Raw genomic sequence first — 57,671 nt, 5'->3', positions numbered from 1 at the left:
ATACGAGATATGACCAATGGCTTATGACTCTAAGAAAAACCAGCACCGAACGGCATGAAGTGCTGGTTTTTTGTTAGAACAAAGGTGTGTACTTTGTTTTATGGGTTGCGTTTAAAGACTTAACGGCGGTTAGCCATGCGTTTAAATTGATGGCGGCGACCACGTAATGTCATGCCCATTCTCATGATGTTTTCTGGTGGAGCAATGCCGCTGTAGCCACCGTCGCCAATGTGAAGTACATCAGCACCCGCGGCTTTAGCTGCGATGGTGACTTGCTCGATGTAGCTTTCAGTTGCTCCTTCTTGAGACGTACCGATTGCGAGCATACCTAACATATTGGTTTGGTGTACTGCATCCATCATCTGCTTCGCTAATTCTGGCCCGACACCTGGGGTAGTGTAAGGGGCAGGGAACATCATGATATCGGCGCCTGCTTCGGCAAAGGCTGGCACGATATTGAGGTTGTAGTCATTGCCGACACCACCGGCGTGCATCTTACCTGCAACAATGAGCATTTCAGGCGCAATGGTACGAACTAAAGTAATGGCTTCGAGAATGGTTTCTTGCGAAACACAGTTGCCCGGGTTACCTGTTAACATTACGTAGTCTAAGCCAATTTCGACCGCTTGTTTGACGCTACGTTCTGTTACTGTTCTACCTTCTACAAGATGGGTTACCCCTTCAGGTACTGGCTCTAGGTTACAGCCGATGAGACGACCTGTTTGCTGTTTTACCTGATCGATAGTAATAAAGGCATCTGGGTCATCCGTCAGCACTTTGATCTTTGGGTCAAACACATCTAGGCAGTTCAGGGTGATCATATCAGCCCCGAATGCTGCGGCGATCTCCGCGCCCGATACCATATCGATGGGCGGTGTAAGGCCAATGACATTTTCGACCATCATGGTTCGCCCCTCTGAGAGGCGAATTGCATCGACTAACTGTTGACGATCGGCAAGGCGAAAGTCTTCGGCGTTGTAATCAAAAATACGCTTTTTCACGACTTATTTTCCTTTTAGCTCTTTATGAATAGCAATGACTTCTTCTGTCACTTCACGGCATAGCATGGTGGTCATGATATGGTCTTGAATATGAGTCAGAATTAGCGTCATTTTTACTTTACCCGCACCCTCGTCAGACCCAATTAGCTCAGTTTGAGACTTGTGGACGTCTTTCAGTGCTTGATCACCTTCTTCCATTTGAAGTTGGGCTGCATCAAATTCCCCCGCCCTTGCACTACGCATCGCGCCAATGAATGCTGAGCGGGCTGCTCCTACATGACACAGCAGTGTCATGAGGAACTCTTCAGTAATTTCGTGCACTGGGCTTGGGCTAGTTACGGCATTCATTAAGTTCTTCCTCGTTTGTTGGTGTAGGGTTCGCCGCTTCAGCCATTGCTTTTTCTTCAGCCAGTAACTGCTTTTCGTGAACTTTTAAGAATGGGTAGAAGACCACCATACTCACGGTGAGACATACCAGAACAACCAGCGCTGCGGTAATCGAGTTGGTTGCGATAACCGCACCAATTGGAGCAGGCATTGTCCAAGGTGGTAGTGCGATGATGCGAGATACCATTTCCGTTTTGAATGCCATCCAAACGATTGAGGTATTGATGAACGGAGCGACAACCCAAGGGATAAAGTAAACTGGGTTCATTACAATCGGAGTACCAAAGATAACCGGTTCGTTAATGTTGAACGCACCCGGAATCACAGACATTTTACCGATGGTTTTAAGCTGAGTGGCTTTAGAGCGCATCATTAGTAGAACTAGGCCAAATGTACCGCCGGCACCACCAACAAAGACAAAGAAATCGACCAGTGGGTTTACAAAAATCTTCGGTAGCGCTTCACCGGCTGCAAGTGCTTCTTGGTTTAGGCCAAGGTTAACCAACAGCATTGGTGCGATGATACCGCCAACAACCGAACCACCGTGGATGCCGCTAAACCATAGCAATTGAATAAGCATTACTGCTAGAAGTGCAGCAATGTAAGAGTCTGATGCCAGCACTAACGGTTTGAACAGTTCCATAATCGCAGATGGGATTTGCAAACCATAACCGCCAAGAACAGCGTTGATAGTCACTACGATCACTGAGATAAACACAATAGGGATCAGCAAATCGAAAGAGGCAGAGATTTTTGGTGGAACAGCATCAGGCATCTTAATACGAATGTTGTATTTGATAAGTAGACGCTGCATTTCAGGAACCAGCAGACCACAAAGAATCGCAGTAAAGGCACCAGAACCACCTAGATACGCTGCTGGTAGTACGCCACCAACATCTGCCACGTTAACCATAGGAGCAGCTGCAAGAATAAAGGCAAACATAGCTAGCATGCCGGTGTTCATTGGGCGCAATTTGTAAGATTCCGCCATACTAAATGCAATACCAAATGTGGCATAGACGGCGAAGATACCCATGCTGACTTGGAATGGGGCTAGGATATTATCGCTACCTAATAAGTTGATAAGGTTGTGCCAGCCTTCGAAGAAGAAACCGCTGTCCGCTGGTGGGAAAGCAAGTACCAAAAGAAGTGAGCCAACAATTAAGAACGGCATTGCAGAAACGAAGCCATCTTTTACCGCGGTGATGTGTTTTTGTGCCGAGATTTTGCCTGCGACTGGAGCGACGACGTTCTCGACAAAGTGCATTGTTTTATCAAATACAGACATTGTGATTCTCCATTTCTAACGTGATTTGTATAGTTCCATGGCTTGGCCTAATACCGCTTCACCATTCAGCATTCCGTAGTTCATCATATCGATAAGGCCACACTGCTTGCCTATCGCCGTTGCTTCTTGCTTAAATTCTTCGAATCTAAACTTCACTTGTGGTGCGACTAGGCAAACATCACATGCCTTGATGCAATCTTCGAACTCCGATACCGAGTGGGCTGATATTTCACATTGAATATTTTTAGTTTTAGCCGCTTGTTCCATTTTGGTGACAAGCATGCTGGTAGACATTCCGGCTGCACAACAGAGAAATATCTTCATCTTGCTGCTCCTCTAACTTGCGTTTGTGATTAAACATTAACCACTATAGAGATTAAAGAAACCGGTTACCGAAACCGGTTACATTGATGCGTCTAATATCACGAAAAACAGCTGTTTAGCCGAAAATAGTGTTTATTGGATCAAATTTTATAGATTAGAAAAGATAGGATAGAGAGGTAGGGCGTTGGTAAATAATGGCTCTGTTAATAACAAAGCCATTAAATAGACTATTCCCAAAGAGAACGGGTGGAGGCTCTTTCGATTAACTGACCGTAAATGACTTCAGGATCGGGTTGTGGTGCTCCGCTGAGAATTTCCTGCGCGACCGCCATGGCTCTATCAGTCACTTCGCGGATTGGCACATCGACCGTTGTTAGCGGTGGATCAATAAATGGCGAACAGGCATCATTATCAATACTGACAATTGAAACGTGTTGTGGGACCAATATGCCATGTTCTTTTAATGCCTTAATGCACCCTACAGCGATATCGTCAGCCGCAGCAATAATCGCACTACCAAAGTGATTGCTTTCCAGCCATTTCTTCGTCGCTTTATAACCTTCTTCAAAGCCGAAGTTCGACTCACATATTTGGTTAACTAAACCTTGCTCTTCATGTTGTTCAACGTATTCCAAGAACCCTGCCAAGCGCATTCTAGAGGTCGGGGTGGTGGGCTTTGGTCCCATGTAAGTGAGGTTCTTGTGGCCGAGATCAACGAGGTGCTTGGCGGCAATTTGTATCGCGTTTTTTTGGTCAAACGAGATGGAATAGCCTGCGGATTCAGGTAGTAGGCGGCCGACATTCAAAAGTGGCACATCGATAGATTTGCTAAGAGCAATCACTTGCTCACATGAGAGCATACGACTGTACAAAATAATAATGTCGCAGCGCTTTTCAACCAGCGAGTGGACAGCTTTCAGCTCATCCTCGGCATTATTATGGCCATCGGCAAACAAGAGCTGCTTGCCCATTTTTTCAGCGCTCACCGAGGCTTGTTTCAATAGGTTACCGAAATATCCTCCGGTAAAATCAGAAATGACTAAGCCAATACTGTTGGCACTTTTATTGGCTAGGGCTTGTGCAACGATACTTGGGCGATAGTTGAGTTCTTTCATTACCGCTTCTACTTTCTCGCGAGTGCTAGCACGAACTTGTCCTGTGCCATTAATCACTCTCGATACAGTCGCCTTGGAGACTCCAGCGACACGGCATACGTCGTTAATGGTTGCCATTTGAACCTCTAAAATGACTTTTTTATTATCATCGAATTAATAGCATGGATTGGCGTAACATGAATAGGGTTAAGCCTGAGTGAGAGCAGGGATAGTAATGAACAGGGAAGTAGGTCACACAAATTCACCTTAATCATTAAATGTAATTAATGTAAGTAGCGCCCCAATGGGGGAGACGAGGTGCTACAATGCGCTAAAGCTAAATAATAATGATTACAGTGATGATGTCTTCAAATACAAAATACCACGCTCACTTCTATTTTGACCAAGCCACTTGTCAATATGCAGAGAAAATTCATGTCAGAGCGAACCAAGAATTGGGATTAAAAGTCGGCCGTTTTCATCGTAAACCGGTAGGACCCCACACGATGTGGAGTTTTGAAATAGACTTCTCTCAAATTCAATTTGAGCAGGTAACAACATGGTTAGAGCAAGTTAGGGCGGGGCACTCTGTATTGGTTCACCCACTTACAGAAGACGAACTGCGCGATCACACCGATTCTGTCCACTGGTTAGGTGAGCCAGTTACACTCGATTTATCGATTTTCAAATAACCGCTTAATTCAATTTGTCGTCACGACAAATCATCCAAATTGCACTTAATTAGAGGGCGTTTTATATAAAGCGCCCTTTAACTGCACGAGTGCAAACTAATGAACCAACTCATCGATGCGTTAGCAACCCAAGGCTACTATATTTGGGATGATTTCCTTTCTCCTACCGAGGTTGCGGCGTTGAGGGATTGTATTCCAGAGGATTGGAAAAACGCGCGTATCGGTCGTAATGATGATACCCAACGTGAAGAAACGATTCGTAGCGATAAAATCCAATGGTTGTCATCCGCGATGGGTCATCCCGTAGGGCAGTTTTTGGATAAAATGGAGCAAATCCGCCTAGAAGCGAACCGTCACTTTTACCTAGGTTTATTCGAATACGAAGCGCATTTTGCCAAGTATGAAAAAGGTGACTTTTACCAAAAGCATTTAGATTGTTTTAAGGGCAATGAAAACCGTCGTTTGACGACGGTATTTTATATGAATGAACAATGGGATGAGTCGGATGCCGGTGAGCTGGTAGTCTATGACCTTGATGACAATCACATAGCCACAATTCCACCTAAATCGGGGCGTTTGTTTGTGTTCCTATCTGAGCAATTCCCTCATGAAGTTTTACCAACCAATGCTGAGCGCTTTAGTATCGCAGGTTGGTTCCGTATCAATGGTGTAAAAGACAATCAACTCGATATCGCGCGCTGATTTAAGTTTTCCGTGTCTAGAAAGGGATTTTGGTAAATAGGTATCAACGATTGAATGTATAGATTTAATCGTTTTTACCAATTTATGATGAAGGGCTATTCTACTGCTAACGAAACGAATTACGGGTGTGAACCACTCGATTAAACTAATTAGCGGAGAATCGCCATGACAAATCAAATTAACTTAATCGGTCTTGATAGTGAGCAAGCTTCTGATCTAGCGCAGCAACTTAATCATCTACTGGCGCATTACCAAGTGCTGTATATGAATACGCGTGGTTACCACTGGAACATCAAAGGCCAACAGTTTTTTGAACTGCATGTTAAGTTCGAAGAAATCTACACTGATTTGCAAACGAAAATTGATGAACTTGCAGAGCGTATTCTGACGTTAGGTCATACCCCTGTACACAGTTTTAGTCGTTACCTAGCAGCAAGTGAGCTGCACGAGCATGAAAACGCGACAACAGGCTTAGATTGTGTGAAAGGTCTGGTGGATGGCTTTAGTCTGTTACTTACAAAACAAAGAGCTATTCTTGAAAATGCTGGTGATGCGAATGATGAAGGTACAGCGGCTCTTATGGGTGACTACATCCGCGAACAAGAAAAACTGATGTGGATGCTTAACGCGTACTTGCAATAATGCACATTAGTTACATTAGAAGGGGAGCTTAGCTCCCTTTTTTGCTGGTGTATTAAGTGCAAAACCGTGGAGTGCACGTTGTATTGTGTTTGATTTAACGCAGACGATAGAGTCTGGTCTACGATATATCTGGCCGCTCGAATGGCAGAGAAACTAAGCGTTTTGAGCGAGTTCACCCGATGGCACTAATACAAAGTTACGTTTAATCAGTTGTTTGTGGTTATTTTATCACCTAGATTGTTAATGCTAATTCTGTTAGTTTAATGCGACTTAATATGTAATATTTCTTTACATTTAGTCGTTAGCTAGAGGTTAGCCACGATTGTAAATGTGAACCAAGACAGATAGCCCACATGCCGAACAGTAACGTTGAAGTTTCAGATCAAGACATCGAAAAACTCGATAATTTACTTAAGAATATTGACTCAGAAATGGCTGTTTCCATGTCTTATGCTCGTCGTGCGCAGGGAATTACCTTTGAACAACTCGAAAAACGAGTCTCGGGTATCAATGGATCAACCCTAAAGCGCTATATGCAGCAAAGCTATCCGTCTATGCGGCCTATTCACGTCGTCGCGGCGATGTCTTGGGTTATGATGGTTCCGATGACGAGTTTCTACTACGGTTTAAAGCTAAAAGAGCATTATCGTGGTATGGATGACAAGGCGATTGAAGCCCTGTTGTGTATTGGCCGATTACCTAGTGATCAGTTTGATGTCTTTTTGCAGCTCGTGTGCAATCTAATGGACGCTGACTCGAGAGCTGAATTTCTGCAATACCGCGCTAAAGTCGAAGCTCAAGTGGGGTCGTTAGACAACTATAACGAGCTACTTCCGCCGCCGGTGTTAGACGTCAATGCCTTCGCGATCGATTATTATCGTTCGATATCGATAACCGCGAAACGATTTAGAGAAGAGAACAATATCTCTATAGAGACTTTGTCTCGGGTGCTGGGGATTTCTACATACCAATATTCAATCCTTGAAGACATCAATAAAATAAAAGACTTCCCGGTGGCGATAGGTTTTAGAGTTAAGCTAGGCTTTCATCTTGATTCACATGCAGATTTTTCAAGTGAAATGCGCCAGTTCCCTCAATTTCATGGCCTACGTCAAATGCAGCATGTACGAGATTCGTTGATTGTTGAATCGTTGAGAAAATTAGATTATTCTCATAAAAATAGTGCGATCCAAATACTGACAACACTATCAAAAATTTACACGTAATTCGTGACCTCTCCTGTCTCAATGAAAATAATCAACCCAAAATACGCAGAACTTTGAGTTGATTATATATTTTTAAAAGTTAAAAATAATACTCAGTTATTTAGGTTAAACTTGTTAACGTTTTCTTAAGCTCTATTAAAGATGACGCTTGAGCGATCATGATGGCGGCCACTTTGTCAGGGTGTTGCAAATGAGCCAAATGGTCGGCATTTTTTAATACGACAAACTGACTGTTTTTTAATTTATTTGCGAACTCTAAAGCAATATCTGTTGTTACATAGGGGTCATATTCTCCGACACAGACAGTGCTTGGTATTGAAATGTTTTCAATATTACTCGGGGTATGAACTAATAGCCGTACTGAGTTTTCAAAAAATACATCTATTCGCTCTTGTTCGAGCTTAGCGACACCTCTTTCAGTTGCCTTAATGATGGCGTTGTTTCTGGGAATGTCGGGATGGTTAATAGTCAATGATTGGGTAAAGGTTTGCGCAAAATCGCTTGGGCTTTCCATGGCTGCGGCAATCATTTTTTTTGTTGCAAGTCGGCCAGAAGTCGGAATGCCGGGTACGCCACCGAATATGGAAAGAGTCAGTACATTCTTCCATAAGTCGCACAGTTCTACGGCAATGGCTGTGGCGTAAGAAAAGCCAATCACATGGGCACTGTTTATGCCTAAATAATTGATTAAATCGAGTAGCATCGAAGTTTGATCGCGGATACTGATTGTTGAGTCTAGAGGTTGGGTTAAACCTGTCCCAGGTACTTCAATCGTGATGCAATTGAGCTTGTTAGCAAATGACTTGGAAAATGAATCGACACTTTCGATTTCTTGCAATGCCCCAAGTAAAAAGATCACATGTTGGTCAGAGTCTTGGCAAGGGTAGAAAGAGTAACGGTACTGGTTTCCATTTAAAACGGCAGTATTAATTTGCATAGTGTGCTCCTTGTGTGAAAAGTAAACACAATATAAAAGATCGAATAATTAGAATTAATGTTCAGGCTAGGTATAAAATGAGAAATGAGAGACTAGAGCAGTATCTGTCAGAGGCAGATCAGGTTGTTAAAGATTTCATGGCTGAGCTTTTAGAAACGTTAGGTAAGCAAATTAACGAGCACAAAGAGCCAGTTATAGATTTGCAATATTTTGGCGCAGATTTAGAAATAAAGTTACGTGGTTTTGAAGGTGTCTATGGTGACACTAAAAATAAGCAAGAGCATGATGACGCAGCTTAATATTGGAAGCTAATCAAAGTTAGTAATAATATTAATGATATTATTGTAGACCCCAATTGGAATAATAGTTTTCAAATTACGATATAAAAAAGCCAGCTTTACGCTGGCTTTTTGCTTTATTGTCGTTTGTGCTTTGGTACGTAGTTCAAAATCGAGATTGGTACAGGCTTGTTTGGGGTAAAGCCTTCTACTTCGCGGCGCTCAATTAAGTGCCCTAAGCGACTTTCAATCATACATAGGTTTTTGAAGTTGTCTTTTGATACTAAAGAGATTGCTTCCCCTTGCGCATCTGCGCGGCCAGTACGACCAATTCGGTGTACGTATTCATCAGCAGGGAAGGGAAGGTCATAGTTCACCACGCGTGATAGTTCATCAATATCAATACCACGAGCGGCAACACCGGTCGCGACTAAGTATTGAATCTTGCCTGATTTGAAGTCTTCAAGTAGTTGCGCTCTGATTGCTTGGCTTCGACCGCTGTGGAAAGCTTCTGCTTGAATATCACGTTTTTCAAGCTGAGAAACGAGCTTAGCGGCGCCGTGCTTGGTTTCGATAAAGATGAGCGCTTGGTCCCACTGATTTTCTTTAATCAAATGGCTCAGTAGTGCTGATTTTTTGTCTTTATCGACGGTGATAAGCCATTGTTCAATATTCGCTTTAGATGCTGCATTCGCCGCAATAGTGATCTCGAAAGCGTTATGTACAGCTGTTTTAGCCAGATCGCGAACCTTGTTCGATAGGGTGGCTGAGAACAGTAGGTTTTGCACATCTTCAGGTAGGCGAGCGATGATCTTGTTGATGTCTTCAATAAAGCCCATGTCCAGCATTCGGTCTGCTTCGTCTAATACTAAGACTTCGACTTCTTCAAAGTAGACAGCGCGTTGACCATACAAATCAATAAGACGGCCGGGTGTTGCAACCAAAACATCCACGCCTTCAATTAAGCGTTGCTTCTGCGGCTTTTCATCCACACCACCAAATACAGCGGCTGAAGTAAGGTTAAGGTGTTTACCGTAATCGGCAATTTTTGATTCTACCTGAATCGCCAGTTCACGGGTTGGTACGACGATAAGAGCACGAATGCGCTTTTTACGTTGTGTTTCACCTTGGCTGAGTTTCTCAAGGATTGGCAAGACGAAGCTTGCTGTTTTACCAGTACCAGTTTGCGCAGCAGCGATCAGATCACGGCCTTCAAGGGCGACAGGGATTGCTTTCGTTTGAATAGTGGTGGGTTTTTGATAGCCCAACTCTTCGAGTGCGCGTGTAATTGGTGAGCTTAAACCGAGTTTAGAAAATGTCATGAGAGACTCATAGGTACTGAATAAAGGTTCGCATTCTACCACGAAGCGATAAGCTTGCCACTAAACCGTGAGTTAACTTTGCTGGATGAATGAACAGTATTTTCTTGACTCCTAAATATTGGCTTATATACTGATTATATAAACAGGTATTAAGGAGGTGTCTTATGTTGTGGGAAACCATCGAACGCGTAAATCGTTTACGTCAACAAGCGCTAGCGAATCCTGAATATTTGAAATCCGCTCAAGCGCATCAAAAAGCACTAGAAATGCAAGATAATCAGTCAGGCTATACGGCTAAATCTCGTCGAGGTAAGGCGACAGGCGAGAAAAAACTGGCAGACATTTACCAACAAGTTGAGTTTTCAGTTAATCCATCAGGGCGTGAACACTAGTCTTTAATCGCTCACAGTGTCATATTTTCTCAAATGGGGTGCAATGCGCCCCATTGTTGTTTTGAGCCCATTTTGACCAATTCCACTCTTTTTTGCTTATTATTAAATTTGCTTATATATTCACTGCCGCTTTCCGAGTAATGTCACTTTTAGTGCGTGTGCGCTAGGTGATGCATTTTTGGCTGACTGAATATCCATTTATGGTTAATAAATCTGCATTTAACTTGTTTAACTAGTTATTTTTATCCTCTTAACTTTATTTTGCAGTCGAAAATATTAGAATGTTCGTTGGGGATTGATCGAACACAATGAAATAGTTGTTATTGTCACTTTGTTCGAGACTTCGATCACAACCAGTCTGCGCATATTGACAAATTGCACGTAAAATCCCCCCAGGTTGAACGATAGGTAACCACATAATAATGAACAATAAACTTGGGTTAGGCTCCCTAACCGCAATTGTAATAGGCTCGATGATAGGTGCAGGCGTATTTAGCTTGCCACAAAATATGGCGGCTATTGCAAGCCCAGCGGCTGTAATGATTGGTTGGGCAATCACTGGTGTTGGGATGATCTTCCTTGCGCTTTCATTTCAACGACTTGCTTTTCATCGTCCTAATGTCGATAGCGGTGTATTTGGTTACGCCAAAGAAGGTTTTGGAGATTTTGTTGGCTTTTGCTCAGCATGGGGCTATTGGTTAAGTGCCATGTTAGCGAACGTTTCTTACTTAGTTATTGTATTTAGTACTCTTGGTTTGTTGTTTGATACGCCAGATAGTGTCATTTTTGGTCAAGGTAATACATGGGTTTCGGTGCTTGGTGCTTCTTGTCTACTTTGGATGGTGCACTTTTTGGTGCTGCGTGGGGTAGAAACCGCAGCCATGATTAACCTTGTTACCACGTTTGCTAAGTTAGTTCCTTTACTTCTCTTCATTGTTGCCGCTCTATTTGCCTTCAACCTCGATACATTCACTCTCGACTTTACTGGTGTTCACTTTGGTGATGGCCACTCTTTATTGTCTCAGGTTAAAAGTACCATGTTGGTGACTGTGTGGGTGTTCATTGGTATTGAAGGTGCCGTGGTCGTATCAAGCCGTGCTCGCGATAGAAAAGACATTGGCCGTGCGACAATTCTAGGTTTGTTAACTGCGTTATCCATTTATATCTTTGTTACATTGCTTTCTATGGGGGTGATTAAACCAACAGAGTTAGCGGAGTATCAAAATCCATCAATGGCGAAAGTGTTGACTGCGATTATTGGCCCTTGGGGACAGTACATCGTCAGTATAGGTCTGTTAATTTCGGTTTGTGGTGCATTTTTAAGTTGGACGGTACTGGCTTCTGAAGCGCCGTATTTATGTGCTAAAGAAAAGATGTTCCCTAAGTCTTATGGTAAAACCAACAAGGCAGGCAGCCCAGTGAAGCCATTAACACTGACCAACATCTGGATTCAGTTCTCACTGATCGCGGTAATGTTTGCCGGTAGCACTTATGACACCTTGTTAGTCATTGCATCTGAAATGATTTTGGTGCCGTATTTCTTAGTTGGTGCCTTTGTTCTTAAGATTGCTATCAGTGAAAAGAACCGTGGTAGCCTGTTATTTATTGGTGTCGGTGCTTCAGTTTACGGTCTGTGGCTATTGTACGCGTCAGGGTTAAACTACTTACTTCTATCCGCGGTTTTGTATGTGCCGGGCATGTATTTCTACATACAGGCTAAGCGAGAGCAGGGCATTCATCCATTTAGAGGCAAAGAGAAGCTAGGTGCTTGTGCTATAAGCTTAATGGCACTCTTAGCGGTTGGTATGGTCTGGCAAGGTTCTCTAAGCCTCGCGCTTTAAATGAAAAAGCCTCTACTTTGAAAGTAGAGGCTTTTTTTAACTTCTGGCCGCCGCTCGTTTGCGCAGTCCTTCTATTATCGTAAACAACAAGCCTGCCCATATTAAGCTAAAGCTAACTAGCTTCACCTCATCGAACAGTTCACCAAACAGAAATACCGCCAAAAGGAACTGAATACTTGGTTCGATATACTGCATAAGCGCAATGCTCGACATGCTGGTAAGCCTGATGGCGATCGAGTAGAAAATCAAAGGCAGCAGTGTGACTGGTGCTGCGCCAACATAAAGCAGAAATGTAGACCAATCTGCCTCAATCGCCAGAGTGCCATGAGCGGTATGTTTATAAACCAAATAGCTTAGGGCGAATGGGGTAAGCAGTACTGCTTCCATTAATAAGCAACGAGCCCAGTCGTAATTGGTTTTCTTCTTAAACCAGCCATATAAAGTGAAAAATATCGCCATCGTTAATGCCACAATAGGCAGTTCACCATATTGAAACACTTGATAGGTTAAACCTAGGCTTGCTAGCGTTAAAGCAATACGCTTGCCGTTGGAAAGTTGCTCTTTAAGAAAAATAACCCCTAGTGCCGCCATAGTCAGCGGGCTAATGAAAAAACCTAAGCTAGCATCTATGACGCGATCATTGGTCATCGCCCAAGTGAAGGCAGTCCATGATATACACATAAATAAGCTGGCAAAAAAGGTTTGCGCTAACGAACGTTTATCGGCAAACAGTGCGGCAAAGTGGATCTTTTCACCTTTGACTATCCAGATGATGAGGGCTGCAAAGGGGACGGACGCAATTAAGCGCATCGCTAATAGCTCGTCCATAGCGGCGTTAGGCAAGAATTGATAATAAAGTGGTAGCAAACCCCATAAGGTGAAGGAGAGTGCAGCCATCGCGTTACCATAGCGAGATTCAGTCATGTTTGTTTCGGCAACCAGAAAAGGAATAGGCGGCAATTCTATGCTTAATTCTTATAAAGTAAAGTGATGGTATTATAGCTTTGTTAATGGCGAGGTGACTTTATAAAACAAAGGTTTGGGTGAGGTTGAAATTTACGCCATTTCAAATAATTACTGTTATTGTGAAGCTAAAGTTTTGTTTTTTATGGCCGATAGTTATAATTAATCAAACGATGCGAGTTAGATCGTATTGTCTACTGGATTAAACGAGGAATGAGTCATGAACGACTTGGAACAAAAACGTAAGTATTACCGACTGAGGTACCCTCGTCGTGCAATGCCGATTGTTCGCTTTCACGACGAATTGTTTCACGTTAGCGAAGTATCAGAGAAGGGCATTCGTATTGTTATGAATAACCTTACGACTTTGTATAAGGGGCTTTCTCTATCTGGTACGTTAAGCTTAAACCCAGATTGTAAAATACCCGTTGAAGGGTCCATATTGCGCTTTGATAAGAATGAAGTGATTTTGTATTTGAACAAAGGACCTTCATTTAAACACATGGTGCAAGAGCAACGACATATTCGTAATAAATACCCAGCGTATTTTGCAAGGTTAAGAGCAAGTGCTGCCGCTTAGTTTGGTTTAAGGTAATGAGAGTTTAAAGACGTCGCGAAATGCGGCGTTTTTTATTGCAGTGTATAAGAGTGTTGCGTCAAGAATGGAATTGACCGTAAGCTTTTATCAGGGCCTTAAACGGTGAAACCCCAGAGGTGGTAAGTCTCTGGGGTTTCGAATTTTTAGATGTCTCGGATGGTAAGGCCGATAATCTTTATGCAAAAGGTTGGATTAAATCCGATTAATTCCTAAAAGGAATTAGATGCGGATGAAGTCCATGTGCTCAACTTTTGGCTTGTAAGCGTGACGTTGTACGTCTTGTGGCTTAACCTTAACTTCAGCACCGTCGATAACTAGAACGATACCTTCGTAGAACTCAGGCTTGTCCATTTGGTTAACAACTTCATCGTGGTTAAGAACGATTGATACTGGAGCTGCCTCACCACCGTAAACGATAGCAGGGAATTTACCAGCGTGACGTAGGCGGCGGCTCGCACCTTTACCTAGTTCAGTACGTACTACTGCTTCAAATTTCATAATATTACTCTCGTAAAATGTAATCTTAATTTCACAACATAATGCGACCTTATGTTGTGGTAAACCGCTGAAGAACAATTGGTAGTTACTCTCACAGCGAGCGCGGATACTATCACTCTCTCGCTATTTGAGCAATAGTTTTGCGGCTCAAAGGCTGATAAATACTATGGCTTGCTTAAATTACCCGCATTTTAATCCAAATTCGTTTATCTATGTAGAAAATCGTTCTTCATTTAAAGGTTAGAAATGAACTGAATCTGAATGATTACCTCACCCATGGTTAAGTATCAGCGCGTTAATCTCATTACCAAGTTAAACCAGTTTCGGCAATTAAGCCTTGAGGAGTCAATCATGGGACCAGTTAGTGTAGTCGTTATTACTTTAAATGAAGAGAAACGAATCGGTCGTTTGATGGAAGATCTAAGTAATCAAACCCATCGCGATTTTGAAGTCATTCTTGTGGATTCAAACAGCGAAGATAAGACCTGTGAAGTCGCTCAGGCCTATGAAGCATCTTTACCGGAGTTAACCGTACACAAAATGGATGTACGTGGCGTCAGTTTAGGTCGCAATACAGGCGCAAGTTTAGCCAAGTATGAGCGCATTTTGTTTTTAGATGCGGACGTTCGTTTAGACAGTACCTTTTTGGCAAAGGGTATTAGTCAACTAGAAGAAAAGCAGTTAGAAGTCGCTGGAGTGTATATGGGAGCCAAAGGGTTACCGTTGGTACATAAATTTGGCTATGGATTATTTAATCTAGGCTTGTTTGTTACTCAGTTCACTTTCCCAACAGCGGTTGGCGCATGTATTTTCTCGACGCGTCGCGCTCACGAACAATTGGGCGGTTTTGACCAGCAAATTACTTTGTGTGAAGACTGCGATTACGTTAAACGAGCAAGTAAAACATGGCGTTTCCGTTTCTTAAACTTAACCTTCGGGTTTGACCCTCGTCGCCTAGACCAAGATGGCGTATTTAAAATGGGTGCGACTTACTTGAAAGCCAATGTGCGTCGTTTCTTCTGTGGTGAGATGCGTAACAACGAAATGGAATACAAATTTGGTCACTACAAAGAACAGTAGTGAAGGCAGGTTAGTGTCATGTTTGAAGGGATGAGTCTATTTATTGGGGCATTGTTGGATGCACTTATCGGCCCCAATTTGTTTGTACCCGGCGAACCGTTTTTAATTGCTGCTGGGTATCAACTCCATCAAGGTATTTGGACGGGGGTTTTGGCCGTACTGCTCGGTGGTCTTATTGGTGATCAAGCCAGTTACTGGATAGGGCGGTATGTAGGCACGCCAGCTCAGAAAAAACTGATAGCTTGGCAGCCGAAAACCCGTCGTCCAATCGCTCGTTGCCGTCATCTTATGTATAAAAAAGGCAACTATGTGCTGGCGTTTGCTCGTCTACTAGGGCCGATTGCATGGGTTGTTCCTTTTATCGCAGGGACGAACAAAGTGGCATGGTCGCGGTTTAGTCTATTTGGTTTGATAGGGCTATTACTCGGCGTTGGTCAATTTGTTATGTGGGGTTACCTGCTCTCATACGGCGTTGATAAGTTTCCATTTATTCAGCAAGCCAAAATATTTGTGGTTGAACATCAATACAGTCTGATGGCCATTGGTGCAAGTTTACTGTTTCTTTATGTGGGTCGTAAGCTTAAGTGGCGCTTGATGTTTACCAAATTCACTTTGGTGTTTTTTTCGCTGACTTTGTTTGCTAATTACAGCCATTTTTTCTGGTTGTCTGATGATTTTCAGAAACAGCCAACCAATCCAGAAGTAGAGTTGACTTTGGTGAGCCCATCCGAGTTGGATTACCGCGTTTACCCGGGGAAATCTAAGGTGTTTGACGCTCAAGCCATTAACGTACTGTTCTACGGTGAAAACCCGCGTCAACTGATGCTTGAGTTAGGTTGGGTTGAAAACCAAACCTTCTCTCGGAATGACATTGAATGGCGTGATTACCTTAAATTGTTACAACAAAACACGCCACCAGTATCGGACCTATTTTGGAATCAGCAGCCGCAGCAAATGGCTTTTCAACTGCCGGGTGATTTATTAAAGCGCAGCCATATTCGTTGGTGGAAAGGAGGCGTTGATTCACAATCTAAGCAGACCATTTGGGTGGGAGCGCTAAGTTACGATAATGGGCTGCAGGTAACGCCATATTCAGGGATTGTCACCATATTGCACAGTATTGACCCTAACGTTGATCAAGAACGAGATAGGTTAGCAAAGCTAATTACTCAGCATGCGCCAAATCAGCGCGTAGATTTCCAATATCTGGTTAGCCCAATCACATTGGATGAAGAACATGACTATTATACTGACGGTAAAGTATTGGTGGTAAAGCCGATGCCAAGTATTTAATTGTGATTACGAACATACATATCGCGGAAAACGGAAGGTGTGACTCCCTTTACCAACTTAAATTGACGGTTGAAGTTAGAGAGGTTGTTAAAGCCACTTTGTTCAGCGATAAGAGAGATCGCCTGTGTGGTATTGACTAGTTGCTCGCAGGCCTTTCCTACTCGAAATCGTTTTAAATGTTCTGAAAAACTCTCCAAAAAGTGCCGTTCAAAGAGTCGATATGCAGAGCTTTCGCTAATATGTAAAGCTGCGCAGAGATCTTTAATTTTTATCGGTTGGGCGTAGTTTTTTTCGATGAATCGACGTGCAAGTTCAACGCGTTTTCTTGACTCTTGATCCTGATGGATGTCATGCAATCCGTAAGGTGTCGCAGATAGCTTCTGGGCATCACTATCATCGACCAAAACCATCAAAGCTTGAAGTACTTTCATTAGTCTGTGATGAGTAGGCAGGTCTTCAATGTCATTGAGCAATTGGTACGTTTGTTCGGCGGCCTTTTTACTAAATAGCAGTCCATATGAGGCCCGCGTTAGTAGAGTTTTTACCGCTTTTAACTCCGGCATGACACTAATTAATGCTTCAATCCACTCTAGTCTAAACCAGAGTATTAAAGTGTAGTATCCTTCGTTCGCATCTTGCCTAACGTGACCATTCAACATATGGGGTAGGCCCGGGCCATATAACATCATACTGTTGTGAGTAATTGCATCTACACTGTCTCCAGCGAAGTAATTGCCGCAAAACACATCATCAGGGTCTCGATACAATACCAATTCAAATTCGGAGTGATAGTGCCAAGGGCAGGCAAATTGGTCTTTTTTCTGCTTACATTGGTATTCTTTGATAATCCAATTAAAGTCGTCGTTGTTAAGTACGTTCTCTATCTGCAGTTTCATTTACTACGTCCCTGTTTTGTCTAATGCACATCCTATTTTTTTGTGCATAACCTGTCAAAATGCAAATCAATATTGAATGAAAAGTATCATTTGTCGGTGGCAAGTCATTAATAAATTCTATAGAGCTTTGATTACACTGAGCGCCTATTAAGGCTTAAAGCAAAGTGGGAGAAAAGTATGTTCAGAGATTTCATTAAGGAAAGAACCGCAGTTATTTTTTTAGTGATGGCGTTTGTTTCCGGCATTTGCGGGTCGTTTTTCTACCCTCTATCTAGTTTATTTATTATTGAAGGTTTAGGAGCTAGCCCCGCGATGCTCAGCGCTTATATGGTGCTGACAATCTGCACATCTGTTGTCGTTTCTCAGTTTATGGCGGCGCAATCAGACAAAGGTTGGAACCGGAAAACAATACTTGTAGTTTCGTTGTTGTGTTATCTAGTTACGGTGTTGGCATTTAGCCTTATAGATAATTACTACTTGGCCGTTGGATTTTCGATTGTGTTTGGTAGTGTTAGCGGTGCGATTTTTGGTCAATTGTTTGCTCTAGGTAGAGAATATGCCGATGAACATATTGAAGACTCGACAAGTTTTTTATCGACTATGCGCGCTGGGATAGCAATTGCATGGGTTGTAGGACCTCCTATTGCTTTTAGTTTGAAGGGAACGTTTGGTTTTAGTGCTTCTTTTTTAGTCGCTGCGGGCGCAACCATATTCACGATAGTGCTAACTTTCATCTACATCCCAAGTAGTGTGATAAAAAAGGCACAACCTGAGCCGACAGAACAGAGCAAGTTTACTTTTAACAAATCTATTATCTTGTTTTCAATCGCTAGTGTTTTGATGTTTACGGCCAATAACCTTTATATAACCAGTATGCCTTTATATTTCACTCAGGAGTTACTTGTTGATGCAAGTTGGGTCGGATTTATGTTTGGTCTAGCAGCGTTTTGTGAGATTCCAATTATGATGAAAGCGGGGCGACTAGCGACTCAATTTGGCACTATGAAGCTCTTAGCGTTTTCTTTGGTATGTGGTTGTTTGTTCTTTATCGGTATGTTGAACGTTACCCAGATGTGGGCTCTGCTAGCGTTACAAGTGATTAACGGCATTTTTATTGGGTTAACTGCTACGTTAGGTATGGTTGCGATGCAGGATATGATGAAAGAACATTTAGGTACGGCCTCAACGCTGTTTTCCAATTTACTACAGGTTAGTATGCTTGCCGCGAGTTTGTCGGTTGGTATTGTAGGTGAGTTATATAATTACTACGTTGCATTTTATATTTGTCTAGTTTCTGCGGCTTTAGCGTTATTGCTCATGTTTTATTTTGTTGTTCAAGAAAATACTCTAATCAAGACACAGTTGACGCAACAAGTTAGCTATTAGTCCTTATTCAGCTACGCAGGGAAGGTAACTGCGCGGTTTCTTCCCTCGTTTTTAGCTCTATATAACGCGCTGTCAGCACATTTGATTAAAGTTTGAGGGGTGGTGGATTGTGTTGGATACACGGTGCAGCAGCCGCTGCTTATGGTAACGATGTCACTATCAACTTTCGGGTGAGATATTTGACAAGCGATAACCGCAGCGCGGATAGACTCTGCTAACTGCTTTGCTTGGTTGGCATCACCATAGACAATAGCGGCGAACTCTTCCCCTCCGTATCGACACGCAATGTCACCATTTTGGTCACATTGTAATTTGATGGTCTTGGCTATTTTCCGCAAGCATTCATCGCCCGCACAATGGCCCAGTACATCGTTATATGCCTTGAAGTGGTCGACGTCTAACATCACGAGCGAAACCGGTTTTTGCTCGCGCCTTGCCACGTTAATCAATAATCTCAGTTTAGAATCAAACTCGCGGCGATTGTATAGGTTCGTTAAGCCATCTAGCTTTGCCATGCTATACATTTGTTCGCTTAATGTTTCGGGTTCGATGATACCAAATAGAAGTGAAGCGTTACCTGACTCGTTGGTCTCTAATACCCTTGCTCGACTGGTGAAATAGAGGGTTTTGCGAGAGATAGGATCAAAGTAGGGGAAGCTATTCATGTATTCATCTATCTGCCCACTTTTCAGTTGTTGGTAATCCTCAAAAATTTTCTTTGCCTTATCGGAGCATTTGATCGCAACATTCGAGTTATAGTCGCCGGCAATGGGGCAGACTTGCTGTACGGAGTGAGCAATAGTGGAGGAATCAAGCGTGAAGGTGTCACGCATGGTTTGGTTACAATAGAAAAGGTTGGGGCAATCATCGAGATCGATGATCCACCATGACAGTTTAGAAAAATTCAACAACTGCTCAGATGCCTTATATAGCGCTTCTACTCGCTCGTTTGGAAACATAATTCGATCTACTTTACTGCTTAGTTCGACAGACAGTTAGCCATGATGTCCACTGCAATAATTTGTTTTATATATATTAATGTAGATTATAAAATGAAAGTTAGTGATCTAAGCAAGGCAATCAAACGGCAAGAATTTTTAGTCTTATAATTAAGACAATTATCATTTTGTTTTTCAGCGGCCATCTAAAACAAAAACGTCGGCATGGGCCGGCGTTATTTTTACTAATTTTATTAATGACTTAGTTTCATGGTGAGTACGGTTTTGAGGCCGCCCATAGAGCTTCGGCTTAGCTCAATTTGGCCTCGATAACTGTGTACCATTTCACTCACTATGTTTAAGCCTAAACCCGTACCAGGAGTGGTTTCATCCAAACGTACTCCACGCTTGACTACTTGAGCCAGTTTTTCTTCGGGTATGCCTGGGCCATCATCTTCGATAATGATATTGACGTTCTCTTGATCTAGGGTTTCTGCGTGAACGCGAATAATACTTTGCGCCCAGAGGTAACCGTTCTCTAACAAGTTACCGACCATCTCATCAAGGTCAGTAGGATCAATTGATACTTCTAACTCAGAATCAATTTCATTAATCAGCGTGATGCCGCGATCGGCATAGACTTTATCAAATGCCATTGAGATTGCATCGATACGCTGAGAAGGGTTCGCTCTAACGGAAAGGATGTTCTTTGAACCTGCCATACGAGCTCGGCCTAAATGATAGTCTATTTGATTTTGGATTTGATCTAACGGCGGCTGAAGATGCTGCTTTGTGTCATCGCTTAATGTTGCGACTTCATTTTTCAATACCGATAGCGGTGTTTTAAGCGCATGAGATAGGTTACCAGCGTGGTGGCGCGCTCGATCAAGTAGCTCTTGGTAATGAAATACCAGCGCATTGAGATCGGAGACCACAGGTGCAATTTCGCTTGGGTAATCATCTTCGAGCTGAGTTTTGTCACCACTACGTAACTGATTTAATTCTCGGTGCATTTTGGTGAGTGGGCTTAATGACCAAAATACTTGAATAACGATCACCGCCATTACGCCAATATAGAGAAGGAGCAGGATGATCCACAATTGGCCCATCAACTTATGCAGAGTGTCTTCTAATGGCTGTTCATCAATACCAATGATGATATGTATTGGGCCATCATAATCTGGAAAATAGAGCGTAGAATCTACGTATATTAGGAGTTCGTCTCGTGCGCCGAACGCTTCGGTTTTGTTATCTCTAAAGGTGATTTGGCGATCCCATAGTGAGCGAGAGCGAATTTGGCTATGTTCTGTTTCAGCTGACCAATACAGCCCACTGTAAGGGTGAGAAAAGCGAGGGTCTGAAAGTTGAGTTGAAAGGGTGAGCTCACCAAATTCATCCACTTCAAGGTTGCCAGTGATTTCATCTAAATAGATATTGAGTTGAGATTTTGCATCATCAACCATGTAGCTATTCACTTGATTGGGGACGGTGACCCCCGCCGCGATAATCATGGCAGTCAGCCAAACAATAGCCGCCAGAACGAGGCGGCTTTTGAGGCTTAAACGTTTAAAAAGAATTCCTGCTTTATTCGGCATTCAGTTGGTACCCAAGCCCGCGAACCGTTTTAATCACATTAGGTGCGATTTTCTTACGAATTCGACCAATAAATACTTCAATAGTATTTGAGTCACGATCGAAGTCTTGTTTATAGATATGCTCAACCAACTCGGTGCGAGAGATAACCTTATCGGCATTATGCATAAAGTAGGCAACCACCTTATATTCAAGTGCAGTGAGCATGACTCCTTCACCTTGCCACATCACTTTTGAGGTTCGGGTGTCTAGGCTTAAATTACCCACTTGCATCACTGGAGAAGCATTGCCCGATGCTCTGCGCAGTTGTGCGCGAATACGAGCGGTAAGCTCTACCATCTCAAATGGCTTGGTTAGGTAATCATCCGCGCCAGCGTTTAGGCCTTCGACACGTTGGGTTAAAGTATCGCGGGCACTGAGAATAATAACGGGTGTGTTGATGTTTTCATCTCGGATGCCTTTTAGCACGGTAAGACCATCAAGTTTAGGTAAACCTAAATCAAGAACGATGGCATCCCATTGCTCAGAAGTCGCACGATAGAGTGCGTCAATACCATCTTGAGCCAGCTCAGGTACCCAACCTGTTTGCTCAAGCGTTTTGAGAATTTGTTCGCCTAAACGAGGTTCATCTTCAACTACGAGTATTTTCATTATTATTTATCTTCTGTGTTTTTTAAGGCTTGCTTGAAATTACGCCCTTTAATGAGCGTCATTTCAAGGGTTTGAGCGTTGTATTCCACTTTGATGATGTTGTTGTTGTAGTTGAGCTTTAGCTCATAAACCCAAATGTCATCATCTTCTTCTAGCTCGACTTTGATGATTCGGCCATGTAGATCGCGCTCAACGGCTGCATACATCTCGGAAAAAGGACGGATATAGCCTCTTTTTACCGCGCGATAGACTTCATCTTGGTCTTCTTCAAATTCAATCTTTGTGCCTGGCTTTTCGACATCGCGAACTAACGCATGACCATCGCCTTGATGGTCAGCCAAGCTTGGGAAAGACACAGCCGCGCATCCTGCAAGAGCTATTGTCAGAATCAATTGTTTATTAAACATAGCGTTACCTTTCCACAAAATCATAGAACCATTATAGGATGTTGAACATGAATACAAAGTGAATCATGAAGGAAATTAGTTCATCGTCGCTAATAGTTCAGTCGCTTGTTGACGCATTTCTTTGCTTTCTTTGACCAAGTCTGGGTCTTCGTTTTCTGCGATGATTTGGTCAAAGTGAACGACTGCTTGTTCTAAGTTCTCGCGGCTTTCATCGTCAAGTAAGCCAACATACTGTTCGCCGATAAAGAAATAGACTTCTGCTAGGTGAAACTTGTGCTTAGCCGTTGGCTCTAGCTCTATGATTCGTTTGGTTATTTCAATGCATTCACCATTCATGCCTTGAGTCGAAGTTAGAGACATGTAGAGGTTCATACATGGAATATTGTTTGGATCGATTGTTAGCGCATGCTCCATCAGTTCTGCGCCGCCTTGGTCATCAATGTCAAGGTGTAAGTAAAGCGATGCTTTTTCTGCGTAAGCGGCGACGAACTTAGGATCGAGCTCAATGGCTTTTTCAAAATCTGCAATGGCTTGGTCGGAATCGCCGTATTCAAGGTGAACCAGTTTGTCTTTGTTGTAGGTGTAGTCGTAACCAAGGATAAGCCCGCGTTGATAGTAGGCTTGTGGGCAATCAGGATGCGCAGCAATGTAGTTGTTTAATAGTTCTAGTCGAACTGATTCAGGTTGAGTGCGAAGCGAGTCTAAAAATTGGTTGAATGATTCCATGTTTAACGCCATTGAGTTGTTTGTATTGTTATTGAGACGCTATTAAACAGGGTGGAAATCCCATTGTCTAGAATAAAATCAATGATATAGGCTCAAATTAATGAGCCTATATCATTGTTATTGGCTTAGTTCATCAGCAAAGATTTTGTCGCGCATTTTCCAGAATCGGCCGGATTTACGTGCAATGACAAATTGAGGGGGACGGAATCTGTGTTGATTCGCCGCCACTTTCGAAGGGGAGGCTTCTTCAAATGGTCGATGTCGATCGGCGAGGTGCGGCCTTACAAATTGGTCTTGAAAACGCTTTTTTTGTGCTTTGGTGGTGAGTGACCAAAACTCGTGTACTTGCGCTTGGTTTTCCCCGCGGTAGGTCACGCGCAATTGGTTTTTACCTTTGTCATCTTTAAAAGTGGTTAAGTCCATTTCTAAGCATTCAAATACTAAGGCATCTTTTAAGTTAAGTGCCTCTTTTAGCTTTTTGTCTGGATCAACTAGGGTTGCATCACACTCATGACAAATGCGCGCTGCGATGTCGTTGTCTGCACCACATTCACCACAATACTTCGCTCGGAAACGATAGCCGCAATGTTCACGTTCGCCAGTTTCATCGTCTTCAAAGTAACCTTGGCAACGACGGCCAAAATGCTCGATTAAAAAGCCATTACTGTCGAGTTTTCCCCAGAAGTTGTTGTTAAAGCCGCATGCAGGACAGGGGATAGTGATGATTTCGCTGTCAGAATCTGGTTTTGGATTACCTACTTCAGGTTGATAAAGGTCATAACTGTTGCCAGCGTAATCAAGCACCAAACATTCAGTTTTTCCTTCCGATAGACGTAAACCGCGACCTACAATTTGCTGATAAAGGCTCACTGATTCGGTGGGACGAAGAATGGCAATTAAGTCGACATGAGGGGCATCAAACCCTGTTGTTAGTACTGAAACGTTAACCAGATATTTGATTTTACGATCTTTAAAGCGTTGGATGATGTCATCACGCTCTGGCGTTGGCGTATCACCAATCACGATGGCTACTTGTTCAGCGGGCAGTAATGAGTGGATTTCTTGTGCGTGACGTACCGTTGCAGCAAAGATCATAATGCCTTGTTTATCTTGCGCCATTTGAATGATCTGCTGAACAATTTGCGGAGTTGCTCGCTTAGCTTGATCAATCACCATGTCCATCTCAGATTCTTTATATCGACCTGTGGATGCCGGTTTTAATTGGGAGAAGTCGTAGCTTAGAACTGGCGCATCCATCATGCGAGCCGGTGTTAAGAAGTTTTCATCCAGCAGATAACGAATAGGCAGTTCGAATATACAGTCTCTAAAGAAACGAGGATCTTCACTGCGCACTTGACCGCGTGTGTGATATTGGTAAATCCAACCTACGCCTAAGCGATAAGGGGTTGCGGTTAAGCCAAGTACCTTCAAGCCGGGGTTTAGCTCGCGCAGGTGTGAAATTACTTTTTGATAGCTGCTGTTTTTGTCTTCTGGGACTCGGTGGCATTCATCAATGACTAACAGAGAAAATTGATCTTTAAACGCATCAAGATTGCGCACTACTGATTGTACTGAAGCAAACACCACTTGTTGGTCGGTTTCTTTTCTGCCAAGACCGGCGGAGAAAATTGACCCTGTTAGCCCGTAACCTTCGTACTTGGCATGGTTTTGTTCTACCAGCTCTTTTACGTGCGCCAATACCAATACTCGCCCTTTGGCTAAACGGGCTAGCTCTGCAATCACAAGGCTTTTTCCTGCCCCTGTCGGTAACACGATAACGGCAGGAGTAGAGTGTTTACGAAAATAATGGATAACCGCTTTGACGGAATCCGCTTGATAAGGGCGCAGGGTGTACATAAATTCTGTGAAATAGCTCAACTATTTAGATTAAGCCGATTATAATACCTCAGCTAAGAGAGATGAGGTATTCATGCGTTTAGATAAATTTTTATGTGATGTACTTGGTGTCACCCGTAGAGAGGCGACTCAAATCCTAAAATCAAAGACAGTTACGGTCGATGACGAGATGGTGAAGAGTGGTTCAACGAAGTTGACCGAAGACAATGTGGTTGAATGGCAAGGTCGTGAACTGCAGCTTCATGGTCCTCGTTACATCATGCTTTATAAACCAGAGGGTTTTGTTTGTTCACATGAAGATGGCAGCAACCCAACCGTGTTTACTCTGTTAGATGAAGTCAAAATGGATAAGCTGCATTTTGCTGGCCGCTTAGATGTCGATACAACCGGTTTAGTTCTGATGACCGATGATGGCCAGTGGTCACACCGTATTACGTCACCAAAGCACAAGTGTGAGAAAACTTACCGAGTTTGGTTGGCAGACCCTGTTCAGCCAGATTATGAAGAGAAGTTTACGCAAGGTATTCAGCTGAAGAGTGAAGAAGGTTTAACGTTACCTGCGAAACTTGAAGTGCGAGCGGAGAAGGAGGTGTTGTTGACCATTCATGAAGGTAAATACCATCAAGTAAAACGCATGTTCGCTGCGCTTGGTAATAAGGTTGAATTCCTTCACCGTGAGCGAATTGGTGAGATTGAGATGGATGAGTCTTTAGAGCTAGGTGAATATCGTTACCTGACTCAAGAAGAAGTCGATTCTATCTGGAAATAGCTTCGTTTAGAGAAATAATCACGCCGCTGGGAAATTGTTTGCTTCCTACTGGGAACTAGTGTTTTAGGCATGAATCAGCGATTATATTCGATTAAAACAATAATAAAGCTGGAAGAGCTTTAGTCTCGAAATCTGTTTGGTTGCAGCAAGGAGCGCTGCATCGCATTCGCAACCGAGTAGGAGACGTATGTCGAACACTTCAACATCGCAACAAAATACACCGCAGATCAGTTTCCTTTTATTTCTCGTTTTAGGTGCAATTGGTGCGCTTACGCCCCTTGCTATCGACATGTATTTGCCTGCAATGCCGACCATTGCTCGCGATCTAGGCGTCGGGGCAGGTGATGTTCAATTTACTTTAACCGCCTATACCGCCGGATTTGCATTAGGTCAGCTGATTCATGGCCCATTAGCAGACAGCTTTGGCCGCCGACCAGTGCTTATTTTAGGCGTGCTATTCTTTGGCTTGGCTGCTGTTGTCAGCGCCACGACTCACGGTATTGATGCCCTTACATGGGTGCGGACTGCGCAAGGTTTTGCAGGCGCTGCTGCGGCGGTCATCATTCAAGCAGTCGTGCGTGATATGTTTGATCGTGAAGATTTTGCCCGTGCCATGTCTTTCGTCACCTTGGTGATCACCATTGCACCGTTAGTTGCGCCTATGATTGGTGGCTACTTAGCCATATGGTTTGGCTGGCGTTCGATTTTTTGGGTGTTAGCGATTTTCGCGGCGGTTGTGATTGCATTAGTGCTATGGAAAATTCCAGAAACACTCAAGGTGGAAAATCGTCAGCCACTGCGCTTGGCGACGACATTGCGCAATTACGTTCGTTTATGCCGTAACCCTGTTGCAATAGGCTTAATTCTTTCGGGTGCTTTTTCGTTTTCCGGTATGTTTGCCTTTTTAACCGCAGGTTCATTTGTTTACATCGACATCTACGGCGTGAGGCCAGACCATTTCGGTTATCTGTTTGGTTTAAACATCATTGCTATGATTATTATGACCAGCATTAACGGCCGTATGGTTAAGAAAGTCGGCTCTCATGCCATGTTGCAATTTGGCCTCTGGGTGCAGTTGTTAGCTGGCATCGGCTTGTTTGTTGCGTGGTCGATGGATCTCGGTCTTTGGGGCATCGTGCCATTTGTAGTTTTATTTATTGGTACACTATCAACCATAGGTAGTAATGCGATGGGGCTGCTATTGAGTGGCTATCCAACTATGGCGGGAACGGCCTCTTCATTAGCGGGCACGTTACGTTTTGGTATTGGTTCTATCGTCGGTGCGATTGTCGCCGCTCTACCAAATGGTGTGGCTTGGCCAATGATTATTGTAATGACGGCATGTTCTTTATTGTCTGCCGCATTTTATTGGATATTTGGAAGAAAGGCTTAATGTCTGAATACACAGTAGAAATTCAAAAGTTAGTAAACAGTGCTCTAGCAGAGCTTGATGAGTTACATAAAGCAGGTAAAGCGGTGAATGCACCGGTTGCCAACAACCACTTTTTAGTGCGTTGGGTAACTAAAGCGTTAAAAACGCAAAGCGGCCACCGTAGTGTGGTTGCCGATCTTACTCGCTGGCAAAAAACAGGGCGCTCGAAAGGTAACGACGCTAACTTAATGTTTACTTTCCAACGTATCGCTAAGTTTTATGGTGAATTTTTCCCAGAAGGCGAAGCGGAACGTGTGATTAAAGATAGCGATATTGAAGCGTTTCTTGACCAAATGGAACAGCAGGGCTGGGACGTCTCAACATCGGAGCCAATTGTCGGCGCAGGTAAAGTGCAAATTTACACCGAAGGCCAAAACTCTTTGGCGCTGTGTGCCGACCAATGTGACAACTGTTTTGATGGCGAAGCGCTTGTAAAACCGATGAGTTGGTTTGTTCGTGGTCATCATGCTCAGTTTATTGAGATGGCGACCAACGCAGGCTTTATGCTGCACAAGGTGACTGACTATAAATCTAACGTGAAATACCACGGTGAGTATGTCATCTATCCGGGCAATAAGGGCAGCCAGCTCGCTGAGATTCCGCTGAGTTATACGGTATAAGTTGCGCTAGTGCACTGAATAGACCTAAGAATAACGCTCCTTTAAGGAGCGTTATTGTTTCCTTCTGCTTTATTGCATATCGCTTTAATCATGCCCTTAAAAATGAACAGGTGCGCTGGCATCATGGCAAACCAGTAAAGTAATCCTTTGAACCCTTGCGGGTGCCACCATGCGGTGACATTGACACTTCGATGTTCGCCATGATCTTGAATGGTGAATTCCAATCGCCCTAAACCGGGGCCTTTCATGCCAAACAATAGCGAGATAAATTTTTCTCGTTCGCAGCGGATGACTTTCCACGAGTCAATGAAATCCCCAACTCGGAGTTCTGGTCCTTCAGGTCTGCGGCGAATTGGCTTTTGACCACCAAAGAAAATGTCTAACCATTCTCGCGTTCGCCATAAGCCATTGGCAAAGAAATAGCCTTCTTCTTTACTACCAATTTTGCTAACGACTTGCCAAATCTCATTGGCCAATGCGGAGGTTATTTGGCTTTCTCCGGTTTGTTTTGGGTAATAGCCATAACCAGATTGCCAGCGTTTGAATGCCGTTGGATCAAAGCCCCATACGTTACTTCTGACAAACTCCCCTTCGCTTTCGATACTTTGCTCCACCATCTCTTTAAAACTGATCATCTGTTGGGGGAATTTCGATTGGATATCGGCACTGTTGGCAATGAAATCATGTTCAAGCCCAGCCATTAAGGCTTTACCAATACTGGCAGGTACAGAAGTAACAATGCCAAGCCAATGTGATGCCATGGTGGGTGTCAGTAGTGGGGTTGACCATAATCGATATGGGCGGTTACTGGCCTGACATAAAACTTCAAATTGATCTCGATAGCAGAGGGTATCAGGCCCGCCAACTTCGAATAGTTGGTGCTGGTTTGGTGTCGATTTTGCTAAACAAAGCAAGTAATGGTTAAGGTTTTGTAGCGCGATAGGGTTGGCTTTAGAGTCAACCCATTTAGGGGTAACTAAAACGGGTAGGTTGTAAACAAAGTCACGCATAATTTCAAATGCGGCGGAGCCCGGGCCGATAATGACACCTGCGCGTAGTTCCGTAACAGGTATATTAGCTTGGCGAATGATTTCGCCCGTCATTTGGCGTGCTTTTAGGTGCTGAGAGTCGCCTGTTTGTGGTTGGATGGCGCTGAGATAAACTACATGTTCGACTTTGGAGTTCTTTAATGCATCTCGGAAATTTTCTGCTAGGCCAATTTCATAATCGACGAAATCATGGCCATGCGCCATGCCATGAACTAGAAAATAGATCAGATCAAATTGTGGTATTAGTTCAGCCGTTGCATGTTTATCCGCTAAATCTAAATAGCAGATTTCAAGATTTGCATGTGGCAGCGCTCGTGCGGTGAGGTAGTCGATTTGTCTTGCTGCCGCTGTGACTTGGTAGCCCTCGTCGCATAGTAAATTTAATAATTGAGAGCCAACATAACCTGAAGCGCCTAAAACTAGGACTCTTTTCATCGGGACACCTACTATTTATGTGGTTGTTTTTTATGCGTCATTCTATAATAGCTTGCTGATTTGGTAATTGTACCAATCAATTTTCTTTTGAGGTTGTAAGTGTCTTTGTTTTCACAAGTTTTTGACCACACTAAAGGCGATTTTTTGCGTCGTCTTATCGCTATTGCCTTACCGATTACTCTGCAAAGCATCATGTTTTCAAGCCGAGGCTTGGTCGATGTATTAATGCTAGGCCAATTGGGTGAGGCGGAAATCGCCGCCATTGGGGTTGCGGCTCGTGCAACGTTTGTTACCACCATCATGTTGGTGGGTGTAACAACCGGTGGTGCGATGTTAACAGCGCAATATTGGGGCGCTGGTGATCGCCAAGGAGTCAGAGAAAGTACCGCGTTGACATGGTTTGTCGCGAGCTTGTTTGGTTTACTGACTGCACTGATTTTTATCTTAATCCCAGAGCAGATTATGGGTTTAACGACGGACTCGGATGAAGTGATTCAGTTGGGCAGTCAATACATGGTGATTACATCGGTAACCATGCTAGCGGTTGCTTGCGTTGCAAGTATGGCGGTGGGTTTACGTGCGATGCACAAACCGGGTGTCAGCACTTTCTTCAGTGGTATCGGTATTTTATCCAATGTTTTTCTTAACTGGATATTTATCTTCGGTAAGTTTGGTATTCCGCCGATGGGCATCAAAGGCGCAGCGATTGCGACTGTGCTGAGTGGTGCTATTGAAGTCGCAACCTTGTACGGTTACCTGCACTTTAAAAAGCACTTACTTGCCTTCGGCTTAAAAGATATTGGGGCGACGTTAGTTTGGGATAAAGTTGTTCGATTTTTAAAACTCTCTATGCCGACGACTTTTAACTTCCTTGCTTGGGCTGGTGGATTGTTTGTTTATCATGCGATCATGGGACAGTCTGGGGTGCAAGGTTTAGCGGCGTTATCGGTAATGACGCCGGTGGAATCGATCTCTTTGGCACTTTTGATTGGTATGTCGAATGCCGCAGCGGTACTGATTGGTAATCAAATCGGGGCGAAGAAATACGATGAAGCGTTTTACCAAGCAATCGGCGTAACTTTGCTGAGCGTACTAGTGGCAGTTGTCGTATCGCTGCTATTGTTCTTAGTGCAAGGCTTGGTACTGGATTCGTTCAGTGCGTTAAGTGCCGAAACCAGAAGCTTAGCAGACAAGTTCATCGTGATTTTGAGCATCGGCATTATCTTACGCTCAGTACCGATGACCGTCATTGTTGGCGTTCTTCGCGCGGGTGGGGATGTGAAGTTTTGTTTGTATCAAGACCTTATTGCTCAATGGCTGATTGGTATTCCTGTTGCTGCATTTGCTGCCATTACTCTTGGCTGGCCGCCAGAGTGGGTTTACTTACTGTTTTTGACCGAAGAAGTGATCAAATGGGGCGGCTCAATCTGGCGCATGAATAGCAAGAAATGGCTAAAGAATTTGATTGAAAATTAGATCTAAGATGTCGCTTATATGCAAATTAATGCGTTTCTTGTGATCTGGTAGTCAAAACGCTTCCTACAGAGCCTGAATTAGTGTAGATTCACACTCCTAATTTATTCTTAAGTGAGCGAGTAATGTTACGGCTAACAGACCTTTGTAAGGGCTATGTAGATGGTGGTGAGTTCCACCCCGTTTTACAAGGTGCTGAATTGTCGTTGCAACAAGGTGAGCAAATTGCCTTAATGGGCGAAAGTGGTTCTGGAAAGAGTACACTGCTAAACCTTATCGCTGGCTTAGATGTTGTAGATTCAGGCCAAATTGAGTTCTCAGATTTTATCATGCACGATGGTAAAGAGAGTAAGCGCACTGCTTACCGCCGGAACAACATTGGCCTGATTTTTCAGCAGTTTAACTTGCTGCCTACCTTGAATATTGCCGATAACATCCGTTTTTGCCGTCAGTTAAAAGGCTTACCTGAAGATCAGGGCCTATGGCGTCAAATTCTGTCTGCTTTGGATCTTATGCCATTATTGGGGCGTTACCCTGAAGAAGTGTCTGGTGGTCAGCAGCAGCGTGCTGCGATTGCTCGTGCATTATACATGGAGCCGAAACTACTGTTGGCCGATGAGCCTACGGGTAGCTTAGATGAACGTAATGCAGAAGCGGTAATGCGCCTACTCACAACGTTAACGAAACAGTTAGAGTGCACTTTATTCCTTGTTACTCACAGTGAAAAAGTTGCTCAACATATGGAAGGTCGCATTAGACTACAAGGAGGGCAACTGCATGTTATGGCCCGTAGCTAAAGCCCTACTAGGTCACTACAGACGTTACCCTTTTCAAATACTTTTAGTCTGGCTTGGTTTAACGCTCGGTGTATCACTACTCGTTGGTGTTACTGCCATTAATGAACATGCATTGCAAAGCTATTCGCATGGGGAAAAACTATTTTCCAACCCTCTCCCTTACCGCATCCGTCCAAAGCACGAAACCAACCAAATTCCTCAAGGTTATTACATCCAACTTCGTCGTGAAGGCTTTAATCAATGCGCGCCATTTAAAACCGCACGTTTAAGCACGGCATCAGGCACAGACCTTATGTTGATTGGCCTTGATCCTGTGGCGATGCTGCAACTGCAACCGGGCGTTACATTAAAAGATTTACCTACACTAAATCTAATGAAGCCACCTTATCCTATTTTGGTAAGCAGTGATTTGGCCGGCCACATGGGTTGGCAAGACAATGGTTACATTCAACTGGATGATGGTAGCGAACTTGGCCCTATCGTGTTGGATAAGCAGGGCATGCTAAATGGTACTCGAATCATTGCCGACATGTCGCTGCTACGTATGTTGCAACGTGGCTCAGGGCTCAATGCTATCGCTTGTGGTGAAATGCCAAAAGATAAGTTAGCACGCCTAAAAGACAGCTTACCTAGTGGTATGACGCTATTTCGTAGCTCTGGCTCTGAGCTAGAATCACTGACTCAAGCATTCCACATGAACTTGAGCGCAATGGGTATGCTGGCCTTTTTGGTTGGATTGTTTATCTTCTATCAAGCCATGTCGCTTTCATTAACCCAACGTCAGCCTCTAGTGGGTATATTGCGTCAAACGGGTGTGTCTGGCTGGCAGCTAACGAAAGCGCTCTGTTTAGAGCTTGTGGTGTTGGTGCTCGTGAGTTGGTTATGTGGTAACGCGCTTGGCATGTTGCTCGCCAATCAATTGATTCCAAGTGTATCTGCGAGCTTAGGTGATTTGTATGACGCTAACGTCGGTTTATCGATAGATTGGTCGTGGCGCTCAAGTTTATTCAGCCTTGCTATGTCGGTATTGGGTGCATTCTCGGCTTGTGCGTGGCCATTAGTACGTTTACTTCGTTCGCAACCTATTCGTCTGACAACGCGTTTATCTCTATTACGTTTTACTGGCACCGAATTTACCGTTCAAGCTTTGATCGCTTGTGCGCTTTGTGTCGCTGCAATTGCCATTTACCAAGCGCCTCAATCTCAAGAGTCGGGCTTTGTGATCATTGCGCTGATGCTATTGAGTGTCGCTCTGTTCACGCCATTCTTAATCTGGCGCTTATTCATCAGCTTCACTTACTCGATGCGTTGGGTAAAAGTGCGTTGGTTCTTCTCTGATGCGGCTGCGAGTATGAGTTACCGCGGCGTTGCGACCATGGCATTTATGTTAGCAATGGCTGCCAACATTGGCGTTGAGACTATGGTTGGTAGCTTCCGAGATACGACCGATAAGTGGCTTAGCCAACGTTTGGCGGCGGATCTGTACATCTATCCAAACAATAGTGCAGCGGCTCGCATGAGCAGTTGGCTGAGTAAGCAGCCAGAAGTGAAATCTGTCTGGTGGCGCTGGGAAAAAGAAAGTACGACACCTAACGGCGTCCTACAAGTCGTCAGTTCCGGAGCATCAGAAGGTGAACTTGATGCGCTTACCGTGAAACTGGGTGTGCCGAATTATTGGTATCACTTGCACCACTCGAAAGGGGTGATGGTGAGTGAATCGATGGCAATTAAACTCAACATTCGCCCGGGTGATTACATCAATCTGTATGGCAAGTTGGGAGACGGTTGGCAAGTTGTTGGTGTGTATTACGATTACGGTAATCCATACAATCAGGTGTTATTGTCACACCGTAACTGGTTATACGCCTATGCAGGTAACGGTAATGTAGCGCTAGGCGCGGTGCTCAACGATGGTGTGCCATCAGTCGGCTTAAAACGTCGGATGGAATCTGTCTTTAGGTTAAGCTCAGATAGGATTTACGACAACAGTAGTATCCACAAGCAAGCGATGCGGGTATTTGATCGTACGTTCTCTATTGCAGATACGCTGGGTAACATTACCCTTGTGATTGCGATATTCGGTATTTTCTTCTCAACGGTGGCTGGGGAAGTCTCAAGACAACGGCATGTATCCTTACTGCGATGTTTTGGCTTGTCGGGCAGAGAGCTCATTGTGATGGGCAGTATGCAGCTGTTTGTATTTGGCGCTATTTCTATCATTGTCGCTATGCCGTTAGGCTTAATGCTCGCGCATTTGGTGGTTGATATCGTTATTAAGCAGTCATTCGGTTGGACGCTTCAAATTCAGTTTATTCCTCATGAATACTTACAGACGGTCGCGCTCGCTATGTTGTCACTGATGGTGGCTGGCGCAATTCCTGTCATTAGGATGGTTAGGAACACACCAATGAAATCGCTAAGGGACGCGTTATAGATGACTAAAAAGGTTAAGGGACAAACCGTAAAACTTGCTTCGGCAATATTAGTGTTGACGCTGATATTATGTGGTTTTATCTATGACCGATTTAGTTCAGACAATGTCTTACCTTCAGACAGTGAGGTGACGGTATTACGGATGAAAAACGCGAATGTGTTTGAACCTGTATTACCGGATAACCCTGTTATTCTTCCTAACGATTTTTCTTTTCAAAATGAGTACCAGCATGGCTGGTGGCATTTTTTTGCCAATGTGTCCGATCGCAACGGGACTAAGTATGGCATCCAATGGAGCTACTTTCGTATTGCCAACCAAGATAGAGACCGTTCGGGTTGGCAAAGTCCGCAGCTGTTTATTTCTAATATCGTAATCTCTAGTGGTAAAAAGGTATGGAAAGAGCAGCGTATTGCGCGTGGTGGTATCGGCCAAGCCGGGATGATAGCCGCGCCATTTAAGATTTGGATCGATAATTGGATGTGGCGCTCGTTGGGTAAAACACCGTTTCCCGGGCAACTGATCACAGAGACTGACACATTTAGCTTAAATATTCGCAGCAATACCGCTGGGCCGTTTGTATTACCCGGCGATAGAGGTTACGTGGCTAAGCATGACCTGTTACCGATAGCCTCACATAATGTCACTATGCCATTCTTAGACGTTGTTGGTGAACTTTCACTTGACGGTCAAGCACCTATCCGAGTATTTGGTTCTGCTTGGATGAGTAAAGAGTGGGGAAGTGGGCTTTTAGCCGAAAAGCAAAAAGGTTGGGATTGGTTTGTGTTGAATCTGGATGATGAAACAACCTTATCGGTAAACCGTTATCGCCATTTTAAACAAATGCCTCACATCTTCGGCACGCTGTCGACCAATGATGGAAAAGTTGTGCAACTGCAAGAGTCTGACATTCAACTAGAGCCTCTCAAGTTAACGACCTTGCCAAACAACAAAACGTTGCCGTTGCAATGGCGAATTGTTATTCCTAAATATCAAATCGATCTCACCATAAGTGCGGTCAATAACCAGCTATGGTTACCCTTCATCATCCCATACTGGGAAGGTCCTATCGAAACGAAAGGTAGCCATAACGTCACTGGCTTCATGCAGTTGACAGGCTATTGATATATCGACTATTAATTAAATAAGCGCTTTGTTTCTTATTTGTGAAAACAGAGCGCTTTTTCTATATTTTATGCGAGTAAACTAATCGCTAGTAGCCCTAATATACTGGGTTACACTGGACTTTCTAGCACGATTTATGCGGTATAATGGATAAATGGCTACGGAATATGCGCACAATTAGAGCGAATACATCGGAAATCCCGAGGTTAAACCTCTAAACAAGCGATTTTTCCTTGTTCGTCTAAGGCTATACACTCTCGCTATTCGTTGTTAATCGTTTATTAACATTATAAATATAAGGGACGATATCATGAGTGATATTATTCGCGACTTCTTTAAGATGGAGTCGGCAGGGGGAATTCTATTGGTGATTGCTGCGGCAATCGCGATGACCATTGCAAACTCACCTCTTAACGAGATGTACCAAGCTTTCTTGCACACCTATGTGTTTGGTATGTCTGTATCTCACTGGATCAACGACGGCCTGATGGCGGTATTCTTCCTGTTGATCGGTTTGGAAGTGAAACGTGAACTGCTAGAAGGCGCACTTAAGTCAAAGGAAACCGCTATTTTCCCAGCGATCGCTGCGGTAGGTGGTATGTTGGCTCCAGCATTAATTTACGTTCTATTTAACATTAATGACCCTGAAGCGATTCAAGGCTGGGCGATTCCTGCCGCTACCGATATTGCTTTCGCTCTAGGTATCATGGCGCTATTGGGTAGCCGAGTCCCTGTTAGCTTGAAAGTGTTCCTACTTGCTTTGGCGATCATTGATGACCTAGGCGTTGTTGTTATCATCGCTCTGTTCTACACAGGTGACCTATCAACAACAGCATTAGCGATTGGTTTCGCTATGACATTGTCATTGTTCCTATTGAACTCTCGTCATGTGACTAAGTTACTGCCTTACATGATTGTCGGTGCGATCTTGTGGGTAGCGGTACTGAAATCTGGCGTGCATGCAACGCTAGCTGGTGTGGTAATTGGTTTCTCTATTCCGCTTAAAGGTAATAAAGGCGAACGCTCGCCGCTGAAACACATGGAGCATGCGCTTCACCCATACGTCGCATTCTTCATCTTACCTTTGTTCGCTTTTGCTAACGCAGGTATTTCACTAGAAGGTGTGTCGATTGAAGGTTTGACCTCAATGTTGCCGCTAGGTATTGCGATGGGCCTATTAGTTGGTAAGCCTCTAGGTATCTTTACCTTTAGCTGGGCTGCAGTGAAAATGGGTGTTGCTAAGTTGCCTGAGGGCATTAACTTTAAGCATATCTTTGCTGTGTCTGTGTTGTGTGGTATCGGCTTTACCATGTCGATCTTCATTTCATCACTGGCATTTGGATCAGTGAATGCTGAATTTGATACCTACGCTCGATTGGGTATCCTGATGGGCTCAACCACAGCTGCTGTGTTAGGTTACTTCTTATTGCACACGTCACTACCTAAGAAGTCATAACCGCAATTTAAATAAAACGCCTCGGATATTCCGAGGCGTTTTTGGTTTTAGCGATTTACTTTTCTATGACGGTGAAGATATTCCATTCTTCAACCACTTCTTCATCTAACCCCACAACAGTGGCAGTAACTTTACGATTTCGTGCGTGGGAGACTTCATCATTGCCAGTGGCTTCAAGTTGAGTGTCACCAAAGCCGACAATCGTTACACGTTCATCATCAATTCCGTTAGCGACTAGCTCTTTCTCTACTGCCATTGCACGGTTTTTAGACAGCACAAGATTGTACTCAGGGCTACCGACTTTACTGGCGTAGCCTTGAATCTCGATATTGGCTGAGGTGTACTTTTTCAAGAAGTCCGACATGCTTGCGATTTGATCTTCAAACACGGGGTTAATTTCATAAGAGTCGTTGGCAAAGAGGATACGTAGTTGTCGTAGATCTTCGGTGACTACGGTTTCTCCACAGCCATCATTGTTGACTAACGAGCCTTCGATTGTACCTACGCATAAGTCTCGCGCATTGACCACGCCATCTCTATCATCATCTATTAAATCGGCTATTTGGTCTGCTTTTGGGGTTTCTATGTAATCGTATTCATCTTCATAAGGCGCAGATTGGCTGCTACAACCTGCAATTAACGCAACGGAGATGAGTGATAATGCGAATCCATGTTTCATGATCAGTACTCCACTTTTTGAGTCCACTCAGATGGCACATCAACCAATAGGGCATCGAGCAAATTACCAGTGGCATTCATAACACGATATTTGGCGTATTGTTCGGCATAGTGAGCATCGAGATAATCTTTACGCGCTTCGAACAGCTCATTTTCGGTATTGAGCAAATCGAGTAAGGTACGCTTACCAATCTTGTATTGCTTCTCGTAAGCGATCACGGTTTCAGAGGCAGAGTCAACGTGATCCGCGAGGAAGTTCTTTTGTTGTAACGTCAGATCTAACGCGCTCCAAGAAAGTCTCAATCCTTCTTCAACTTGGCGATAAGCATTGTCACGCAAGTCTTTTGCTTTGTTTAGTTGATAGGCTGCTCGTTCTGCTAAGTCTTGGTCGCTACCGCCGTTATAGAGGTTGTAGCGCATTCTGAGCATTGCGATAGTTTCATCACTTGAGCCTTCTTCACCACCGGCGTCATCTCGCCAAGACTGGCTCGCTTCGATGGAGAAAGTTGGGTAGTAGTTACCTTTTGATTGATCGTATTGGAATCGAGCTGCATCAACATCGGCAACGGATACTTGAATTACTGGATGTTTCGCAAATGCTTCATCGATTGCTTCATCGACCGTTAATGGCAATTTAGTTTCGTCGGCACGAGGGTAAATGAGACCAAGTGGGGTTTGACCGACAATGCGCATAAATTGTGTGTGGGTGTCGATTAAGTTGTTCTGCGCCGCAAGCAAGTTACCATGTGCTTTCGCGATACGCGCTTCAACTTGAGATACATCTGCCGTAGAGCCAATGCCTGAGTCCGCCCGCTTTTTAATATCTCGGTAAATATCTTTGTGCGTGGCTAAGTTGCTTTCTGATAGCGCAAGGACTTCCTCAGCTTTTACCGCATCAAGGTATATTTCAGTCACTCGCAGCGCCATGTCTGATGCATCCGCAATCAGTTGGAGTCGAATGGATTCTGCTTCTGCAGCTGTTCGATCCATATCATTGAGGGTAGCGTTTCCGTCCCAAAGCAGTTGAGTCAGGCTTAACGTGGCTTCCTTTCGAGTTAGGTCAGTATCGTCTCGTCCGGTTGAATCTGCAGGGTTGATTCTTTCATATCCTATACCTGCGTCTAAATCTAGGCTCGGTAAGTATGCACCACCTGACGCATCGTTAAGTTTGACAGCACTCTGATATTCATTGAATGAGCTTTTGAGCTCGGGGTTGGTTTTGAGTGCGATGGCGACAGCTTGCTCGAGGGTTTGACCATGGCTGTTAAAACTGGCTGCGATTAGGCAACTCAATATTAATGGCTTATTCCAACTCACAGGACTCTCCTTTTTTGAGGTACTGGCTATAGGATTAGACAGATGCTTCCATACGTCAGCAATATTTGGTTCAGCTATATAAAGGTTAGTTGAGTATTTGAAAAATGGAGAATTTTTCTCAGTTTTGGACTAAAAGTTTTGGACTAGACAATGGCTAGTACTTACGTTTGAAGTAAAAACAGATTGTTAAAATGAGCTTTATATCATCACTGCAAAAAGAAATGGGTAGGCTGCTGATTTTGTATCGCTTTTCTCGCGTTGCTGATCCTATATATCCTTAGTGTCGAGCTGTAGGCTTAAGCCATCGAGGTTATAAATAGATTTATTAAAAATGATTGCTAGATGATGTCAGTTTGTGTTACTTTCGCGCGCAATCTCGGAAGTGATATTCAATTGCCTCTGGGGGAGACGCGTAATGAGCATTCGGGCTGAGTGAACGTTACGTAGGGTAGGTATCGATAATGCCTTTATCGATAGACGGGATACTAATGTCGCTAACGTGACATGTGAATGGGAAACCCAACATTGAAATCATTAAACAAACACACTCTAATCAGCTTTGTTCTTCCTAAATGCCCTGTTCTTCAGAGCAGCAGCATTACTGAACCTTGATCTATCTCTCTGACATGTAATCCATCTTATCGATGGGTCTGATTTCGCATATTTAAAATTTGCGAAAGGATTGTTGTATCTCACGTTCGGCCATTGAATGCCGAAGGGAATAATTACATTTCAAGGGAATAGATATGAGCACAGCCTTTGAAGTCGATACGCCAAGTATCGCAGCCCCATTTTCTACTCAAGTACCGAAAGTAGAAGGTGTTTACGATCTCACGCTGGACCAAATTTTATTGGATCAACAAGAGCACGAGTCACAAGTTCGTTCTTATCCAAGGCGTTTACCCATCGCCATTAAGCAAGCTTATGGCGCTTTGGTTGAAGATACGCGCGGTCAGCTTTTCTTAGACTGCTTAGCCGGTGCCGGTACGCTTGCGCTGGGTTATAACCACCCAGAAATAAACCAAGCGTTAAAAGAACAGCTTGATAGTGGTCTTCCTTACCAAACGCTCGATATTACCACCCAAGCGAAAGACAACTTTATTAAACGGGTGAAAGCATTTCTTCCTCAAGAGTTTGCTCATAACTCAGCGATTCAATTTTGTGGCCCATCGGGTGCAGATGCCGTAGAAGCGGCGATTAAACTTGCCAAGCAAACCACTGGCCGAAATACCATGTTTGCTTTTCGCGGTGCATACCATGGCATGACAAATGGCACGATGGGAATGATGGGGAATCTTGGGACTAAAGCGCGTCGCACTGGCTTAATGTCTGACGTGCATTTCATGCCTTTCCCATACAATTTACGTTGTCCATTCGGCCTTGGTGGGGATGAAGGTGCGAAAGCCAGTATTCGTTATATTGAACGTCTATTAAATGACGATGAAGCGGGCATTATGAAGCCTGCCGCGATGATTGTAGAACCTGTGCAAGGTGAGGGTGGTGTTATACCAGCACCTGCATTCTGGCTACGCGAGTTACGTCGTATCTGTGATGAACATGGCATCCTATTGATTTTCGATGAAATTCAATGTGGTGTGGGTAAAACTGGTTATCACTTTGCCTATGAAGAGTCGGGCATTCAGCCGGATATTCTTTGCTTATCAAAAGCGATTGGTGGCGGTTTGCCGATGTCGATTTTGGTGTTCGATAAGCAAATCGATACGTGGTTAGCTGGTGAGCATACCGGTACTTTCCGTGGTAATCAGTTAGCGATGGTATCAGGTGCGAAAGCATTGGAGATCATCGAGCGTGATAACTTAGTTGAGCACGCAAATGTTGCTGGCCAGTATTTGCGTCATGGGCTAGAGGCTCTTCAACAACGTGTTGATTGTATTGCTGAGGTTCGTGGTAAAGGGTTAATGCTGGGTGTTGAGATTCGTAAGCCCGGTACAGAGCTAAACAAGTTCGGTGAGCCAGTGGCTGATGGCGAGCTTACTCTTGCCATTCAGCGAGCAGCGTTAGAACGCGGTTTAATGGTTGAAAAAGGTGGCCGCGAAGGGGCGGTGATTCGTTTTCTACCTCCAATGATTATCTCGTTTGAGCAAATAGATTTTGCACTGCGAGTATTGGAACAAGCTATTTTGGCCGCGGGAGGTCATCGACGAGAGTCAACTGAGCGTCAAGATAACTGGCGACAGCACTTTATCCAAACGGGCGAAACGGGCGCTCAGCAGTACGCACAGCTGATGCAGCAAACCACTTTTGCCATGCAGTCGGTATTCGAGCAAGTCGAGAAACCATACTCTGGTTTAGACCCAAAGCGGCTTGAACAAGCAATTAAGAGCGTTGATTTAGACAGCCACGCTGAGCTAAAGCAGGTGATTGCTGATACCACAGACTTAGTGGTTAAGAACTCTATCTTCGTTCAACATCCAGATTGTATCGCGCACTTACATACGCCACCTCTAATGCCGTCCATTATTGCTGAGTCGATGATAGCGGCGCTTAATCAATCAATGGACTCTTGGGATCAGGCATCTGCGGCGACTTACGTTGAACAGAAAGTCGTGGACTGGGTGTGCGATAAGTTTGATTTAGGCGATCAAGCTGATGGCGTATTTACCAGTGGTGGTACGCAAAGCAACCTCATGGGATTGCTGCTCGCCCGCGATTGGATTGCCGACAAAATGGCAGGACATTCAATTCAAAAACAAGGGCTTCCTGAGTTTGCGAACAAATTACGCATTCTATGCTCTAAAAAATCTCACTTCACTGTGCAAAAGTCAGCCTCTCTGTTAGGACTAGGTGAATATAGCGTATGCTGTGTTGCCGCTCACCCAAATGGCACGATAAAAATCGACGCACTTGAGGCAGAAATTCAAAGCCTGCTACAAGAGGGAATGATTCCGTTTTGTGTTGTGGGTACGGCAGGTACGACCGATCATGGCGCAATAGATGACCTCAATGCTATTGCTGGTTTAGCACGCCAGAATGGGTTGTGGTTCCATGTTGATAGTGCATATGGTGGTGCGTTAGTTCTAAGCAGTCATAAAGATCGACTAGCCGGTATTGAGCTAGCGGATTCAGTGAGTGTCGATTTTCATAAGCTGTTTTATCAAACCATCAGCTGCGGCGCCGTGCTTTTAAAAGACAAATCGAACTTTAAGTATCTACTTCATCATGCGGACTATCTAAATCGCGAACACGATGAGTTACCGAATTTGGTCGATAAGTCGATTGCAACCACTAAACGTTTTGATGCACTGAAAGTGCTGATGACGATGCAAAATGTGGGACCAAACGCTCTTGGGGGGATGGTCGATCATTTGATTGAACAGACTCAGCAAGTCGCAAATCTAATTCGAAACCATGAAGGTTTTGAACTGTTGGCTGAGCCGTCACTGTCGACGGTATTGTTCCGCGCCAACAACGCTACTGTCACGGATCTAGACACCTTGAATAAAACTCTGAGATTGCAGGCGTTAACACGCGGAATTGCAGTACTTGGAGAAACGGTAGTAGATGAGAAGTCAGCACTTAAATTTACTATCTTAAACCCGTGTTTGAAGATTTCAGATTTTGAATCTTTACTAAGTAAAATCAATACTCTAGCACTTGAGCTAGCAGAATAAAGGTAACGAAACTATGGCTATTCTACAGATTGGTGCAGGCGGCGTTGGCTGGGTAGTTGCACACAAAGCAGCTCAAAACAATGACGTTCTGGGTGACATTACTATCGCATCTCGCACTGTTGCGAAATGTGAAAAGATCATCGAATCAATCAAAGGTAAAAACAACCTAAAGGATTCAACTAAGAAGCTTGAAGCGCGCGCAGTTAACGCAGACGATGTTGATGCACTTGTTGCGCTTATCAAAGAAGTTCAGCCTGATCTTGTTATCAATGCAGGCCCTCCTTGGGTAAACATCACCATCATGGAAGCGTGTTACCAAGCAAAAGTTTCTTACCTAGATACATCCGTAGCGGTTGACCTATGTTCTGAAGGTCAACAAGTGCCAGAAGCTTATGATTGGCAGTGGGGCTACCGTGAGAAGTTCGCGGAAGCAGGTATCACTGGTATTCTTGGTGCGGGTTTCGATCCTGGTGTGGTTTCAGTATTTGCCGCTTACGCAGTGAAGCACCTATTCGATGAAATCGATACCATCGATGTTATGGATGTTAACGCAGGCGATCACGGTAAGAAGTTCGCAACTAACTTCGATCCTGAGACAAACATGCTTGAGATCCAAGGCGATTCTTTCTACTGGGAAAATGAAGAGTGGAAACAAGTGCCTTGTCACTCTCGTATGCTTGAGTTCGATTTCCCTAACTGTGGTACACACAAAGTTTACTCAATGGCGCACGATGAAGTTCGCTCAATGAAAGAGTTCATCCCAGCGAAACGTATTGAGTTTTGGATGGGCTTTGGTGACAAGTACCTGAACTACTTCAACTGTATGCGTGATATTGGTCTACTAAGCCCAGACCCGCTAACATTGCACGATGGCACCGTGGTTCAGCCTCTTCATGTTTTGAAAGCTCTACTTCCAGACCCAACATCACTTGCTCCGGGTTACACGGGCCTAACGTGTATCGGTACTTGGGTACAAGGTAAGAAAGACGGTAAAGAGCGCAGCGTATTCATCTACAATAACGCCGACCACGAAGTTGCATACCAAGATGTAGAGCACCAAGCGATCTCTTACACAACAGGCGTTCCTGCAATCACGGCGGCACTTCAGTTCTTCCGTGGTGAATGGGCGGATAAAGGCGTGTTCAACATGGAACAGCTAAACCCAGACCCATTCCTAGCGACAATGCCTGAAATCGGTCTAGATTGGCATGTTCAAGAGCTAGAAGCAGGTCAAGGTCTTCCAGTTATTCACGAGCTGGAAAAATAAGAACCTGTTTCTTGTTTTGATCGCTAATTAAAGGGGACATGGATTGTTCCCTTTTCGATGATGCTCGCCTTAAAGCTTTGGTATCATTTATTTTGATTTTGTCACTCACTGCGTTTGAACAGGACAAAGTCAAAATAAATCACACCAAACTTGTTTAATTTACCTTTCCATCTTTAGATGCTGCTTGAGCGCGTATAAAAAATGACATTTAAGAAAGAAGAACTTAAAACCCCATACTTTATGATCAACGAAGATAAGCTGATTGAGAATCTTGAGAAAGCAAAACAGCTTAAAGAAATCTCTGGCGTAAAGTTGGTACTGGCGCTGAAATGCTTTTCGACTTGGGGTGTTTTCGACATCATTAAACCATACTTAGATGGCACCACCAGTTCTGGTCCATTTGAGGTAAAGCTTGGTCATGAAACCTTTGGTGGCGAAACGCATGCATACAGTGTGGGTTACAGCGAAGATGATGTTCGTGAAGTGGCGGATATTTGTGACAAGATGATCTTCAACTCACAAAGCCAGCTTGCTGCCTATCGTCATATCGTAGAAGGCAAAGCGTCACTTGGCCTTCGTTTGAACCCGGGCGTAAGCTATGCAGGGCAAGACTTAGCTAACCCAGCGCGTCAATTCTCTCGTTTGGGTGTTCAAGCGGATCACATTAAACCAGAAGTGTTCAATGACATTAATGGCGTGATGTTCCACATGAACTGTGAGAACAAAGATGTGGATGCCTTTATCGGGCTGCTTGATTCTATCTCTGAGCAGTTTGGTCAGTATCTAGATAAGCTGGACTGGGTGAGCATGGGTGGTGGTGTATTCTTTACATGGTCGGGTTATGACATCGAGAAGCTTGGTTTAGCATTGAAAGCATTTGCCGAGAAACATGGCGTGCAAATGTATCTAGAGCCGGGTGAAGCCATCATTACCAAGACGACTGATCTTGTGGTAACCGTAGTAGATATCGTAGAGAACGTGAAGAAGACAGCGATTGTTGATTCAGCAACGGAAGCGCACCGCCTCGATACCCTTATCTACGATGAGCCAGCGTCAATCTTAGAAGCCTCTGATGACGGTAAGCATAACTACGTGATTGGTTCATGTTCATGCTTAGCGGGCGATCAGTTCTGTGAAGCGAGTTTCGAGCAACCATTAGAGATTGGTCAACGTCTGCATATCTTAGACAGTGCGGGTTACACTATGGTGAAACTTAACTGGTTCAATGGCTTACGTATGCCATCAGTTTATTGTGAGCGTTCGAATGGTGAAGTTCAAAAGCTGAATGAATTTGATTACTCAGACTTTAAACGTTCACTCTCTCAGTGGAGTGTAAAGTAGTGAGATTCCGCTACAAATAATTTAAGAGCCCGCATCATGCGGGCTCTGTTGTTTCGTTTATCTCGTTGTTTTTATTCGGTTGTTAGGCCAGTTTGAAGCTTACGAGCTTTTCATCAAGCTCTCTGGATAGTGCCGCTAAGGTTTCACTTTCACGCGCCAAATATACCGCTGCTTGTGACATTTCAATTGCAGAGTCATTGATGCCATTGACGTTGCAGTTCATATCTTCTGCCACTGAGCTTTGCTCTTCGGCGGCTGTCGCAATTTGGCTCGCTTTGTCGCTAACGTGTTGAATATGGCTGACTATCATATCCAAATCAGAACCTGCTTTTTCTGCGAGATCAACACTGTTTCCCGCTAAGCTCTGGCTTTTTTCCATTGCTTCAAAGGTCGAGATAGCCAAGCTTTGAAGATGATTGATCGTGTTTTGAATCTCGTTGGTTGAATCATTGGTACGGCTAGCTAAGCTACGAACTTCATCTGCGACGACAGCAAATCCGCGGCCTTGATCGCCTGCTCGTGCCGCTTCAATTGCTGCATTTAAAGCCAGCAGGTTAGTTTGCTCTGATATACCAGAAATCACAGCAGTGACGTCACCAATTTCCATTACGCCTTCTTTTAGTTTGGCGACTTGTTCAGAGGCATTATGTAGCTCGCTAGAAAGAGATTTAATGCAATCGACGCTTGAGTGAACGTCTTTGTCACCCAACCCAGCTTCGCGGTTCGCTTGATGAGTGTCTCGGGCTGTGTCTTCTGCGTGATGAGCGACTTCTGCAACGGTTGCACTCATTTCATTCATAGCGGTAGCTAATTGACTTAGCTGATCTTGTTGGGCAGAAACTGCATGACTGGTTTCTTCTGCCGAGGATGCAATTTGCGAAGCGGCGAGGGCGACGTTTTTTGAACCTTGCACCGAATCGGCGAGCGCACTTCTTACCGAAGCAACGCTTTCATTGATACGCTTGGCGACAACACCAATTTCATCTTTTCCTTTCACTGGAATTTCAGCGGTTAGGTCTCCTCGAGCGATGAATTCCATAGCGTGATTGATTTCATCCAAAGGACGAGTAATTGCGCGAGTGATGATAACACCAAGCACTATCATTACGGCGACAATGCTTAATGCAGCGATACCCATGCGAAGAACTTGGTCAAAAATCGACGCTTCAATATCATTGATGATCATTCCTGAACCGACTACCCATCCCCATGGGGCAAAGCCTTTAACAATAGAGAGTTTATCAGCAGGAAGCCCCGCTGAGTCTTTCCAAAGATAGGTAACTGAGCCTGATTGACCACCTTTGGCGAGGTTGACCATGTCAAACCAAACTCTATCTTCAGCAACATTGGCATTCCCAAGCTGTTGGCCGTCTAACTGTGGCTGGACAGGATTGACAAGTACGATGCGATCCTCATTCATTACAAAGACATAGTTGTCGCCATCGTAGCGAATTGCTCGGATTACCTCTTTGGCTTTATCTTGAGCTTCCGCTTCAGGTAGCGTTTTGTATAACACATCGATTTGTGCGAGAGCTGAGTCAACTACGGCATAAAGTCGAGCTTCTCGCTCGGCAATAAGGTTGTTTTTGAGAGTATTACCAGAGATGAATAATAGACAAAGTGAACCAATCACGCTGGCAATGATCATGGTTGCCAGCTTTTGGCTGACTTTAATATTGCTTAAATATTGAAGCATGTCTCGCTCCTTGCTATGACGTTGAAAGCATCTACTACTTAATGGCTATTTGTGAGTTATCTAGATAAATTCTGGTAGGAAATAACACGGTTTTGCGGAGAAATTGTGACTTTGTTAACTTGGGCAAATTTTTGACAAAAAAAAGGAAGCCATCGGCTTCCTGATATTTTTATTGGTACGATTTATAAATTATTCTGTGATGACGCGAGTATCTTCGCTCAGAGCCTCAAGTTCATTGGCGACATCTTCAATTTTAATGTCAGTCGGTAATCGCATAGCGATATTGGCGGTAAATAAACTTGAGCTCACGCCACCACCACCAGCGATGAATACTCGTTGGCAATCCATATCCAGTATGTTGATACCTTGGCCATCAAGAACATGGGTAATTTCGTTAACAATTCCCGCGCGATCGTTGGCATCGAGTCGGATTTGGTAAATGGTATCGATATCGTGGCTTGCACTGTCTGAATCTGAAATTTTCACCAGTAGTTCAGGTTGGGCAGTAAACGCTTCTTGTACGAGCTGGGCATTCTCCTCAGGAAGCTCGATTTTAATCACTGCAGCGACTTGATTTTCAATGAAGTTCACTTTGCTGATTAGCCATTTACCCCCGTTTTCATGGGTGATAGCGGCAAGTTGTTTGATGGTTGCAGGGGTCGCTTTTCCGACGAAATTGACGATGAAAGTAGTATTCATACAGGCCTCCTGAATGCAAGCGCGGTGCGTTATTCAATAACAACGTTAACAATGGCTTGTCGTTATTGGTATAAATTCAGTGTAGAAGCGGAGGCGAGTTAAGGTTTGATATAGGTCAAGAATTTGACCTAATCGTTACGACAGTTATCGAATATCAAACCTTAAGCACAAAAAAAGCGACGTTATTGCGTCGCTTAGTATTTGATTTATCGCCAATTAAAAGGTGATTTCTAGCTCTACACCGTAGAACTGACTGTCGTATGACGCACCAGCATCAAGAGCGAATTTCGCCGCTTCTTGATTGCCAAACCAAGGCTTGCTGCTAAATTGAAATTCAGCGCTGCCGCCCCAGGCATCCGTCACCCAACCGTGGATATGACCAACCGGGTTTAGGAAGAATAGGGTAACACCACCCATGGTTTGTGAGCCCCATACTTCGCCGCCGGTTTCGACGATCTCTTGCTCTGCTTCAAACATCAGCTCACCGACAACGGCACCAAAGAATGGTGTGATAACGATATCCTGCCATGATGGTACTTCAGCGAACGATTCAACACCGTACTCCCAGAAGAAAGTAGAGAGCACAGCAGAGTATAGGAATGAGTCGAATTCGTTAAAGCCTGCGTGACGAGCTGCTGTGTAGTAAACACCGCCAAAGTATGGGTGAGCAATGTAGTTTAGGAAATGCTCATCGCGATCCCATACTGGACCCGCTGTTACATTGTCTTTCCATTTCTTGCCTAGGTTGCCAAGATCGCGATCTTCTTCATCCCATTTGGTGATAGATTCTGGTAGTAGCGTCATTAGACCCACGGTTGCAACACTTAAACCTAGTACGGTGTAAGTCTGCTCTTTTAAGTACTGCCAGTCACGCTGGTCTTGAACTTGCAAGTATTTAGGTAGTGGTGGTTCTTCGAGTTTCAGCTGATCCTCTGTTAAGCTCAAAGCAAATGGATCTGCAGATTGAGAATAGTGATAGGTGCTGTTATAAAGACTGTAGTCTTCGTTTTGATCCAATGTATATGAGAACTCAATATGTTGGTTCGAATCAAACGTGTTAGCGTTAGCGCAAGCTGATAGTGACAACATCAAAGCAGCGATGTTTTTATTAAGCACGGAAAAACTCCACAGTCTTATACTCAAAGAGTAAAATATGAGTATTAAAATTATCTAGTAAAGATGGATTATGGCAGTTAAATATCGAAAAGGTCACTTTAACGGCCAATATTGCTGCTCAAATAGAGATATTCGTGTTGAAACAAGCATCTAAAAATGAGCAGAGCATCAGTTATGACGATCCAAATCACAATTATCCAATAAAGTAACGGTAATAGAAACCGCAAATTGATTTAAACGACGATTGGATCGGTTTTATGCTCCATATTTGACCAAGCGATTGGCAAACAGCGTACCGATTATATTTATGGTTACGTCGAATTTAAAGGAAAAATTATGTTAAAAATCGCAATGTTGAGCACAGGTGAAGAAGTCCTTCACGGTGACATTGTAGACACTAACGCAGCATGGCTATCAGAACAGTTTTTCCAAAAAGGCTTTGCGTTGACCAAGCGAAGTACTGTCGGTGATACCTTAGGTGCACTGACTGAAGAGTTGCTCATGCTTAGCTTTAACAACAACGTTGTCGTGGTTAATGGCGGACTTGGGCCAACCAGCGACGATGTGAGTGCAGAAGCGGCTGCCAATGCAGCGGATGTTCCTTTAATACTTCATGAGCAATGGCTTGAAAGGTTAAAAGAGTTTTTTGCTGCTCGTGGTGTCACCATGCCAGAAAGTAATCGTAAGCAAGCGATGTTGCCGGAAGGGGCGGCATTTATCGACAATCCAATCGGTACTGCGTGTGGTTTTAAAGTGATGATTAACGACTGCGCGTTCTATTTTACTCCGGGTGTACCGAGCGAGTTTAAGCGCATGGTATCGGAGCAAATATTGCCTGATCTCGCGCAGCAATATCGCGACGTTAAGGGATTAGATTGCAGTCGCCTTTACACGTTTGGTACGTCTGAATCGGCACTATCGGACAAACTTGATAAGGTGCAGTTGCCAGAAGGCTACTCGCTAGGTTATCGCTCATACCTGCCATATATTGAAGTAAAGCTATTTGGCCCGAAAGGGGATCTAGATACTCGTCTTAAGCTGATGCAGTTGATCTTCAAATTGATTGAGCCAAATGTCGTCAGTGTCGATGAGCCAATGCAGTCTCACGTTGGTCATCTTATATCAGAACGTAAGCAATCTATTGCGATTGCTGAACGCTCTACTCTTGGTCAGTTGGCATGTTGGCTTCATTCAGATGAACGTTCGGCAGAGTACTGTGGCCACGGATGGGTATTAGGTGGTCAGGTGGAAGTTGGCGCTAATGAGAATGATGCGTTGGCTGAAGCATTTGCGCTAGCTGGGGCGACGAGAGATAAATGTGCCACGGATATTGCGATAGTTTCTGGTCGCTTGCTGAATCGCAGCTTTACAGTGGCTTTAGCGACACCCGAAGGAGAATGGGGGCAAACATTAACCTTCAATCGCACCTATAGTCGCGATGATCAAGCTTTGGTTATTACTACGGTGGCTGCGGATATGCTTCGCCGCTATTTGTCAGGGCGTACCATGTTTGCCAACTATAGCTCATTGACCAGAGAGAAAGAAATGTATGTTCCGCAAAGCATTTTAGGCTCGGGCCACTGAAGATCTTTGCGCGGGTTTTAGGGTTTTATTCGCCGACTTATAGAGGCTTAGAATAAAATCTTCTAAGTGTTATCTTACTGATAATTATGTATTAAAAATTAAATCTTAGTTTTGAGACTGCATGTAACGGAAATTGATCTTACACTATTGATTGGCGCAGAAATGCTCACAAGGAGGTAGTGATGTTTCCCCAGTCGAAAATATTGGTGTGGTATCAAGTCGCGAGTCAAAAAGTGGTATTAGGCGAGGCGTTTAGCTCGGGAAATTCTGATGTGCACTCTATTTGGCGAAACGCTAAACGAGAAAACCAACTCGATGAAGAGATGGGCTACGGATTGTCGTTATTCGATGATGATGGTCGTGAAGTGGCAGGAAAAGTGGTATCTGTTGCAACAGCAGACAACGTTCTTATGGGATTCACAACCAAAATGAATAAAGTAAGCCTGTAATTGACACCCAGTTGAAAGAAGCGCGCTGATCAGCGCGCTTTTTGTTTTATAGGACTTTTAAGCACTTTTCTGGTGGCAAGCTTAACAAGGTGTTGGCAAAGTTAATCTTTTCATCACGCCATTTGAGTGCCGCTTCATGATTTTCGTTTGAATGGCGATCGGCTTCGAAGTAACTACGTTGTGGCAACCCATCTGCGGGTGTCATGACCATGCTTTGTTCATTCACTCTGAGAGTAAACAAGAACTGCCCGCGTTGGCCAAGCTGTGCCGCAGGGTGGTGGAGTGTGGTATCGCAGCAGTATCTTTTATCGCGTAGTGCTCGGCATGTGTACTCAAAGGCATCTTGAGTACCACGGCCTGGAAATGAAGTGTAGATGCTAATGCCATCACGTTGCAGTATTTGGTTGCCCGCAGCTAACTCAACGGCGTATTGAACCAACCTAAAACCCAGCACTAATCCACCAACACTCGAAATTCCGCTGTATTGCAACGCACCTTCTATATTGAGTTTTAGCTTGTCTTCACCTTCATACAAGTAGAGGTCTGGGCTTGCCCATTCGCTTTTGGGGATGAGCAGTTGAGTTATATCTGATGATTCCATTTGATTCTCCGCTGAGCATTTTGTTGTAGCGATTAATTTATACGAATGGTAATCATTATCAACTTATATTTATCGTAAATGCGCTGAGCGACGAGTTGAATTAACCAATGGGTATGAAGATACAAATAGAAAAAAGGCCAGAGTTAAACTCTGGCCTTGATAGGAAGTCTTGTTGTGGTTAAGCGCGTTTTTCTTTGAGCTTATAGACCACTTCTTCAAGCTCTACGTCTGTTTTGGCTCGGGTGACGCAAGGTAATACCTCATCACCTTGGGTATAAGCCATTGCAAAGCCAACGTATTCAACTTCTCCGGATTTGAGTTTGCAGCGACATGCACCGCAATGACCATCTCGGCAGTTGTATTCAGCGTCAATACCAGCGTTTTCTAATGATTCCAATAAAGTGTTGGAAGCATTAGAAGTGATGGTAACTTGACCGTTGACTTTGATGTTAGACATTACAGTTCGAAGTCCTTGAAGTCGTCTGCTTTCACATCACTTTCAATCTGACCGACTAGGTAAGATGAAATTTCTGCTTCTTGCGGAGCAACTTGAACGTTATCAGAAGATAGCCAAGCATTAATCCAAGGAATTGGGTTAGAGGTCGCTTCTGGGTAAGCAGCACCTAGGCCAACGGCTTGCATACGAACGTTAGTAATGTACTCAACGTATTGGCAAAGAATGTCTTTGTTTAGACCAATCATAGAGCCATCTTTGAATAGGTATTCTGCCCATTCTTTCTCTTGTTCAGCTGCCGCTTTGAATAAGTCAAAACACTCTTGTTTAGCTTCTTCTGCGATTTGCATGAAGGTAAAGTCATCTTGACCATTACGCAGTAGGTTAATCATATGCTGCGTGCCAGTTAGGTGAAGTGCTTCATCACGAGCGATTAGCTTGATGATTTTAGCGTTACCTTCCATTAGCTCACGTTCTGCGAATGCGAACGAACAAGCAAACGACACATAGAAACGAATCGCTTCAAGTGCGTTAACAGACATCAGACAGATGTACAGCTGCTTTTTCAGATCGTATAGGCTGATCTTAACTGATTCACCAGCGATTTCATGCGTACCTTCACCGTAACGGTGGTAGTCGTTGGTCATCTGGATCAGTTTGTCATAGTAGTGCGAGATATCTTTAGCGCGCGCTAAGATGTGCTCGTTTTCTACGATGTCATCAAACACAATGCCTGGATCATTCACGATGTTACGAATGATGTGAGTGTAAGAACGTGAGTGAATTGTCTCAGAGAAAGACCAAGTCTCAATCCAAGTTTCTAGCTCAGGCAGAGATACTAAAGGCAGTAGCGCAACGTTCGGGCTGCGTCCTTGAATAGAATCAAGCAGCGTTTGGTATTTTAGGTTAGAGATGAAAATGTGTTTTTCATGATCTGGCAGTTTGTTGTAATCGATGCGATCGCTCGATACATCCACTTCTTCAGGACGCCAGAAGAAAGACAGCTGTTTCTCAATCAGCTTCTCAAAGATTTCGAATTTTTGTTGGTCGTAGCGCGCTACGTTAACCGATTGACCAAGAAACATTGGTTCTTTTAGTTGGTCATTTTTATTTTGGTTAAAAGTACTGTAAGCCATGATGCCTCAATTCCTTTTAAGCCCCTCCACTTGGTAATCAAGGGTAGGGGCGATAGTTCTGTTTAAATCAATACCGTTTTAGATAGAGCAGGGTATTGGTTAGATCTTACAACCGCCGCCAGCGCAATCGTCATCAGCGGGTTGAACTGCGTCTTTTTGGTCGTCTTTCGCGCCATCACGAGTGTTATGGTAGTAAAGCGTCTTAACACCGTATTTGTACGCAGTCAGCAGATCTTGAAGAAGTTTCTTCATCGGCACTTTACCGCTCTCGAAACGAGAAGGGTCGTAGTTTGTGTTTGCCGAGATAGCTTGGTCAATAAACTTCTGAATGATACCCACAATATGTAGGTAGCCATCGTTAGAACCGATATCCCAAAGCAGCTCGTAGTTGTCTTTTAGCTGAGTGAACTCAGGCACAACTTGCTTCAAGATGCCATCTTTAGAAGCTTTCACTGATACGTAACCACGAGGTGGCTCAATACCGTTAGTTGCATTTGAAATCTGTGAAGAGGTTTCAGATGGCATTAGTGCGGTAAGCGTTGAGTTACGTAGACCATGTTCCATGATCTCTTTACGTAGCTCTTCCCAGTCGTAGTGCAGTGGCTCGTCACAAACAAGATCAACATCTTTCTTGTATGTGTCGATTGGCAATAGACCTTTCGCGTAGTTTGTTTCTTCAAACAGTGGGCACTTGCCTTGCTCTTTCGCTAGTGCAACAGACGCTTTGAGTAGGTAGTACTGCATCGCTTCAAAAGTGCGGTGTGTTAGGCCATTTGCACTGCCGTCCGAGTACTTCACGCCATTCTTCGCTAGGTAGTAAGCAAAGTTAATCACACCAACACCTAACGTACGACGGTTCATTGTCGACTTGTATGCCGCTGGTAGTGGGTAATCTTGGTAATCAAGCAGTGCATCTAGAGCGCGAACAACCAGTTCTGAAAGCTCTTCAAAGTCGTCTAGCTCTTTGATTGCACCTAGGTTAAATGCAGATAGAGTACATAGAGCGATTTCACCTGAATCGTCTTCTACGTTTGCTAGAGGCTTAGTTGGCAGTGCGATTTCTAAACATAGGTTAGATTGACGAACTGGCGCGACTTCTGAGTCGAATGGGCTGTGCGTGTTACAGTGGTCAACGTTTTGAATGTAGATACGACCTGTTGATGCGCGTTCTTGCATCAGAAGGGTAAACATTTCAATCGCTTTAACGGTCTCTTTCTTAATTGAAGGATCGTTTTCGTATTTCACGTATAGACGCTCAAACTCCGCTTGGTTTTCGAAGAATGCGTCGTATAGACCGGGTACGTCAGATGGTGAGAACAGGGTAATGTTACCGCCTTCAACAAGACGTTGGTACATCAGTTTGTTTAGCTGTACACCGTAGTCCATGTGACGAACACGGTTCTCTTCAACACCACGGTTGTTCTTAAGTACCATTAGCGAGCGAGCTTCGCCATGCCACATTGGGTAGAACACAGTTGCAGCGCCGCCACGAACACCACCTTGTGAACAACATTTTACCGCTGTTTGGAAGTATTTGTAGAATGGGATACAACCGGTGTGGAATGCTTCACCACCACGGATTTCAGAACCCAGCGCACGGATACGACCGGCGTTGATGCCAATACCAGCACGTTGAGAAACGTAACGAACAATTGAGCTAGCCGTTGCGTTGATTGAATCTAGGCTGTCACCACACTCGATAAGAACACATGAGCTGAACTGACGAGTAGGCGTACGTACACCAGACATAATTGGTGTAGGTAGAGAAATTTTAAATGTCGATGTCGCATCGTAGAAACGTTTGATGTAGTCAAGGCGCGTTTCTTTAGGGTAATTAGCGAACAGACATGCAGATACCAAGATGTAAAGGAACTGAGCACTTTCATAGATTTCACCGCTTACACGGTTTTGAACAAAGTACTTACCTTCAAGCTGCTTTACTGCTGCGTATGAGAAGTCTAGGTCACGCTTATGGTCTAAGTAAGCGTCTAGTTCGTCTAGCTCAGCCTTGGTGTAATCTTCAAGAATGTGCTTGTCGTACTTGCCCATGTCTACGAGACGTGAAACATGATCAAACAGCGTTGGTGGCTCATATTGACCGTACGCTTTTTTGCGTAGGTGGAACACCGCTAAACGCGCTGCTAGATATTGGTAATCTGGAGTTTCTTCAGAAATCAAATCGGCTGCAGATTTGATGATTGTTTCATGAATGTCAGATGTAGTAATGCCGTCATAGAACTGAATGTGAGCTTTTAGTTCTACCTGCGAAACTGACACATTATCTAGACCTTCAGCCGCCCAAGTGATTACTCGGTGCAGTTTTTCTAGATCAATGTTTTCTTTACGGCCATCACGTTTGGTGACGGTGAGTTGTTGGTTCATTCTGCTTTATTTCCCTAACAAAACTGATGAAAGCCTTGTTTTAGTGTAATTTTTGTAAATCTAATACTGGCTTTGTGATCGGAGCCCATATTTATATTTTAGTCTAAACACAAGATATAGGGGGTGATCTGTTTGCGGATTACAAGATAGTGCTATAAGCACGTTTTTTCAAGTTGAAGATCTTGGATGAGTTGTGGATAACTGACAAATTACAAAATTCCAGTAAGTGGATACTAACTGATGAAAATAGGCGGGAGTTGGCTGTAGAAAATTACCGTTTTTAAATCGGTTTAATCTTAACCTTATTTGAAAAAAAATCTCTTGATCTTCACGCAAATTTTCGAGCTAAATTTTGACTGTTTAAATTGGAATCAAACGCACGAAAATCGTGCAAAAATCGACTAAAAAAGGCGGCCACTCTGTGATACCGCCTGTTTCGATTACTCTTCGAGCAACTTAGAGTTTCTTGGTGTGAACGATGTAATTTACGTCAACATTGCGACCCAATTTATAAGTGTCAGTCAGTGGGTTGTAAAGTAGACCGGTGATACCTTGTTCAGTAAGATCTGTTTGATCGATCATTTTGATCATTTCAGAAGGGCGGATGAATTTTTCATGGTCATGAGTGCCTTCTGGAACGATGCGCAATAGCTTCTCTGCGCCGACAATCGCAAAAAGATAAGATTTAAAGTTGCGGTTAAGGGTTGAGAAGAAAACATGACCGCCCGGTTTGACTAAAGCAGCGCAAGAGGAGATAACCGATTGAGGGTCAGGCACGTGCTCTAGCATTTCCATGCAGGTGACGACATCGTATTTGCCCGCATTTTCTACCGCGTGGTCTTCGATGGTGCTTTGGATGTAGGTAAGCTTGGTGCCTGTTTCGAGTGCGTGTAGGCGAGCAACCTCAAGTGGCTCTTTGCCCATATCAAGCCCCGTTACTATCGCGCCTTCTTTTGCCATGCTTTCCGCTAAGATGCCACCACCACAGCCAACATCAAGCGCCGTTTTACCAAATAGGCCACCTACGTTATCCATCACGTAATTGAGACGCAGCGGGTTGATTTGATGTAAAGGTTTGAATTCACCTTCTAAATCCCACCAACGCGATGCCATATCCTCGAACTTTTTAATTTCGTTTGGATCTACATTTTGTGTTTTAGTCATGTTCCATCTATCTATTTGGCAAACTTGAAGGGCATTATAGCGGTTCTTAGCCTGCTCTCCATACTCAAAGTAACTTTTCTGTAAAGGTGTTGAAAATATAACCAATAATCAGCGGCATATGCAGCATGTGTGCAAATTCTCAGCATTTGAATCGCAACAAAGCTCACAACCTGATAAAAGGAGAGGGAAAGTAATGCCGAAGTAACCATAAGTGTGTTATATTTTTTGGCCTTGTACGTATCGAACATACGATCAAACTATAGAGGGATAATGGCTCTATGAGCGATCTAGCTAAAGAGATCACGCCCGTAAACATTGAAGATGAGCTTCGAGGTTCATACCTAGACTACGCGATGTCAGTAATCGTGGGTCGTGCTCTTCCAGATGTGCGTGATGGCCTAAAACCAGTACACCGCCGCGTTTTATTCGCGATGAATGTACTAGGTAACGATTGGAATAAACCATATAAAAAATCTGCCCGTGTCGTGGGTGATGTAATCGGTAAATATCACCCGCACGGTGATAGCGCTGTATACGATACTATTGTTCGTATGGCTCAACCGTTCTCACTACGTTACATGCTGGTCGATGGCCAAGGTAACTTTGGCTCGATTGATGGTGACTCCGCGGCAGCAATGCGTTACACCGAAGTACGCATGGCAAAAATTGCCCACGAATTACTAGCAGACCTAGACAAAGAAACAGTTGACTACGTACCTAACTATGATGGTACGGAGCAAATTCCAGCGGTTCTACCAACGAAAATTCCAAACCTATTGGTAAACGGTGCTTCAGGTATCGCAGTAGGTATGGCAACCAACATTCCACCGCATAACCTTGGTGAAGTGATCGATGGTTGCTTGGCTTACATCAATAATGAAGAAATCACAATTGATGAGCTAATGGACTACATTCCTGGTCCAGATTTCCCAACCGCAGCACTTATCAGTGGCCGTAAGGGCATCGTTGATGCTTATAAGACCGGTCGCGGTAAGATTTATATGCGTTCTAAAGCGGAAATCGAAGCTGACAAGAATGGTAAAGAGACCATTATTGTTACGGAAATTCCATATCAGGTGAACAAAGCTCGCCTAATCGAGAAGATTGCTGAGCTAGTTAAAGATAAGAAAGTAGAAGGCATCAGTGCACTACGTGACGAGTCAGATAAAGACGGTATGCGTATTGTTATTGAATGTAAGCGTGATGCAGTGGGCGAAGTGGTTCTAAACAACCTATACGCACAAACTCAACTGCAAACGACTTTCGGTATCAACATGGTTGCGCTGAACAATGGTCAGCCTCAACTGTTCAACCTGAAAGATATGCTTAAGTGCTTCGTCGATCACCGCCGTGAGGTTGTGACCCGTCGTACTATCTTCGAACTGAAAAAAGCTCGTGACCGTGCCCATATCCTTGAAGCACTTGCGCTTGCACTTGCGAACATCGATGAAATCATCGAACTGATTCGTAATGCAGCAACACCAGCAGAAGCGAAAGCTGGCTTGGTGGCTCGTGGATGGGATCTTGGCAATGTAGCAGCAATGCTAGAAAGTGCT

General features: G+C 44.0%; 52 protein-coding genes (1 of these 52 only partly in view). 25 read left to right on the top strand and 27 right to left on the bottom strand.

Annotated elements, in window-relative coordinates:
* Positions 1-119: 119 nt before the first annotated feature.
* From OH461_RS04995 to OH461_RS04975, 5 genes are all read right to left on the bottom strand, one after another.
* The gene (locus tag OH461_RS04995) at positions 120-1,001 is read right to left on the bottom strand and encodes a DUF7916 family protein (RefSeq protein ID WP_270019509.1); all 882 of its coding nucleotides are present in this window, start codon (positions 999-1,001) and stop codon (positions 120-122) included.
* Between the two features lie 3 nt (positions 1,002-1,004).
* Positions 1,005-1,349 carry a PTS lactose/cellobiose transporter subunit IIA gene (locus OH461_RS04990; RefSeq protein WP_270019508.1) on the bottom strand — a complete coding sequence of 115 codons (345 nt, stop codon included), beginning with the start codon at positions 1,347-1,349 and terminating at the stop codon, positions 1,005-1,007.
* Entirely contained in the window at positions 1,333-2,676 is a 1,344-nt protein-coding gene (locus OH461_RS04985; protein ID WP_270019507.1) for a PTS sugar transporter subunit IIC, read from the bottom strand. The genes OH461_RS04990 and OH461_RS04985 overlap by 17 nt, the downstream gene beginning before the upstream one ends.
* 15 nt (positions 2,677-2,691) lie before the next feature.
* Entirely contained in the window at positions 2,692-3,000 is a 309-nt protein-coding gene (locus OH461_RS04980; protein WP_270019506.1) for a PTS sugar transporter subunit IIB, read from the bottom strand.
* Between the two features lie 227 nt (positions 3,001-3,227).
* The gene (locus tag OH461_RS04975; RefSeq protein WP_270019505.1) at positions 3,228-4,232 is read right to left on the bottom strand and encodes a LacI family DNA-binding transcriptional regulator; all 1,005 of its coding nucleotides are present in this window, start codon (positions 4,230-4,232) and stop codon (positions 3,228-3,230) included.
* Between the two features lie 221 nt (positions 4,233-4,453).
* Here OH461_RS04975 and OH461_RS04970 point away from each other — a divergent pair, with 221 nt between their 5' ends.
* From OH461_RS04970 to OH461_RS04955, 4 genes are all read left to right on the top strand, one after another.
* Positions 4,454-4,786: a DOPA 4,5-dioxygenase family protein gene (locus OH461_RS04970; RefSeq protein ID WP_270019504.1), complete on the top strand. Its 333-nt coding sequence runs from the start codon at positions 4,454-4,456 to the stop codon at positions 4,784-4,786.
* A gap of 99 nt (positions 4,787-4,885) precedes the next feature.
* The gene (locus tag OH461_RS04965) at positions 4,886-5,488 is read left to right on the top strand and encodes a 2OG-Fe(II) oxygenase (RefSeq protein ID WP_270019503.1); all 603 of its coding nucleotides are present in this window, start codon (positions 4,886-4,888) and stop codon (positions 5,486-5,488) included.
* Positions 5,489-5,653: 165 nt separating this feature from the next.
* Positions 5,654-6,130 carry a Dps family protein gene (locus tag OH461_RS04960; protein ID WP_270019502.1) on the top strand — a complete coding sequence of 159 codons (477 nt, stop codon included), beginning with the start codon at positions 5,654-5,656 and terminating at the stop codon, positions 6,128-6,130.
* Positions 6,131-6,483: 353 nt separating this feature from the next.
* Positions 6,484-7,356: a hypothetical protein gene (locus OH461_RS04955; protein WP_270019501.1), complete on the top strand. Its 873-nt coding sequence runs from the start codon at positions 6,484-6,486 to the stop codon at positions 7,354-7,356.
* A 100-nt stretch (positions 7,357-7,456) separates the two neighbouring features.
* Here OH461_RS04955 and OH461_RS04950 read toward each other — a convergent pair whose 3' ends face one another.
* Positions 7,457-8,293, bottom strand: coding sequence for an alpha/beta fold hydrolase (locus OH461_RS04950; RefSeq protein WP_270019500.1), 837 nt, complete (start codon positions 8,291-8,293; stop codon positions 7,457-7,459).
* A 14-nt stretch (positions 8,294-8,307) separates the two neighbouring features.
* Here OH461_RS04950 and OH461_RS04945 point away from each other — a divergent pair, with 14 nt between their 5' ends.
* Entirely contained in the window at positions 8,308-8,592 is a 285-nt protein-coding gene (locus OH461_RS04945; RefSeq protein ID WP_270019499.1) for a hypothetical protein, read from the top strand.
* 116 nt (positions 8,593-8,708) lie between these two features.
* On the opposite strand, the gene OH461_RS04940 is transcribed toward OH461_RS04945, so the two are convergent.
* Positions 8,709-9,893 (bottom strand): DEAD/DEAH box helicase, encoded by a 1,185-nt coding sequence (locus OH461_RS04940; RefSeq protein WP_270019498.1) that lies wholly within the window; start codon positions 9,891-9,893, stop codon positions 8,709-8,711.
* 164 nt (positions 9,894-10,057) lie between these two features.
* On the opposite strand from OH461_RS04940, the gene OH461_RS04935 reads away from it, so the two are divergent.
* Both OH461_RS04935 and OH461_RS04930 read left to right on the top strand, forming a co-directional pair.
* Entirely contained in the window at positions 10,058-10,285 is a 228-nt protein-coding gene (locus OH461_RS04935) for a hypothetical protein (RefSeq protein ID WP_270019497.1), read from the top strand.
* 422 nt (positions 10,286-10,707) lie between these two features.
* On the top strand, positions 10,708-12,126 hold the full coding sequence (locus OH461_RS04930) for a basic amino acid/polyamine antiporter (protein ID WP_270019496.1): 1,419 nt from the start codon (positions 10,708-10,710) through the stop codon (positions 12,124-12,126).
* Positions 12,127-12,162: 36 nt separating this feature from the next.
* Here the strand turns inward: OH461_RS04930 and rarD are convergent, their stop codons facing one another.
* Entirely contained in the window at positions 12,163-13,050 is an 888-nt protein-coding gene (gene rarD / locus OH461_RS04925; protein ID WP_270019495.1) for an EamA family transporter RarD, read from the bottom strand.
* 259 nt (positions 13,051-13,309) lie between these two features.
* Between rarD and OH461_RS04920 the strand changes: the two genes are divergently transcribed.
* Complete coding sequence (locus OH461_RS04920) at positions 13,310-13,669, top strand: PilZ domain-containing protein (protein ID WP_270019494.1); 360 nt, start codon at positions 13,310-13,312, stop codon at positions 13,667-13,669.
* Positions 13,670-13,906: 237 nt separating this feature from the next.
* Here OH461_RS04920 and rplY read toward each other — a convergent pair whose 3' ends face one another.
* Positions 13,907-14,185 (bottom strand): 50S ribosomal protein L25, encoded by a 279-nt coding sequence (rplY, locus tag OH461_RS04915; RefSeq protein WP_270019493.1) that lies wholly within the window; start codon positions 14,183-14,185, stop codon positions 13,907-13,909.
* A gap of 351 nt (positions 14,186-14,536) precedes the next feature.
* Here rplY and OH461_RS04910 point away from each other — a divergent pair, with 351 nt between their 5' ends.
* Together OH461_RS04910 and OH461_RS04905 are read left to right on the top strand one after the other, a co-directional pair.
* On the top strand, positions 14,537-15,265 hold the full coding sequence (locus OH461_RS04910; RefSeq protein ID WP_270019492.1) for a glycosyltransferase family 2 protein: 729 nt from the start codon (positions 14,537-14,539) through the stop codon (positions 15,263-15,265).
* A gap of 18 nt (positions 15,266-15,283) precedes the next feature.
* The gene (locus tag OH461_RS04905; protein ID WP_270019491.1) at positions 15,284-16,558 is read left to right on the top strand and encodes an LssY C-terminal domain-containing protein; all 1,275 of its coding nucleotides are present in this window, start codon (positions 15,284-15,286) and stop codon (positions 16,556-16,558) included.
* Here OH461_RS04905 and OH461_RS04900 read toward each other — a convergent pair.
* Positions 16,555-17,454, bottom strand: coding sequence for an AraC family transcriptional regulator (locus OH461_RS04900; RefSeq protein WP_270019490.1), 900 nt, complete (start codon positions 17,452-17,454; stop codon positions 16,555-16,557). The two genes, OH461_RS04905 and OH461_RS04900, sit on opposite strands and share 4 nt — an antisense overlap.
* A gap of 177 nt (positions 17,455-17,631) precedes the next feature.
* Here OH461_RS04900 and OH461_RS04895 point away from each other — a divergent pair, with 177 nt between their 5' ends.
* Positions 17,632-18,840 carry a sugar efflux transporter gene (locus OH461_RS04895; protein ID WP_270019489.1) on the top strand — a complete coding sequence of 403 codons (1,209 nt, stop codon included), beginning with the start codon at positions 17,632-17,634 and terminating at the stop codon, positions 18,838-18,840.
* An 11-nt stretch (positions 18,841-18,851) separates the two neighbouring features.
* Here OH461_RS04895 and OH461_RS04890 read toward each other — a convergent pair whose 3' ends face one another.
* The 6 genes from OH461_RS04890 to OH461_RS04865 form a co-directional block, all read right to left on the bottom strand.
* On the bottom strand, positions 18,852-19,799 hold the full coding sequence (locus OH461_RS04890; protein ID WP_270019488.1) for a GGDEF domain-containing protein: 948 nt from the start codon (positions 19,797-19,799) through the stop codon (positions 18,852-18,854).
* Positions 19,800-20,032: 233 nt separating this feature from the next.
* Positions 20,033-21,373: an ATP-binding protein gene (locus OH461_RS04885; RefSeq protein ID WP_270019487.1), complete on the bottom strand. Its 1,341-nt coding sequence runs from the start codon at positions 21,371-21,373 to the stop codon at positions 20,033-20,035.
* Positions 21,363-22,022 (bottom strand): response regulator transcription factor, encoded by a 660-nt coding sequence (locus OH461_RS04880; protein ID WP_270019486.1) that lies wholly within the window; start codon positions 22,020-22,022, stop codon positions 21,363-21,365. The genes OH461_RS04885 and OH461_RS04880 overlap by 11 nt, the downstream gene beginning before the upstream one ends.
* A gap of 2 nt (positions 22,023-22,024) precedes the next feature.
* Positions 22,025-22,429 (bottom strand): PepSY domain-containing protein, encoded by a 405-nt coding sequence (locus OH461_RS04875; protein WP_270019485.1) that lies wholly within the window; start codon positions 22,427-22,429, stop codon positions 22,025-22,027.
* Between the two features lie 75 nt (positions 22,430-22,504).
* A complete protein-coding gene (locus tag OH461_RS04870) occupies positions 22,505-23,155 on the bottom strand; it encodes a tetratricopeptide repeat protein (RefSeq protein WP_270019484.1) in 651 nt (216 codons plus the stop codon).
* Positions 23,156-23,272: 117 nt separating this feature from the next.
* Positions 23,273-25,012, bottom strand: coding sequence for a DEAD/DEAH box helicase (locus tag OH461_RS04865; RefSeq protein ID WP_270019483.1), 1,740 nt, complete (start codon positions 25,010-25,012; stop codon positions 23,273-23,275).
* Between the two features lie 73 nt (positions 25,013-25,085).
* On the opposite strand from OH461_RS04865, the gene rsuA reads away from it, so the two are divergent.
* From rsuA to OH461_RS04850, 3 genes are all read left to right on the top strand, one after another.
* A complete protein-coding gene (rsuA, locus tag OH461_RS04860) occupies positions 25,086-25,781 on the top strand; it encodes a 16S rRNA pseudouridine(516) synthase RsuA (RefSeq protein WP_270019482.1) in 696 nt (231 codons plus the stop codon).
* A 187-nt stretch (positions 25,782-25,968) separates the two neighbouring features.
* Positions 25,969-27,174, top strand: coding sequence for a Bcr/CflA family multidrug efflux MFS transporter (locus tag OH461_RS04855; protein WP_270019481.1), 1,206 nt, complete (start codon positions 25,969-25,971; stop codon positions 27,172-27,174).
* Entirely contained in the window at positions 27,174-27,833 is a 660-nt protein-coding gene (locus tag OH461_RS04850) for a DUF2913 family protein (RefSeq protein WP_270019480.1), read from the top strand. The genes OH461_RS04855 and OH461_RS04850 overlap by 1 nt, the downstream gene beginning before the upstream one ends.
* Before the next feature lie 41 nt (positions 27,834-27,874).
* Here OH461_RS04850 and OH461_RS04845 read toward each other — a convergent pair whose 3' ends face one another.
* On the bottom strand, positions 27,875-29,317 hold the full coding sequence (locus OH461_RS04845; RefSeq protein ID WP_270019479.1) for a DUF2867 domain-containing protein: 1,443 nt from the start codon (positions 29,315-29,317) through the stop codon (positions 27,875-27,877).
* A 99-nt stretch (positions 29,318-29,416) separates the two neighbouring features.
* Here OH461_RS04845 and OH461_RS04840 point away from each other — a divergent pair, with 99 nt between their 5' ends.
* The 5 genes from OH461_RS04840 to nhaA all read left to right on the top strand — a co-directional run bounded on the left by OH461_RS04840 (position 29,417) and on the right by nhaA (position 36,599).
* Complete coding sequence (locus OH461_RS04840; RefSeq protein ID WP_270019478.1) at positions 29,417-30,793, top strand: MATE family efflux transporter; 1,377 nt, start codon at positions 29,417-29,419, stop codon at positions 30,791-30,793.
* Positions 30,794-30,915: 122 nt separating this feature from the next.
* Positions 30,916-31,587: an ABC transporter ATP-binding protein gene (locus tag OH461_RS04835; protein ID WP_270019477.1), complete on the top strand. Its 672-nt coding sequence runs from the start codon at positions 30,916-30,918 to the stop codon at positions 31,585-31,587.
* Positions 31,568-34,021: an ABC transporter permease gene (locus tag OH461_RS04830; RefSeq protein ID WP_270019476.1), complete on the top strand. Its 2,454-nt coding sequence runs from the start codon at positions 31,568-31,570 to the stop codon at positions 34,019-34,021. Before OH461_RS04835 ends, OH461_RS04830 begins: the two co-directional genes overlap by 20 nt.
* Positions 34,022-35,143, top strand: coding sequence for a lipocalin-like domain-containing protein (locus OH461_RS04825; protein WP_443088437.1), 1,122 nt, complete (start codon positions 34,022-34,024; stop codon positions 35,141-35,143).
* 310 nt (positions 35,144-35,453) lie between these two features.
* The gene (gene nhaA, locus OH461_RS04820) at positions 35,454-36,599 is read left to right on the top strand and encodes a Na+/H+ antiporter NhaA (RefSeq protein ID WP_270019475.1); all 1,146 of its coding nucleotides are present in this window, start codon (positions 35,454-35,456) and stop codon (positions 36,597-36,599) included.
* Between the two features lie 55 nt (positions 36,600-36,654).
* Here nhaA and OH461_RS04815 read toward each other — a convergent pair whose 3' ends face one another.
* Together OH461_RS04815 and OH461_RS04810 are read right to left on the bottom strand one after the other, a co-directional pair.
* Complete coding sequence (locus OH461_RS04815; protein ID WP_443088436.1) at positions 36,655-37,278, bottom strand: OmpA family protein; 624 nt, start codon at positions 37,276-37,278, stop codon at positions 36,655-36,657.
* Positions 37,279-37,280: 2 nt separating this feature from the next.
* Positions 37,281-38,594 carry a TolC family outer membrane protein gene (locus tag OH461_RS04810; protein ID WP_270019474.1) on the bottom strand — a complete coding sequence of 438 codons (1,314 nt, stop codon included), beginning with the start codon at positions 38,592-38,594 and terminating at the stop codon, positions 37,281-37,283.
* Positions 38,595-39,340: 746 nt separating this feature from the next.
* Between OH461_RS04810 and OH461_RS04805 the strand changes: the two genes are divergently transcribed.
* From OH461_RS04805 to nspC, 3 genes are all read left to right on the top strand, one after another.
* Positions 39,341-42,226, top strand: a complete 2,886-nt coding sequence (locus OH461_RS04805) for a pyridoxal phosphate-dependent class III aminotransferase (protein WP_270019473.1) — start codon at positions 39,341-39,343, stop codon at positions 42,224-42,226.
* 13 nt (positions 42,227-42,239) lie between these two features.
* Positions 42,240-43,493 carry a carboxynorspermidine synthase gene (locus OH461_RS04800; protein WP_270019472.1) on the top strand — a complete coding sequence of 418 codons (1,254 nt, stop codon included), beginning with the start codon at positions 42,240-42,242 and terminating at the stop codon, positions 43,491-43,493.
* Between the two features lie 201 nt (positions 43,494-43,694).
* Positions 43,695-44,834, top strand: a complete 1,140-nt coding sequence (nspC, locus tag OH461_RS04795) for a carboxynorspermidine decarboxylase (protein ID WP_270019471.1) — start codon at positions 43,695-43,697, stop codon at positions 44,832-44,834.
* A gap of 82 nt (positions 44,835-44,916) precedes the next feature.
* Here the strand turns inward: nspC and OH461_RS04790 are convergent, their stop codons facing one another.
* From OH461_RS04790 to OH461_RS04780, 3 genes are all read right to left on the bottom strand, one after another.
* Positions 44,917-46,530 (bottom strand): methyl-accepting chemotaxis protein, encoded by a 1,614-nt coding sequence (locus tag OH461_RS04790; RefSeq protein ID WP_270019470.1) that lies wholly within the window; start codon positions 46,528-46,530, stop codon positions 44,917-44,919.
* 189 nt (positions 46,531-46,719) lie between these two features.
* A complete protein-coding gene (locus OH461_RS04785) occupies positions 46,720-47,229 on the bottom strand; it encodes a glycine cleavage system protein R (RefSeq protein ID WP_270019469.1) in 510 nt (169 codons plus the stop codon).
* Between the two features lie 216 nt (positions 47,230-47,445).
* A complete protein-coding gene (locus OH461_RS04780; RefSeq protein WP_270019468.1) occupies positions 47,446-48,345 on the bottom strand; it encodes a DUF3943 domain-containing protein in 900 nt (299 codons plus the stop codon).
* Positions 48,346-48,681: 336 nt separating this feature from the next.
* Here OH461_RS04780 and OH461_RS04775 point away from each other — a divergent pair, with 336 nt between their 5' ends.
* Together OH461_RS04775 and OH461_RS04770 are read left to right on the top strand one after the other, a co-directional pair.
* Complete coding sequence (locus OH461_RS04775) at positions 48,682-49,929, top strand: CinA family nicotinamide mononucleotide deamidase-related protein (RefSeq protein WP_270019467.1); 1,248 nt, start codon at positions 48,682-48,684, stop codon at positions 49,927-49,929.
* Between the two features lie 182 nt (positions 49,930-50,111).
* The gene (locus tag OH461_RS04770; protein WP_270019466.1) at positions 50,112-50,378 is read left to right on the top strand and encodes a hypothetical protein; all 267 of its coding nucleotides are present in this window, start codon (positions 50,112-50,114) and stop codon (positions 50,376-50,378) included.
* Between the two features lie 46 nt (positions 50,379-50,424).
* On the opposite strand, the gene OH461_RS04765 is transcribed toward OH461_RS04770, so the two are convergent.
* The 5 genes from OH461_RS04765 to ubiG all read right to left on the bottom strand — a co-directional run bounded on the left by OH461_RS04765 (position 50,425) and on the right by ubiG (position 56,115).
* Positions 50,425-50,979 (bottom strand): hypothetical protein, encoded by a 555-nt coding sequence (locus OH461_RS04765; RefSeq protein ID WP_270019465.1) that lies wholly within the window; start codon positions 50,977-50,979, stop codon positions 50,425-50,427.
* A gap of 178 nt (positions 50,980-51,157) precedes the next feature.
* Positions 51,158-51,436, bottom strand: a complete 279-nt coding sequence (gene yfaE / locus OH461_RS04760; RefSeq protein WP_270019464.1) for a class I ribonucleotide reductase maintenance protein YfaE — start codon at positions 51,434-51,436, stop codon at positions 51,158-51,160.
* The gene (nrdB, locus tag OH461_RS04755) at positions 51,436-52,569 is read right to left on the bottom strand and encodes a class Ia ribonucleoside-diphosphate reductase subunit beta (protein WP_270019463.1); all 1,134 of its coding nucleotides are present in this window, start codon (positions 52,567-52,569) and stop codon (positions 51,436-51,438) included. The genes yfaE and nrdB overlap by 1 nt, the downstream gene beginning before the upstream one ends.
* A gap of 99 nt (positions 52,570-52,668) precedes the next feature.
* Positions 52,669-54,951, bottom strand: coding sequence for a class 1a ribonucleoside-diphosphate reductase subunit alpha (gene nrdA, locus OH461_RS04750; RefSeq protein WP_260258326.1), 2,283 nt, complete (start codon positions 54,949-54,951; stop codon positions 52,669-52,671).
* Between the two features lie 456 nt (positions 54,952-55,407).
* Complete coding sequence (ubiG, locus tag OH461_RS04745) at positions 55,408-56,115, bottom strand: bifunctional 2-polyprenyl-6-hydroxyphenol methylase/3-demethylubiquinol 3-O-methyltransferase UbiG (protein WP_270019462.1); 708 nt, start codon at positions 56,113-56,115, stop codon at positions 55,408-55,410.
* A gap of 278 nt (positions 56,116-56,393) precedes the next feature.
* Here ubiG and gyrA point away from each other — a divergent pair, with 278 nt between their 5' ends.
* Positions 56,394-57,671, top strand: the start of a protein-coding gene (gyrA, locus tag OH461_RS04740; protein WP_270019461.1) for a DNA topoisomerase (ATP-hydrolyzing) subunit A. Its footprint extends 1,356 nt past the window's final position; 1,278 of the gene's 2,634 nt are visible here — the first part of the coding sequence; it begins with the start codon at positions 56,394-56,396; the stop codon falls past the right edge of the window.

Source organism: Vibrio sp. LaRot3 (assembly GCF_027587025.1).
GTDB lineage: Bacteria > Pseudomonadota > Gammaproteobacteria > Enterobacterales > Vibrionaceae > Vibrio.
The sequence above is the reverse complement of the archived record's forward strand: the minus strand, read 5'-3'. Positions and strand labels throughout refer to the sequence as shown.

Excerpts from the sequence above, each read along its gene's own strand:
- OH461_RS04990 (WP_270019508.1), bottom strand. The coding sequence starts at position 1,349 with ATGAATGCCGTAACTAGCCCAAGCCCAGTGCACGAAATTACTGAAGAG.
- OH461_RS04985 (WP_270019507.1), bottom strand. The coding sequence starts at position 2,676 with ATGTCTGTATTTGATAAAACAATGCACTTTGTCGAGAACGTCGTCGCT.
- OH461_RS04980 (WP_270019506.1), bottom strand. The coding sequence starts at position 3,000 with ATGAAGATATTTCTCTGTTGTGCAGCCGGAATGTCTACCAGCATGCTT.
- OH461_RS04975 (WP_270019505.1), bottom strand. The coding sequence starts at position 4,232 with ATGGCAACCATTAACGACGTATGCCGTGTCGCTGGAGTCTCCAAGGCG.
- OH461_RS04970 (WP_270019504.1), top strand. The coding sequence starts at position 4,454 with ATGATGTCTTCAAATACAAAATACCACGCTCACTTCTATTTTGACCAA.
- OH461_RS04965 (WP_270019503.1), top strand. The coding sequence starts at position 4,886 with ATGAACCAACTCATCGATGCGTTAGCAACCCAAGGCTACTATATTTGG.
- OH461_RS04960 (WP_270019502.1), top strand. The coding sequence starts at position 5,654 with ATGACAAATCAAATTAACTTAATCGGTCTTGATAGTGAGCAAGCTTCT.
- OH461_RS04955 (WP_270019501.1), top strand. The coding sequence starts at position 6,484 with ATGCCGAACAGTAACGTTGAAGTTTCAGATCAAGACATCGAAAAACTC.
- OH461_RS04950 (WP_270019500.1), bottom strand. The coding sequence starts at position 8,293 with ATGCAAATTAATACTGCCGTTTTAAATGGAAACCAGTACCGTTACTCT.
- OH461_RS04940 (WP_270019498.1), bottom strand. The coding sequence starts at position 9,893 with ATGACATTTTCTAAACTCGGTTTAAGCTCACCAATTACACGCGCACTC.
- OH461_RS04935 (WP_270019497.1), top strand. The coding sequence starts at position 10,058 with ATGTTGTGGGAAACCATCGAACGCGTAAATCGTTTACGTCAACAAGCG.
- OH461_RS04930 (WP_270019496.1), top strand. The coding sequence starts at position 10,708 with ATGAACAATAAACTTGGGTTAGGCTCCCTAACCGCAATTGTAATAGGC.
- rarD (WP_270019495.1), bottom strand. The coding sequence starts at position 13,050 with ATGACTGAATCTCGCTATGGTAACGCGATGGCTGCACTCTCCTTCACC.
- OH461_RS04920 (WP_270019494.1), top strand. The coding sequence starts at position 13,310 with ATGAACGACTTGGAACAAAAACGTAAGTATTACCGACTGAGGTACCCT.
- rplY (WP_270019493.1), bottom strand. The coding sequence starts at position 14,185 with ATGAAATTTGAAGCAGTAGTACGTACTGAACTAGGTAAAGGTGCGAGC.
- OH461_RS04910 (WP_270019492.1), top strand. The coding sequence starts at position 14,537 with ATGGGACCAGTTAGTGTAGTCGTTATTACTTTAAATGAAGAGAAACGA.
- OH461_RS04905 (WP_270019491.1), top strand. The coding sequence starts at position 15,284 with ATGTTTGAAGGGATGAGTCTATTTATTGGGGCATTGTTGGATGCACTT.
- OH461_RS04900 (WP_270019490.1), bottom strand. The coding sequence starts at position 17,454 with ATGAAACTGCAGATAGAGAACGTACTTAACAACGACGACTTTAATTGG.
- OH461_RS04895 (WP_270019489.1), top strand. The coding sequence starts at position 17,632 with ATGTTCAGAGATTTCATTAAGGAAAGAACCGCAGTTATTTTTTTAGTG.
- OH461_RS04890 (WP_270019488.1), bottom strand. The coding sequence starts at position 19,799 with ATGTTTCCAAACGAGCGAGTAGAAGCGCTATATAAGGCATCTGAGCAG.
- OH461_RS04885 (WP_270019487.1), bottom strand. The coding sequence starts at position 21,373 with ATGCCGAATAAAGCAGGAATTCTTTTTAAACGTTTAAGCCTCAAAAGC.
- OH461_RS04880 (WP_270019486.1), bottom strand. The coding sequence starts at position 22,022 with ATGAAAATACTCGTAGTTGAAGATGAACCTCGTTTAGGCGAACAAATT.
- OH461_RS04875 (WP_270019485.1), bottom strand. The coding sequence starts at position 22,429 with ATGTTTAATAAACAATTGATTCTGACAATAGCTCTTGCAGGATGCGCG.
- OH461_RS04870 (WP_270019484.1), bottom strand. The coding sequence starts at position 23,155 with ATGGAATCATTCAACCAATTTTTAGACTCGCTTCGCACTCAACCTGAA.
- OH461_RS04865 (WP_270019483.1), bottom strand. The coding sequence starts at position 25,012 with ATGTACACCCTGCGCCCTTATCAAGCGGATTCCGTCAAAGCGGTTATC.
- rsuA (WP_270019482.1), top strand. The coding sequence starts at position 25,086 with ATGCGTTTAGATAAATTTTTATGTGATGTACTTGGTGTCACCCGTAGA.
- OH461_RS04855 (WP_270019481.1), top strand. The coding sequence starts at position 25,969 with ATGTCGAACACTTCAACATCGCAACAAAATACACCGCAGATCAGTTTC.
- OH461_RS04850 (WP_270019480.1), top strand. The coding sequence starts at position 27,174 with ATGTCTGAATACACAGTAGAAATTCAAAAGTTAGTAAACAGTGCTCTA.
- OH461_RS04845 (WP_270019479.1), bottom strand. The coding sequence starts at position 29,317 with ATGAAAAGAGTCCTAGTTTTAGGCGCTTCAGGTTATGTTGGCTCTCAA.
- OH461_RS04835 (WP_270019477.1), top strand. The coding sequence starts at position 30,916 with ATGTTACGGCTAACAGACCTTTGTAAGGGCTATGTAGATGGTGGTGAG.
- OH461_RS04830 (WP_270019476.1), top strand. The coding sequence starts at position 31,568 with ATGTTATGGCCCGTAGCTAAAGCCCTACTAGGTCACTACAGACGTTAC.
- OH461_RS04825 (WP_443088437.1), top strand. The coding sequence starts at position 34,022 with ATGACTAAAAAGGTTAAGGGACAAACCGTAAAACTTGCTTCGGCAATA.
- nhaA (WP_270019475.1), top strand. The coding sequence starts at position 35,454 with ATGAGTGATATTATTCGCGACTTCTTTAAGATGGAGTCGGCAGGGGGA.
- OH461_RS04815 (WP_443088436.1), bottom strand. The coding sequence starts at position 37,278 with ATGAAACATGGATTCGCATTATCACTCATCTCCGTTGCGTTAATTGCA.
- OH461_RS04805 (WP_270019473.1), top strand. The coding sequence starts at position 39,341 with ATGAGCACAGCCTTTGAAGTCGATACGCCAAGTATCGCAGCCCCATTT.
- OH461_RS04800 (WP_270019472.1), top strand. The coding sequence starts at position 42,240 with ATGGCTATTCTACAGATTGGTGCAGGCGGCGTTGGCTGGGTAGTTGCA.
- nspC (WP_270019471.1), top strand. The coding sequence starts at position 43,695 with ATGACATTTAAGAAAGAAGAACTTAAAACCCCATACTTTATGATCAAC.
- OH461_RS04790 (WP_270019470.1), bottom strand. The coding sequence starts at position 46,530 with ATGCTTCAATATTTAAGCAATATTAAAGTCAGCCAAAAGCTGGCAACC.
- OH461_RS04785 (WP_270019469.1), bottom strand. The coding sequence starts at position 47,229 with ATGAATACTACTTTCATCGTCAATTTCGTCGGAAAAGCGACCCCTGCA.
- OH461_RS04775 (WP_270019467.1), top strand. The coding sequence starts at position 48,682 with ATGTTAAAAATCGCAATGTTGAGCACAGGTGAAGAAGTCCTTCACGGT.
- OH461_RS04770 (WP_270019466.1), top strand. The coding sequence starts at position 50,112 with ATGTTTCCCCAGTCGAAAATATTGGTGTGGTATCAAGTCGCGAGTCAA.
- OH461_RS04765 (WP_270019465.1), bottom strand. The coding sequence starts at position 50,979 with ATGGAATCATCAGATATAACTCAACTGCTCATCCCCAAAAGCGAATGG.
- yfaE (WP_270019464.1), bottom strand. The coding sequence starts at position 51,436 with ATGTCTAACATCAAAGTCAACGGTCAAGTTACCATCACTTCTAATGCT.
- nrdB (WP_270019463.1), bottom strand. The coding sequence starts at position 52,569 with ATGGCTTACAGTACTTTTAACCAAAATAAAAATGACCAACTAAAAGAA.
- nrdA (WP_260258326.1), bottom strand. The coding sequence starts at position 54,951 with ATGAACCAACAACTCACCGTCACCAAACGTGATGGCCGTAAAGAAAAC.
- ubiG (WP_270019462.1), bottom strand. The coding sequence starts at position 56,115 with ATGACTAAAACACAAAATGTAGATCCAAACGAAATTAAAAAGTTCGAG.